The following is a 57302-nucleotide window of genomic DNA, read 5'->3' on the forward strand; positions in this document are numbered from 1 at the left end:
GGGGGGGGGGCACAGGCCCTGTCGCACCCTACGAACTACGAATCCCGCTCCACAACCTCAATCAAGGTCGCGGATGGGCGGCAGAACAGGCGCACCGGGGCGTAAGGGGAAGTGCCGAGGCCATTAGAAACGTGCAGCCACGTCTTCTCGGTCCAGCGCGACAGCCCCGAGGCCCGCGAGCGGTCGATACCGCAGTTGGTCACAATGGCCTTCCCTCCGGGCAGGCAGACCTGACCACCGTGGGTATGGCCGGAAAGCACCAGGTCGTAGCAGTCTTCCGCAAAAGCATCCAACACGTGGGGCTCCGGCGAGTGCGACAGGCCGATAGCGATGTCGGCATCCGCATTCGGGGCACCGGCAATCTGCGAATAGTCCTCCAACTCGTGATGAGGGTCATCCACACCGGACAGCGCCACCTTCACGCCACCCGCCACAAACTCCAGCCGGGCATGGGTGGCATCCTGCCAGCCGTGCTCGATAAACGCAGCGCGCATGCCGCGCCACGGCAGTTCGACGCGTGAGGGCTTGCGCTTCTTGCCTGTCAGGTACTTCAGCGGATTGACAGGCCGTGGCGCGAAGTAGTCATTCGTACCGAACACGAAGGCACCCGGACGGTTCAGTAGGGGGCCGAGCGCTGCGAGGACACTGGGGACGGCCTTGTCGCTGCCCAGGTTGTCGCCGGTATTAATCACCAGGTCAGGGTTCAGAGCATCGAGGCTGGCAACCCACTTCTGCTTCAACTTCTGGTCGGGGAGCATGTGGAAGTCGGAGACATGCAGAATCCGGAAAGGCTCACCCTCGCGCTTTCCCACCCGGGCGAGCGTGCCGGGTGCCAGCACGGGAACTTGCACACGGTGGAGTTTAAATGCACGCAATTCGATTTGGTTCGCGTAGAGGAACGTCGTCAAGCCAAGCGTGGCGAGAGCTGCGGCAGACCGCAGAATTTGGTTGGAAAAAGCGCGCGATGTCATGACAGAGACACTATCAACTACAGCGGTAATCTAGGGCGTATGAGTGAACTGAAGAACACAATTGTCTCCGATATGACCGCCGCGATGAAGGCCCGCGACAAGGAAACCGTTGCGGCGCTGCGCATGCTGAAGGCCGCCATCCAGACCGAGGAGGTTTCCGGCTCCAAGCACGAGCTCACCGATGACGAGGTGCTGCGTGTGATTGAGCGGGAGGTCAAGAAGCGTCGCGAGTCCGCTGAGATGTACGCCCAGAACGGCCGTCAGGAACTTGCCGACGCCGAACTCGCCGAAGCAGAGGTTTTCGCCCGCTACCAGCCGGAACAGCTTGACGACGACGCCGTGAAGAACCTCGTCGCGGAATCTGTGGCCGAGGTTGCTGGCGATGACGCGCCGAGCATGAAGATCATGGGCCAGGTTATGAAGGTGGCTAAGGAAAAGGCCGCTGGCCAGGTCGATGGCAAGCGGCTTTCCGAGGCCGTTAAGGCTGCCCTGCAGGGCTAGCGCGACCTTTCGCCGTTTTCCCTTTTCGGCGATAAGCGTTGGAGCTGTTTCTTTGGCGCGGGTTGGAGCTGCCTCCCAGAGCGAACTAAAGCGGACTAGAACGGCAGCAGCGGAATCAGATCCCGCAAGCTCGGCGCTGGCGGAGTGTTCGGGCGAGGGAACTGCGGTAGCGGATCCGGCCGGGACGTCGTCGAGTCCGGCCGCGGCGACGGCGCTGGTGGCGGGGTCGGACGGCGGGTGCCATCGGCCACGCGGATCGTGACGGTGCCACCCTTGAGTAGTAGCGGCGGCTGATCCAACCCGACCACGATTCCGCGCGACTCGCCGGTGAGGGAGACTGTGCGTTCCTCTACCTTGTAGCCGGCCTTCTTAAGGGTCTCCCGGGCCTCGGCCTTCTGCATGCCCACCACATTCGGCATTTGGGTGATAGAGGTACCCAGTCCGTAGTCCGAATCCAGTGGTGGGAGGTTCTTTCCGCCATAGTCCTCGATGACCGGGCCGACTGCGCCGAACCATGTCCGCGCGGGCTCGCGACCACCAAAGAGGTTGCCGTTCGGGCACTGGCGCAGCGGCGACGTGCACAGCTCCGTGACAGTCGGGGTGTCGTTGTAGGCGTACACCGATCCGGCCAGGCCGCCGGTGAAGCCCAGGAATGCCGCGGACTGGTTCGACTCGGTGGTACCGGTCTTAGCCGCGACTGGACCTTCCCAATTCAGCTCTTTCGCGGCATCCTTCGCGGTGCCATCGGTGGCGTCATTGCTGAGCGCATTAGCAATCGCGTGCGCGACACCCGGCTCCACTGCCTGTTCGCACGGTGGCACATTCAGCTTGACCGCATTGCCCTTGGAGTCCGTGATCGACTCAATTGGAGAGGGCTCGCACCAGCGGCCATTGCTGGCCAGGGTGGCAGCGACATTGGACAGCTCAAGGTTATTCACCGGCGTCGGACCCAGCACGAACGAGCCGAGCTTATGCTCCGAGACATAGTCCGCCACCGAGGACTCGCCATCAAAACTGCCCGGCTCCGTGTATGAGCGCATGCCCAGGCGTACCGCCATGTCCATCACGCCATCGACGCCGACCAGCTCCGAAATCTGAATAAAAGGAGTATTCGGCGACCGTGCGAGCGTCTCACGCAGTGACATCGACGGTGGGAAACTGCCTACGTTCTCCACGCAGTACAGGCCCGGCGGGCAGCCCTCTGCGCCACCGGTGCCCAGCCCGGAGGCCTCATAACGACGTGGCACCGGGAAGTGGGTATCAATACCAAGCCCCTTTTCCACCGCCGACGTCGCCGCGAAAATCTTAAAAATCGAGCCCGCGCCATTGCCCACCGGCGTAAATGGCTGCGGCTGCACGGTCTGCATTTGTTCCGCATCGAGGCCGTATACGCGTGACGACGCCATCGCGAGCAACTTCCTGGAGTCATCCCCGGGCTCAAGCAAACTCATAACCTCGGCTGCGCCATCCGCAGTCGGTGATGCCTGCTGACGCAGAGACTCCTGCACGCTGTCCTGCACACGCGGGTCCAGTGTGGTCTTCACATGGAAGCCACCGCGCTTGAGCTTCTCGGTCTCAATACCGTGGTTCTCCAAGTAGGAGACCACATAATCACAGAAGAAACCCCGATCGCCCGCCGCGATACAGCCCTGCGGCAGGCGCTGAGGCTCTGGGAGAATACCGAGATCAGCTGCCTTGGCGTCCTGAGCCTCCTGCGGGCCAATTGCTCCCGTGGATTCCATGGCCGCAAGCACGTCGTTACGCCGTGCATGCGCACCTTCCGGATTTGTATACGGATCGAGCCCGGAGGACTGCTGAACCATGCCCGCGAGCAGAGCGGCCTGCGGGACATTCAGATCGGACGCGGGAATGCCGAAGTATGTCTGAGCTGCAGCTTCCACGCCGAACGCGCCGTTGCCGAAGGGGACCAAGTTCAGGTACTTAGTCAGAATCTCGTCTTTCGTCAGCTCATCTTCCAGGTCCAACGCGATGCGAATCTCGCGGATCTTGCGACCATAATCCGTGGCAGTAGCAGCGCGGCGCTCCGACTCCGACTCTGCGTCCACCAGCAGCGTGTGGTTCTTAATCAACTGCTGCTCAATTGTGGAGGCGCCTTCCTGCACCGACTGGGACATGAAGTTCTTTACCGCCGCACGAGCAGTGCCCTTCCAGTCCACACCAGAGTGCTCATAAAAGCGCCTATCTTCCACGCTGACCAGCGCGTCCTTCATAGCGGGCGAGATGCGTTCCGACGGCACATTAAACCGCCGCTGATCATAGAGCCACGCAATTGGCTGATCATTCCGATCCGTAATAGTGGTGACCCCTGGTGCGTCCTTAGAAATCACCGACCGCGACGCCGACGCGAATTCATCAGCCGTGCGCGCGACGAGGTAGGCCGAGCCGCCCACAAGAGGAAAGAGGGCGCTGGCCACAATCAACGCTGCCAACACAGTGGCAACGGAGAGCTTGAACAGCGTCGAACCTTTATTCACAGCAATCACACTACAAGGTAGGGCGGATTGAGCCGAAGTGGGTTTTCGAAAATCCGCCTAGAGGCATGCCCGGGGAGTCCAGTAAAACGCCTGGCGAGCGGGGGAGGGGCGCTACGAATGCCCTTACAACACCACGCAACTCGTCGTGTAGTGGTTTCCGGAAAAAGATTTTCATAGTGACGCAAATCACCCCCGTGCTTTTGTTGGAAAAAGTTGCCCCACCTGCATTGTTGTATTTAGAGCTGCGCCACGTCCACCCTCCCAGTGTGACCCAATCGACATTATTTGGGTGGTGTGAATAGACTTACAACAAAATTTCAGCACTATTTAGTTGAAACTATTTCGAAATAACGAAAATCGCAGGCACGAGGAGGCTACAATGACCGCCACGATTCCCGATCGCAACCGCACTGCTACTACGCCAGACTACGAGCTCGGTGTAGAGAGCTTCCGCGATCGTCAGGAGTGGGTCCCGCGCGCTAAGTGCCGCGATATTGACCCGGATAAGTTGTTCGTTCGCGGCGCCGCACAGCGCGAAGCCGCAGTTATCTGCCGCCACTGCCCAGTGGTTCTGCAGTGCCGTGCCGACGCTCTGGATAACCGCGTCGAGTTCGGCGTCTGGGGTGGCCTGACCGAGCGTCAGCGCCGCGCAATGCTGCGCGAGCACCCGGAAATTACTTCGTGGGCCGACTTCTACGCTGAGCAGTACGCAGCTCAGCGCAAGGCAAAGCTGGCTAAGTAAAAACCGAACTTAGACCGAAGTAAAACTAAACCCCCAGCGCGCGAGGCTGGGGGACAGATAAAGTAGCTTCCATGACTACTAAATGGGAATACTTCACCGCACCGCTGCTCATTCACAACACCAAGGCCATCCTGGACAACTTTGGTGAGGACGGCTGGGAACTTGTCACTGTTCTCCCGGGCCCGACCGGCGAAAACCACGTCGGTTACTTCAAGCGCCCGAAGACTGACTAATTACCTCAGTGTCTAGTATTTAACTAACAACGGCGGTTGTGCTTTCGATTGGCAGCTGACTCACGGTTGGCTGCCATCTTTCTTTGGCCGGCTTTATTCGCCCGGCCCTAGCCGCCGTGGAAAGGCTTAACTTAAATGAGCAACTCTGAATCTCGCACTCCTTCCCAAGCCCTCGAGGACCTCGGGTTTACCCTGCCTGCCGTTGCCGCGCCAGTTGCGGCCTACGTACCCGCAACGCGCACGGGCAACCTTGTTTTCACTTCCGGTCAGCTCCCATTCGTAAACGGTGAGCTCACCCACGTCGGCCACGTCGGCGCGGAAGTCACTGCTGAGGAGGCCAAGGAGGCCGCCCGCACCTGCGCTCTCAACGCTTTGGCCGCAGTCGATGCCGAGGTCGGTCTCGACAATATCGTCCGCATCGTCAAGGTCGTCGGCTTCGTCAATTCCGCCGCCGGATTCACTGGTCAGCCGGGCGTTATCAATGGAGCCTCGGAACTCTTCGGCGACGTCTTCGGCGAACGCGGCCAGCACGCTCGCTCGGCAGTGGGTGTGAATCAGCTTCCGCTGGACGCACCCGTGGAAGTCGAGATCATCGTTGAAGTAGCCCAGTAGCTGCTGTATTTGGTGCCGTGACCAGTGGGGATGTTGCGTTCTCCGGGGCGTCGTAAAGCGTGCTTACACCCAAATGAGCCGAATTGGAGGACGTGGCGCGCTCCCCGGATTGCGCAACCACGTAGGATAGAGGACATGGAGCATCCTGCGTATAGCCAACTGCGTCAGATTTCTCAGTCTGTGGGCGTCGTTCTGTGCCCGAACCCCAGCTACTCTTCGCTGGAGGGTACGAACTCCTACGTTATTAAGGCTGAGGGGGATAGCCGCAGCATTGTCATCGATCCGGGTCCGGAGGACGAGGGACACCTGAACGTCCTCCAGCGCTATGCCGGCGACGTTGCGTTGATTCTGCTGACGCACCGTCATGGCGACCATGCTGATGGCGCCGCACGTTTCCGTCAGCTCACCGGCGCGCCGATTCGTGAGCTGGAGTCTCAGTACTGCGCGGGAGGTCAGGATCCGCTTGTCGACGGCGAACGTATCGTCCTCGACGGAGTGACTCCGCAGATTGAGGTCGTGGCAACCCCTGGTCACACCGCTGATTCCGTCTGCTACTTCATCCACACTGGTGATGGCGAGGATGATGTTGAAGGCATCGTTACCGGTGACACAATCGCTGGCCGCCACACCACTATGATTTCGGAGACCGACGGCGACCTGGGTAAGTACATGGAAACCCTGAAAATGCTGGATTCGCGCGGCAAGGGTGTTCGTCTGCTGCCTGGTCATGGTGCTGACCTGCCGGACATCACTGTAATGACGCAGAAGTACATTGAGCGTCGTAAGCTGCGCCTGCAGCAGGTGAAGGATGCCGTTGCCAAGCTGGGCGACGAAGCTACGGTCGACCAGATTGTGGATGAGATTTACACCGATGTCGATCCGGTGCTGCGTCATGCTGCTGAGCAGTCGACTCGTGTGACCCTGCGCTACCTGCGCGATCACGGGGAGTAGTTGCTGGGCTTTGGCTTGGGTTTTGGCTTTGGCCAGTTGCTGGGCTGGTCTGGGCTGGGCTTAATTGAGGCTTGGCTGAAGCCGAGCTTGAGTGAAGCTGAGCTTGACTCACCGCATGAAAAGAGCGTGTGACCTGCAGTTTTGCGGGTTGCGCGCTTTTTGTTTGGGGTAGTGCTGGTTGGGGTGGGCTAGTGCCGGTTGGGTGGGTTGGCCTCGTCGGGGCCAGCTCAATCACTTATCGATGAGGTATCCACTTGTCGATGAGCTATAGCGCGCGCACAAGTGAACAGCGCATCGATAAGTGATTGATGCAAGGAGAAATCGGTGAATGGTGCATCGATAGGTGCCGGGAAAGCATCGATAAGTGGCAGAAAAGCATCGATAAGTGCGCCAAACTTGGCCGGCATGCCAGGTCAGCATGGCAGGCCGGCATACCAGGTCAGCATGCCAGGCCAGCGGGGGAAGACAACAAAAATCCCGCGAGCCTCATGCGTTTCATGTGCTCCTACGGGAACCGAGGATCCAAAAGCAGAGGCTGCGGGATGTGAGTCGTTTGGGCAGCGCCACAAGCGCAACAAGCTAACGTGCGCCACAAGCTAACGTGCGCAACAAGCTAACGTGCGCGTCGAGCCAAACGCTCCGTATCGGAGATGAGCACGGACTTGCCCTCAAGGCGAATCCAGCCGCGGTGGGCGAACTCTGCCAGAGCCTTGTTCACGGTTTCCCGGGAGGCGCCGACGAGCTGTGCGATTTCCTCCTGAGTCAGGTCGTGGTTCACGCGGAGAGCAGAACCTTCCTGAACACCGAAGCGATTGGCCAGCTGAAGCAGGGACTTAGCAACGCGACCAGGGACGTCGGTGAAAATGAGGTCAGCCAGTGAATTGTTGGTGCGGCGCAGACGGCGGGCCAGCATGCGCAGCAGCTGAGCTGGAACATCAGGGTGCGAACCAACCCATTCCTGCAGCTGATCGGCACTCATGGACGCGGCGGAAACTTCGGTGACGCAGACCGCCGAAGAGGTGCGCGGGCCCGGGTCGAAGATGGAGAGCTCGCCGAACATGTCGGACGGGCCCATGATGGTCAACAGGTTTTCACGACCGTCGGCTGAGCGACGAGCCAGCTTCACCTTGCCATCAATAATGATGTAGAGCCGATCGCCCGGCTCACCCTCATTGAAGATGGTGGTTCCACGCGGGAAGCGAACCGTCTCGAGCTCGCCGAGCAAGGCCTGCACAGCCTCCTGGTCGACTCCCTGAAATACACCGGCCCGGGAGAGAATCTCCTTGACGTCATCCACGGTAAAATTCTCCTGTCTTTGGCCACTAACCACCGTAAATACAGGCCAGCAGCCGCCAAATTAGCACTCGACTACAGATTGCAGTGGCCAAACAGGAAGAGAAACTACCCCGTCCCACTAGTCCCACTACTTTCGGTCTTTCCCGGTAACGCCGCTGCCAGCTTTCAAGGCAGGTTCATCCCTGGGCGAATTTCACGACAAATCGCCTCTACAGATGCATCCCAAAACTACGCCGTCACCAAGATGTGATAAGCACCACTGTAGCAAAAGAGCCACTGCGCCTGTGGGGAATTCTGGTGAAAAGCCGCTGAACTGTGTATTTATAACTAATAATTCGCTAACGGTGTTCCAAGATGTGGTGGGGCATGACTTCTTTGGTTTTTGACCGAATATGCCCGAGCTGCTACCGGTTCCATCCGCATCCCGGACGAATCGAAGGATTCGGCCCGCGAAAGGTGCGCACGCGAATTGCAATCCGGGGTAGCCGATACACTACGACCATGGATACGACCGGCAAGGCATCGTCGATAAGCAAGCACCAGATAAGCAAGCACCAGGCGACGAGCAAACCCCAGCCCACGCACCCGCAGGGATCCCTGACGTCGAAGAAGCGTCGGGCGGTGGGGGCGCATCCGGCGGCGCGGGGGAAGGAGACGCGCCTGGGTATGGTGCGGCGCGCGCGGCGGATTAACCGCACGCTGGCGGTGGCGTACCCGAATGCGCACTGTGAACTGGACTTTCGTAATCCGTATGAGCTTGCGGTGGCGACGATTCTGTCGGCGCAGTGTACGGACGTGCGGGTGAATATGACCACGCCGGCGCTGTTCGCTAGGTACCCCAGCCCAGCCGATTTGGCGGTTGCGAACCAGGAAGAGGTCGAGGAGCTCGTTCGGCCGACGGGTTTCTACAGGAATAAGGCTGCGAACATCATCGGTTTTGCGCAGGGGGTGATGGAGCAGCACGGCGGCGAGGTGCCGGGCACGTTGGAGGAGCTTGTGAAGCTGCCGGGCGTGGGGCGAAAGACGGCAAACGTGGTGCTGGGGAATGCTTTTGGGGTGCCGGGTTTGACGGTCGATACGCATTTTGGGCGTCTGGTGCGGCGCATGGGCCTCACAGAGCAGGAAGATCCGGTGCGCGTTGAGCACGAGATGATGGACGTGCTACCGCGCGCGGAGTGGACGTGGTTTTCGCACCGGCTGATTTTCCACGGTCGCCGGGTGTGCCATTCGCGCCGGGCGGCGTGCGGGGCGTGCTTCTTGGCGGCGGATTGCCCGTCGTATGGCGTCGAGGGTCCGGCGGAGCCGGAGACTGCGGAGAAGTTGATTAAGTCAGACGACAGGGAATGGCTTCTCTACCTGGCCGGTCTTAATGACGGCTACAGTGGGGAGGAACTTTCCGCGCTTGACGACGGGGATAGCGCGCGCAACACCACAGCGACACAGGACTAGTCGAGGAGCACTTTTCGTGAATGAGCAGGGCGGTCATAGTCACAATGGTGGCCACTATGAGGATCGGCAGGTGGACGTTAACCGTTCGGCATCGCTGATTACGCTGCTCATCGCGGGAGTTAGCATTGTGGGTCTGGTGATTTTCGCGATTGTGAATACCACTGATGGCAATGACGAGGCCGACGGTGGTGGGACCGGATCTGGTGTGAGTGTCGGTGCGGATGGCGCTGGCAATGGTGATGGCGCTGGCAGTGATGGTGAAGTGGATGGTGCACCGGCAGCGCCAGCGATGTCAAAGGATGAGATCGCGGCGGTAGCGGGTAGTGGCTCACTGACCGGTGTGCGCTTGCCGCTGTTGGCGGAGTCGGGAGACTCAGCAGGCCAGGACAACGAGGCTGGGCAAGTGGAACTGGTGGACATGGGGCAGGTCGTCGCGGGCAAGCCGACGGTGCTTAATGTCTGGGCGTGGAACTGTGCGCCGTGTCGCCAAGAGCTACCGCTTATCGAGCAATGGGCCAAGGACAACCCAGATGTGCAGGTGGCGACGGTGCATGCGGCTCGCGAGGCGGGGCGTGGCCAAGCCTTCCTGCAGGAAATCGGAGTGAAGCTACCGACCTACTCGGACACGGTCGACGTGGTCGGACCAGCGTTGAATCTACCGCGAGTTGTGCCCATCACCGTGGTGTTTAAGGCAGATGGCACGGTGGCGGCCATTCATCCTGGTGAATTCACCGATGCGCAGCAGATTACTGATCTCGTGCGAGGTGCATTGAAGTGACTCAGGGACAGTCGTGGAATCGTGACGCAAGCTCGGGGCTGTATCTGCCGAAGTGGTTGACCAATAGTTTGCCGCCGCACCTGGTCAGTGCTGATCACGACGCGGCAGGTCACGCCAGCAGCGCCAGCCACGCCACAACAGGCCACTCGGAGCAGCAGGTGGCCGGTCGCTCCGCTTCGTCGTCAAGCGTGAAGCGTGCGTTTGCGAAGTTGCGGCGAGACTCCTCGACGCAGGAGAAACCGTTGCGGAATCCGGCGCGGTCGGCGGTGTTGGTGCTGATCAGCGGTGATGCGGAGGCGCACCAACGGCCGGAGGATGCCAGCGTGGTACTTACGCACAGGGCGACAACCCTGCGTAAGCATGCAGGCCAGATGGCTTTTCCGGGCGGTCGTGTCGATCCCGAGGACGTGGATGAAATCGATACCGCGCTGCGTGAAGCCGAGGAAGAAACCGGCCTGAACCGAGAGACGGTGACGCCGGTGCGGGTGCTGGACTCGATTGACATTTCGCGGACTGGCTTCGCGGTGAATCCGGTGTTGGCGTATTGGCATGCACCGCATCCGCTGCGTGTGGTCGACCCTGCAGAGACGGAATCGGTGCTCAATGTGCCAATTAGCCACCTGACGAATCCGGACAACCGCATGATGCTGGGCTATCACGGCTGGACAGGACCGGCATTTAAGGTTGGTGACTTCGTCGTTTGGGGCTTTACCGGCGGCGTGCTGTCCTACTTGCTAGACGTGGCCGGCTGGTCGGAACCGTGGGACGACACCAACGTGCAGAAACTTTTGCCGGTGCTCGCGCGTTCCGCTAATGGTGAAAAACTGTCCGTACTGAAGGGAGGCCGACGATGATGCCTGCAATCGCTGTGTTTGACGTTGCGCTGCTGGCGGTCTTCATTTTCGCGCTTATCGTCGGCTGGCAGCAGGGCGCCGTCTCGTCGATTATGGCCATTTTGGGCGTTGTCCTGGGCTTGGTCATTGGTGTGCCCTTGGCGCCGCTAGCTATGGCGCAGGTCGAGAACCAGTCGGGAAAGGTTCTTCTGGGCCTCGGCACGGTGATTCTGTTGGCGTTGATTGGTCATGCGGTGGGAACAGTGGCAGGGCAGTCGCTGCGGAATACCATTCGCTCGCCGTTGGCTGTCGGCCTGGATTCTAGCCTCGGTGCCATCGTGCAGTCCGTGACGGCGCTGGTAGTGACATGGATGATCGCCGTACCCCTGGCCACCGCCGTGCCTGGGCAGTTTGCCGACTGGGTGCGTGAGTCCAAGGGCATGAACCTCATTGACCAGGTCGCGCCCGACGAATGGAGCGACGGCTTCAGTGGCATCCTCCGTCAGCTCCGCGATGATGGAATGCCCGCCATCGCTCCGCCATTCGGCTACAAGCAGAACGTCCCCGATGAACCCGCCGACCCCAACGTGATTTCGCAGGGTGTCGTCGACAGTATTCGACCGTCCATCGTCCGCGTCTTGGGCGAGGCCCCGCAGTGCGAACGCTTGCTGCAGGGCACGGGCTTTGTCATCGCGCCGGATCTGATTCTGACCAACGCGCACGTGGTTGCCGGTGCCACCACTGTTCGACTGGAAACCGTGGTCGGCATGGCTGACGCGAACGTCGTGCACTACGATCCGCTTGACGACGTCGCCCTGCTCCGAACCACCGACCTACCCCTGGAGCCCATGCAGTGGGCAGATCAGGAAGCTCGTCCGGGCGATGACGCGGTAGTGCTGGGCTTTCCCGAGTCCGGGCCCTTTAAGGCCACACCTGCGCGCGTGACGGAGAACATCATTATTCGAGGCCCGGATATTTATTCGTCGACTCGGCACGAGCGTCAGTCCTATGTTCTGAAGGCGGATGTGCGCCACGGCAACTCGGGCGGCCCACTGATTACGCCGCAGGGCCAGATCCTGGGCTTGGTCTTCGGTGCCGGTGTGAACAATGACCAGACTGGTTACGCGCTGACGCACGCCGAGGTCCAGCCACACATCGATGAGGCGATGAATAACTACGGGGCCATCGGCACGCAGCAGTGCGTGGCGGGGTAAGCGGAAAGTTGTGTGTCTGTGGACAGGTCAGCCCCAGCCGCAACCGCAGGAGAGTTCCGGCTAGCTTCAGCCGAGCCGAAGCCTAAGACCCCTCCGGCAACCAGTCCAAGTGATCCCTGATTGCCTGCACCACAGCCTGAGGTTTCTCTGCCGGCAGGAAGTGCCCACAATCCGGCACAACGCGCACGTGACTCGAGCTGAGCTCCACTAGCGCACGTGGGGTACGAGTGTCCTGCTCGCCGACGAGCAGCACCGTGTGCTCATCGCTTTTCGACGGGCCCTCCATCGCACTCAACCACTTGCGGAAAGCGGCCGGAGCCGGCCGCGTCCACCAATTCATGTGAGCCAGTGCAGGACGGAGTGCACCACTGGCCAGGCTATCGGTCATGAGTTCCGCGGTCTGTTTCCCCGCGGGGGTCTCGGCGAACCCCTCCCCGGCGGTGGACATGGACTCGCGCACGATGCGCTCAATGAGCCGCTGCTGGCGAGCCTCAGCCGCCTGCGTGCTGAACTTATTGCGACGCAACTGCGGTACCCGTGGCCGCGAGTCCCACCACGAACGGCGCAGCAGAGGAGCCAGGCTACTGCGGAAGTCCTCCGACCACGGGCTCTTCAACTGGTTCAGCCACACTTTCGGATGTGCAGCACCACAACCAATAATTCCGGAGACAAGATTGGGCTGCCGCGAAGCCAACGTCCACGCCACCCAGGTGCCGAACCCCTGACAGACCAGCAGCGCGGTCGAATGCCCCAACGAGCGAATCGATGAGGCGATGTCCTGGGCCGCCTCAAACGGATCGTAGCCTTGCGGTGTTCGGTCGGACTGACCGTAGCCACGCATAGAAATAGCCACAGCGTGCACGGGGAGGGGATCGCCCGAGTCGTCGTTAAGCAGCGGCAAAACCTCGCGCCATTCAAACCAACCGCCAGTCGAGCCGTGAATAAACAACACGAGCGGATCGGAGGGGCGGCCGCACTCGGCGATGTGTAGGCGCTGGCCGCGGACGTGAATGAGACGATGACGCCAGGGGCCAGTGAGAGAATCGCGGAGGGAGGTCATGAGGGGAAAATACCTTATCCGAAGGGCTTAAACCGGGACTGAATAAGACAAAAGGGCGAGACCAACAAAGTCCCGCCCAATTTCTTTCAAGCCTTTAGGTGTACATACCGTTCGACTGCGAAGACTTCTTCGCCGACCCCGACGGCACGACCCCCTTCAGCTCCTGCATCGACTCGATGGTCTTCTCCGGCTTGCGGATCGACTTGACCTTCTTCAGACCCAGCAGTGCTGCAACACCGGCGATGACCAGCATCAGAACGAAAACGATGAGGAACGCAGCCCAGGTTGGCAGCCAAACATCCAGCAGCCAGCCGAGGAAGAAGAAAAAGAAGAACGAGGAGTACAGCGCGACGACGCCGGCAACCGCGAAGAAGCCACCGCCAACTGCGCCCTTCTTAGCCTCGCCAGCAATTTCGGCCTTGGCCAGCTCAATCTCAGAGCGAACCAGAGCGGAAATCTGCGAAGAAGCATTAGACACGAGCTGGCCGACGCTAGCATCACCCGATGCGTTGCTATCCACATCACTCAGCGGGATAGCGGTAACACGCGGTTCGGTGCCGTCGGTAAAGAGACCCTTCGTATCGTCGTTGCTCACGTGTACTTCCTCCTACGCAGATGGTTGGAAAAGATGGTTTGAAACTTTAAAACTGCAGTTACAAACTGCCATACTACCTCTGATTGTGGGTAGGGCGCGCCATAAGGGCGAAAAAGCCAAGAACTCGTTGAAGTTTTTCTCATCTTTGACCATTTCTATATAAGTTTGTCACTTACTTAGCGGTGAAGAATTAGGGTGTGGGATATGAACAATCAGCCTGAGAACGTGCGTGGAGCCGATGGAATTGGCGCCGGTGCTGGCAATGGTGTCGGCAATGGCGCCGGTGCCGGAAAGGGGGGCCTAGCTGGCATGAGCCTGGGTGTGTCCTCCGTGTCGGCGAAGAAGCGCGCAGAGCGTGAGGCAGCGCAGGCGAAGGCATCTGAATCGGGTGCCGGTGGCGCTGACAGTGCTCCCGCCGCTGCTATTCCGCAGCTTGACCCCAAGGACCCCCTCGCGCCCCTGTGGCAGCTCGACGGCGTTGCGCACGCGGCTGATGTCGCGGCCAAGGCTATCCAGGCCGTCCACCGACACAAGGCCAACCTGCGCAAGCACAACGTCACCGGCTCCGAGTCGGTCCTGCGTGGCGCTCGGGCATCGGCGTGGCTAGAAGGCGGCGAGCCATCGCTTCCCGACGACGGCAATATCACCGACCCCGTGCTCGCAGCAGCCCTGCGGGTTGCCGACACCATTTCCCCCGAGTCGATTGGCGAGACCACTCGCGTGTGGCAGCGCGCTCCGCAGCAGGTGCTGGCCAAGTTTGCGTTGAACGCATCGCCCGCAGGTGAAACTGAAGACGGTTCCGAGGCGCGGATGAAGGCCGGCCGTCCGGTCGGTGACGACAAGCTCTCGTCCGCGATGAAGGAGCAGCGTCTGCACGTGCTCGGTGACTTCATCACTGGCCGCAGCCAAATCCATGCTGGCGTGCTCTCGGCGATTGTGCACGGTGAGCTGCTGACTCTGCGCCCCTTCGAGTACCACAACGGCATCATCGCCCGCGCCGCCTCGCGACTGACAACTGTCGCAACCGGCCTGGATCCGCGTGGCTTGGCCGTGCCCGAGGTCTACTGGACCCGCCACCGCCAGGAGTATTTCGAGGCCGCAGAGGGGTTTGCGTCGGGAAGCGCGGATGGCCTGCGTGCGTGGATTCTCCTGCACCTGGAGGGGCTGAAGGCCGGTGCCGTGGAAGCACGCGGTATCGCCGAAGCGGTGTAGGCAGGCCGGCTGCTGGATGGTGGGTTAGTCGGCCTTTGACTCGTCGTCATTTTTGCGCAGTGCCAACAACGTCGCACCCGCGCCAAGCGCCAGTGTGACGCCGGCAAGAATTGCAGCATTGCGTTTCGACGGCGCGCGAAACAGCGGGACGGGATTCCGGAATTGGCGCACAGGCCACTCACGTTCCGTCGCAATCTTGCGCAGAGCGCGATCGGGATTGACCACAACGGGATGGCCGACTGCAGACAGCATGGGCTCATCAGTGATGGAATCCGAGTATGCGAAGCATTCGGCCAGGTCGAACTGGTGCTTTTCCGCTATCCGACGCATCTGCACAGCCTTGTTTTCGCCTCGGCAGAAGAATTCCGTTTCACCCGTGAAGAGCCCATCGCGGATCTCCAGCTCGGTGGCCACCACGTTGTAGACACCGAGTGCCTGCGCAATGGGCTCAACAATCTGCCGAGCCGATGCCGAGATAATGAACACCTGATGCCCCTGTGCGCGGTGTTCACGAATGAGCTCCAATGCCTCGGCGTAGATGTACGGCGTGATGTTCTGCTCTAGGGTTTCGATGGCGACCTGGCGCAGCTCCCTGGCGCTGTGACCAGCGATAAGGGCGGAAAACTGCTCGCGGGTGGCCTCCATTTGCGCCTCATCGTGCCCCTGCGACATGTATAGGGCATGGCTGAGCGCCATTTGCAGCATGTCTGTCGGCGAAATGATGCCGCGCTCGAGGAATTGCTTGTTGAACGCATATGCCGAGCTCTTGGCAATAATGGTTTTATCCAGGTCAAAGAACGCAGCGACGCGAGAGTCAGCGGTGGCGGAGGCACCTTCCACGATGCGTGTGTCCGTAGAAGCGCGCGGCTGCGGCGTTGTTGAAGCCTTGTTCTCGCCGGTGTTCATAGACTCCGAGCTTACCCATGGATGTCGGGCTCGGGGAGAGCATTATGAGTGTTTAACTGCTGGGTGGGGAACTGGGGCGATTGGGGCGGTGGCGGTCGTGGGGGCTTGGCGGCGATTGGGGCGCGGCATTTCCTGGGCGCGATTAATCGAGGAAACGTGACATCGAACATATTGGGCATTAAATCCTTTGTAAGGTATTTGCAGATTCCTCGGGATATGTAATACTTGGACGTGGCTGGCCCCTTCTTGTTCTTTTTAGAAACAGACTGCGAGGCCGCCCCGGCTCAATCCCCCCCCCGAGCCGGTTAAAGACGCCTCGCGCCAATCCCCCCCCCGGCGCGGGGCGTCGCCCCTTTTTGGCCCAATGTTGAGGGGTACGTAGTAAAAATTGCGGGCTGCAAATGTGAAACTGTATGAGTTTATGACACTTTCAAGTCATTTTTCGTGCCATTTTTGTCATAAACACAGTCACTAACTCGCATCGACCCAACGCCACCTGACATAAACGTAGTCACTAACTTGCATTGGTCAGGCCGCGCAGTAGCCATAAGGCAAAGGCGACATGGCGTTCTGCAGTTATCCACAGTCTGAAAATTATCCACAGACAGCGAGGTTTTGGCCCCTTGCGGGCATCATTGAATCCGCCCTGTAGTGCACGCTATGGCCATGGCAATCAAGAAACTGTCCATGGCTCAGCGAACCGAGGCTTCAGCAAATCCAGTAGTCAACGCCGTCGATGATGAGGCGCTGCGTGAAGAGGTTGCGCTCATAGTCGCTGCTACCGGTCGTGACTGTGTGCAGGAGACCGTGCCACCTGTGGCTGCAGCGTCAGTGGCCGCACAAACATTTGCTTCGCCGCCAGCATCACTATCATCATCAGCCCCAGAGCCTTCCCCATCGTCAGTATCGACAGGAGCGGGAGTTTCATCGGCCCTGTGGCGTCGGGCACCAGCGGTGTTCGTCGATGCACCGGCAGCCCGAAGATTAGCCGGACGGCCTCATAGTGAGGGAGCGATCTTTCTGGTCCGCAGTGATACTGAGGCGGAAGATGCGCAGGTAGCGGAGGTTTTAGCTCCTGTTTACAGCGCCAGTTTGCCCGCGGACAACGTCGATATTGTCGAGCTGCTCGGCCGTGGCGACGTACGCCCGGATGCTCCGAAGCCCTCCGATTGCCAAAACCGCTCGAACCACCTGAACCACCATCAGAACCCAGCGTCACCTGCCTTCGCAGACGTGATTACAGCACCGGGTACAGAACCCGTACCGAACGTGCCGGCAACTACAACCGATTCCACGGCAACGTGCCTGATGTTGGTTCCTGCGGTCGGCGGTGCCGGGGCTTCCATTGCCGCGGCGGCGAGTGCATTGGTTCTTTCCCGTGAAAGGCCCATCTGTTTGGTGGACGCGGACGTGCTCGCGGGAGGCATTGATCTGGTGCTCGGGATGGAAACGGAACCGGGATTGAGGTGGCAGGACTTCTCGGCTGCTGATGGTCGTCTCGACGGAGCGGCACTCTACGAAGCACTGCCATCCTGCCCGCGATCACCCGCTCTGAAAGTGTTGACGTGGACTCGCAGTCGCACGCCCGAGACGACTTACAACCACGCCTCGGCGAACAACAAATTCGACAGCGCCGACAGAACCGACAGGCCCGACGATGTCCGGCACATTGCCAGCACCATTAGTTGCCTTATTCATGCCGGAATTACGGTCATCGTGGACTGCCCGAAGCAGGTGGAGTACGTCACCACTCTCGGCGCACTTGCCGATGACACCGTCATAGTCCTGCCCACCTCCGTTCGAGCCATCGCAGCCGCTGGGCACTTGGCGAGCATCTGTGCACAGGCGGGGTTCACCCCAAATCTTGCAGTGAGGTACCAGCAGCACCGCGATATCAGTGTCGAAGAGGTGGAATACGCTCTCGACCTGCCTATTGTTGGTGAGATTGAGTACTGCAAGAAGGTAGCTCACGAGATAGATGTGGGCGGGCTCGCTGGAACCGTCGGCAAGCTGACGCGGGGATTGGAAGCGATGTTTGCCCTTGTCGGCGGTGGTGGCGATGGATGACGTCAGGCTGTTGGCGGCGGTGCGGACGGCGCTTGCGGAGCGGCCTGGGGTGGCATCGCATAGCGAGGTCGCCGACATCATTCGCGCAGAGACCTCGGGGGTTGTCTCCGATGTGAAGGTGCTGGAGATTCTACGCACGATTCGCGAGGAAACAGTGGGCGCGGGTGTGTTGGATGCGCTGTTGCGACGCCCGGGTGTCAGCGATGTGCTGGTCACCGCGCCGGGCGAGGTCTGGGTCGACGCCGGCAACGGACTGGAGCGCGCCGAGATTTCCTTCGCGGACGAGGGCGAGGTGCGCGCGTATGCGGTGCGGCTCGCGTCGCGGTGTGGACGAAGGCTTGACGACGCGCAACCCTGGGCAGACGGCCATATTCCTGGTGGTGTCGGCGGCTGTGGTGTGCGAGTTCATGCGGTGCTTTCCCCACCGTCGGCGACCGGCACTCAGATTAGCCTGCGGGTGCTGCGTCCGGCTCGTCGCGGACTTGCGGAGCTATGCGATGTCGGGCTATTTCCACCGAAAATTCTGCCGGTGTTGCGGGGAATCGTGGCGAGACAGCTGTCGTTTATTGTCGCCGGTGGCACGGGTGCGGGAAAGACCACGCTATTGGCGGCGATGCTCTCAGAAGTTAATCCTGACCAGCGCATTGTGTGTATCGAGGACACTCCGGAGCTGCAGCCTCAGCATCCGCATGTGGTGAAGCTGGTGACCAGGGCCGCCAACCTGGAGGGCGCCGGTGCGATTGGGCAGCAGGAGTTGCTGAAGCAGGCGTTGCGCATGCGTCCCGACCGCATTGTCGTCGGGGAGATTCGAGGCGCCGAAGTGGTGGATCTGCTGGCAGCGTTGAATACGGGGCATCGCGGTGGGGCGGGGACAATTCACGCCAACCGCATTGGGGATGTCGTGGCGCGCTTTGAGACCTTGGGGCTGATCGGTGGCCTTGGTCGCGCCGGGCTGCATGCGCAGTTGGTCTCGGCGGTGCAGGTGGTGTTGGTGGTCGAACGCGCTGATGTTCGCAGGCTGGCACAGATCGGGCTGCTACGCGGTAACCCACCGGAGGTGGTGGAGGTCTGGACTGCTCGGGATGGGCCTGGGCCGGGTTGGGAAGCGTTGCAGAAGTTGCTGGTCGGCGGGGAATAACCGGTGGAATACCCGATGGAATGACTAGAGGAAAAGTCAGGGGATTAGACGGGGAGATTAACAGCTATGGGGGAAGGGTTTAGCGTGGCGATGCTCATTGGGGGAGCGGCTGCGGCGGTCGCTATCTGGCCGGACAGCTCGGCGGCGGTGCGCTCGCGAGCACTGGCAGGCCGTGGCCGCGAGGTGTCCGGCGGGCTGAAGTGGTTGCAGCGCATGGTTGGACTTGGTGCTGGTTCCACGGGGTCGAGTGCAGTAAGCACTGGCAGTGCGAATCGAACTGCAGGACTATCAATCCTCATCGTTGCAGGCCCAGCACTCGTGTTGCTGTGGCTCGCCGGGATTCCAGGTGTCATAGCCGGGCTGTTGCTGGGTCGCACCGCAGGGGCAGTAGTGCGCGCTGTGGGGGAGAGGCGCTGTGAACGTCGGGAAGCGGACAGCGCTGCGGTAGCGCTGGAAACTTTGACCGCGCGGCTGCGCGCAGGAGCGGCGGCTTCACGAGCGCTCAACGCGGCAGCAGCGGAATTGCGCAGGTCAGGGGATGAGACTGTGTTGGCTGATCATCTCGCGCACGCGGCGCATCGCGCGAACTTCGCCGACCCGTGGGAGGGCGAAGAATCTTCGGAGCAACTGCGCCGGATTGGGCGTATGTGGACGGTGGCGCAGCAACACGGTCTGAGTTTGGCTGGGTTGCTGGACTGCGCGCGGGGTGATCTGCAGGCTCGTCAGGCGCATCGCTCACAGACGTCTGCCGCGCTGGCGGGACCGCGCATGACGATCGCCATCTTGGCATCGCTGCCGGTGTTCGGTTTGGTCATGGGGCAAGCTTTCGGAGCGTCCCCATTCGAGTTCCTCAGTCGCGGTATCGGAGGAATTGTGCTGGTCATCGGTGTCGGGCTGGTGTGCGCGGGCATCGAATGGGCGGTCGCCATCATCGATCGTGCGGAGGCCGGACAATGATTGCCGCCGCACTTCTCATCGCCGTCTACCTCTGCTTGCCGACGTTCAATCCCGTCCGCAGCCGACTGCCCGAATTGGTAGCCGAGTCGGATGCTCGTGTGCGAGGAGGCCTACGTCGACAGGTGACCAATCGGGTGTCGCAGATTGCCGCACAGGTGCGGGAACGTGTGCGAACTCTCATTGGAGGTGAGCGCATCAGCTCGGCTGTGCTGCTCGATGCCGCAGCGGCCCTCGACATCATTGGCGCTTGTTTGAGCTCCGGTATGCCGTTGTCACAGGCCATGGCAGCAGCTGCCGATGGTGCAAACCCTGAGCTGGCCGAGCCACTTCGACAGTGTTCCGCCAGGTTGTCCGTGGGCGCGCACTCCACTTGGGAAAGCCTTGCTGCCACACCCGCGCTCGTGCCCCTGGCGACAGCTGGGCGCCGAGCAAGCGAATCCGGCACCGTTCTGGCGCAGGCCTTGGAGGACACCGCTGCCATGTACCGCAGTCAAGCGCACGATGCGGCGCAAGCCGTCGCCGAAAAGGCTGGTGTCCTCATTGCCGGGCCGCTGGCGTTGTGCTTTCTACCCGCGTTTGTGGTGCTGGGTTTGGTGCCCACCATCGCTGGGCTTGCCGACGAAATGTTTGCAGGACTGATGCCGTCATGAAGCGTGGACACTTCTGCGCCAAGCCCCGCGCGCTGGCACGCGCCGGATGCAGTGCTGGTTGCGCTCTCAGCTGTGACTTCGGTTGTGCGCGTGGTCCGCCTGCCGCGCCGCATTCCAACACGCATCAACCCGCATCAACGCGCGTCAATGCACATCACACCTCACAACTGACCTGTCACTCGACATCCACACAGGGGGAAACACTCATGACCACTCAAAACTCCAACCATCCGACCAACCTTCCAACCAACTCTTCAACCAATCCGCTGACCGCTGCGCAGTCCCAGCTGCGCTCGTATTTGCACAAGCGTCTGCACGCTCTGGCAACTGAGGAAAACGGCATGTCAACCGTGGAATATGCTCTCGGAACTATTGCGGCCGCAGCTTTCGGAGCCCTGCTCTACACCGTCGTGACCGGCGGCGATATCACCCAGGCGCTCACCGATATCATCGAAAGGGCGCTCAACACCGATGTCTAGCCGCATCCGCTCTACGCTTCATCGCCTGTGCGTCGGCGACGAAGGCCAAACCACGGTAGAAACCGCTTTCGGTCTCGCGGCACTGGTCACGGTCATGGCCACGGCTCTGTCCGGGCTGGTCACCATCGCAATGTACCTAGGGCTTACCGACGCAGCCGGAGCCATCGCACGGGCTGAGGCACGGGGCGATGCGGAGACAGTAGCCGAGCTCCGCGCCGACGCAGATGGGCAGGTCGCGATATCGGAAACCTCCGGTACCGTGCGCGTGACCATTCGGCGCTCAGCGGGGCCATTTTCGCTGGAAGCACGCGCGGTTGCACTGCGGGAGAGAGCGGCATCGTCATGAGAAACGTGACAGCCCGCCTTCTCCGCGAAGAAGAAGGTTCCACCACAGTCGCAGCCGCACTGTTCATCGCCGCTTTCGTCGTTCTGACTTTGGTCGGAGTTACGGCCGGGGTGAGGGTGGTGCAGGCGCGGCAGGCAGCGGTAGCAGCGGATCTGGCCGCGGTGGCCGGCGCCGTGGCTGCGCAAGAGAGCGACGACGCCTGCAAAGCTGCGGGGTCAATCGCAAAAGCTAATCATGCACGCATTGTGGCCTGCGAGATTGATGGGGAGGACGTGCAGGTCAGCGTCCAACGAAAGGAGAGAAAAGCCACGTCCAGGGCAGGGCCGGTAGCGGTGGAGGATGCTGCTACTGGCCGTCGTTAAGCGCGCGCGACACCCCACTGAGCACCTTGATTGCGCCGGCCTTGTCCAGCGGATCGTTGCCATTGCCGCACTTGGGCGACTGGATGCACGATGGGCAGCCGGATTCGCACTCGCAGGCGGCGACGGCATCGCGGGTTGCGCGAATCCACTGAGCGAAGGCCTCGTAGCCACGGTCGGCAAACCCCGCACCACCAGGGTGCCCGTCGTACACAAAAACGGTGGGCTGCTGGGTATCGGCGTGCATGACCGTGGAAACACCGCCGATGTCCCAGCGGTCGCAGGTGGCAATCAGTGGCAGCATGCCGATAGCCGCGTGCTCGGCTGCGTGAAGAGCCCCCGGCGCGATGTCGGAGCCCACGCCCCAGGAGCGCAGGGTGGACTCGGGCATTGTGTAGGCCACGGCGCGCGTGACCAAACGCTGCGGAGGGTAGTCAAGTTCAACACTGTCGAGAATCTCGCCGGTATCCAGGCGACGAAGATAGGAGGTGACCTGGTGAAAGACCTCGACCTGGCAGGAAGCGACCTGTAGGCCCTGGTAGTGGCGCATATCGTCAACATCGAGGATGCGGATGGTGGTGTCCATGCGTGAGCTGGTGGAATAGCGCGGCTGCTCGGGGTGGACCAGGGCGACGAGGCTGTCGAAGTCCAGCTGGTCGACAAGGTAGGACTCGCCGCGGTGCAAGTAGACGGCACCGTCGTGAACCTGCTGCATCGCACGGCCAAGATCGATGGTGCCAAGCAGTCGGCCATCGGTCTGGTCGACGATAGCCACTTCCTGACCATCGCCGCCACGGACGTTCACGGCATCGTGAGCAGTGGCGATACGCGGCCCTTCATCGCGGTCGGTTGGGTAGTAGACGGGCTCTTGTCCTTCCCAGGTGCGCTTGCGCAACCATCCCGCGGCCACCATGTCTTCGGCTACGGGCATGGTTCCCCACGCTTGAAGCTGACTGGTGGTTACGGGTTTCTCCACAGCCGCGCAGTAGAGATGTGACCACACCACATGCGGGTTGCGGGGATCGAAGACGGTCTTTTCCACCGGCCTGCCCAGCAGTGCGGACGGGTTGTGGACCAAGTACGTGTCCATGGGGTCATCGCGAGCCACCAACACCACCAGTGCGCCCTGACCACGACGACCCGCGCGGCCGGCCTGCTGCCAGAATGAAGCGACCGTGCCCGGGAAACCGGCCTGTACCACCGCGTCGAGGCCGCCGACGTCAATGCCCAGTTCCAGTGCATTGGTGGTGGCCACACCTAGCAGGGTGCCGTCATCGAGCATGCGCTCGATGTCGCGGCGCTCTTCGGCCAGGTAGCCGGCGCGGTAAGACTCGATGCGCTCGGCGATATCGCTGCGGTGGCGCTTCTCCAGGCGCTCGCGCACGCCGAGCGCTACCTTCTCAGCACTGCTTCGCGAACGGGTGAAGGTCAGGGTGCGGGCGCCCTCGACAAGCAGGTCGGCCATGATATCCGCGGCCTCGGTCGGGGCGGGGCGGCGCACGGGTGCGCCGTTCTCGCCTTGGAGGTCGGGGAGCAGGCCGGGTTCCCACAGGGCGATAGTTCGCTCGCCGACCGGGGCGCCGTCTTCGGTGATGGCCTCGACAGGCTCGCCGATGAGGCGACGAGCCTGGTCAGCGGGGTCGTTGGTCGTCGCAGAGGCAAAAATCACGGTCGGCGAGGCGCCGTACTCGCGGGATAGCCGCAGGAGGCGACGCAGAATTTGGGAGACGTTGGCGCCGAACACGCCTCGATAGGCATGGCATTCGTCGACGACGATATAGCGCAGGTTGCGCAGCATCCGCGTCCATCGAACATGGTTGCCGAGCACCGAAACATGCAGCATATCGGGGTTGGTAAACACCCAACGGGCGTGGTCGCGGATGGCGCGCCGGGCGTCTTGTGGGGTGTCGCCGTCGTAAAGCGAAATCAGCGAACTCAGTGACGCCGGTGCCATCGCGCGTGCAGTGTCCAGCTGATCGGCGCCCAGCGCCTTGGTCGGGGAGAGGTACAGCGCGGTGGCCGCGGGGGTGGCGGACAGTTCTGTGAGCACGGGCAGCAGGTAGCCGAGCGATTTACCCGACGCCGTGCCCGTCGCGACGACGCAGTGCACGCCCTCGCGGGCGAGGTTCGCGGTTGTCGCCTGATGAGTCCACAGGTTCTCAATTCCGCGATCTACCAGCACTTCTCTCAGCCAACTTAGCACCCACTCAGGCCAAGGCGCAGTCACGCCAGCGCGTGCAGGAAGATCCGCAATGTGCGTCACCGTCGCCCGCGGATGCGCACGAATAACCGGCCCCAGCAGCTCCCGCCCAAACGACTCCACCGACACCACCCTTTCCTGTAAACGCGCACTTCATATGCTTGACGACGCTTCCTATCAGCCACATTCTCGCTATTCGACACCCCAGTTTCTCCGGACTCCGAACACGGGTTTACGGGGGTGGCAAGAAGCTGTTCCTAATCGGCGCTCGCGCCCCAAACGTGGCAGACTTTTTGAGTGTATCGCCCGCCAACGGGCACCCAGCAAAAACTCGCACGAGGCGAAAGGGTGCTTTGGCCGTGTTTACCCCATCGTGTGTGGCCGGATGTGCGTGGCGAATACTTGTTTTATCGAATCCTGAAGTTGGGAAGTTTTGTAATGGCACAGGGTACTGTGAAGTGGTTCAACTCGGAGAAGGGCTTCGGGTTTATCGCCCCAGCTGACGGTGGCAACGACGTGTTCGTTCACTACTCCGAGATCCAGGGCACTGGTTTCAAGACGCTGGAAGAGAACCAGGCAGTCGAGTTCGAGATTGGTGAGGGCCAGAAGGGTCCGCAGGCTCTGGACGTGAAGCCTCTGTAAGTCAACCGTTTCCGGGTTGAACTGGGCTTTTGCCTAGTCTGTCGCGCGGAGTTTTTGGCTTTTCAAGGCCCATGTTGTGTTCATGGGGTAAGCCTTGATTCTCCCACGCGGAAAGTAATTTCTGCGTGGGATTTTTGCATTTCTGGGGGCAGTGGGTCAATCCGAGTTACTGACTACGTTTATGACAAAAATGGCCCGAAAAATGGCTTGAAAGTGTCATAAACTCATACAGTTTCACATTTGCAGCCCGTGATCACGCGGCCGCTGCGGCGGCTGCGCCCGCTGCGGCCTGTTGTGACCAGCCACTGACAGCCACGGGGATGATCATGGCCAGCCGCACAGCAGTCGTCGGGTCGGCAACTGCCGGCCACCGGGGATCCCCCACAGCAGCCCCTTCAGTCACACCCAAAATCCGCCCGATACTTGAGGAATCCACGCGACAAACTAGATTGTGTGTACGGTATTCCTTATATTCTTCATATTCTTTCCAGATAATCTTCCGGGGAGAACGCGGCCGGGAACTGATTTGCACTGATCGGAACCGGTTGGAACCGATTGCGGGCCTCTCACAGCTGAAGCCCAGCCAGAGTCCGGCCAAGAACCCCAAGATTTAAACGAAAACAAGAATCTAAACAGTCAAAAACATTCAACGTTGCAGGATAGAAAAACTTCTATGGCGAATTCAGACGGCCTCAAGCGCCTTGTAATTGTCGAGTCGGCGACGAAAGCTCGCAAGATTCAGCCGTATCTCGGCGATGATTACATCGTGGAGGCGTCGGTGGGCCACATTCGCGACTTGCCCCGTGGCGCAGCCGACGTTCCGGCTCGTTACAAGAAGGAGCCCTGGGCTCGTCTGGGTGTGAATGTCGACAACGGATTCGCTCCGTTGTATGTCGTCAGCGCTGATAAGAAGAAGAAAGTCGCTGACCTGAAGGCCAAGCTCAAGGAAGTCGACGAACTCTATCTCGCAACTGACCCCGACCGTGAGGGCGAGGCTATTGCCTGGCACTTGCTGGAGGTTCTGAAACCCAAGGTGCCGGTGCGTCGCATGGTGTTCCATGAGATCACCAAGCAGGCCATCCTGGAAGCCGCCGCCAACACCCGTGAGCTGGACCAGAACTTGGTTGACGCCCAGGAGGGTCGCCGTATCCTCGACCGTCTCTACGGCTACGAGGTCTCCCCGGTGCTGTGGAAGAAGGTCATGCCGCGCCTGTCGGCAGGCCGTGTGCAGTCGGTGGCAACGCGCGTCATCGTCGAGCGTGAGCGCGAACGCATGGCGTTTATCTCCGCCGAGTACTGGGATGTCGCCGCAACTTTGGACACCGGCTCGGCTTCTGCTGACGCCAACCAGCCGAAGGAATTCGTCGCAACCCTGACCAGCGTTGATGGTCAGCGCGTAGCGCAGGGCCGAGACTTCGATGACCGTGGCCAGCTGAAGAAGTCCGATGGCATCCGGGTCGTCGATAAGCAGCTCGCCGAAACCCTGGCGGCGGACCTCGTGGGCTCTGAGCTCAAGGTCGCGTCGGTGGAGGAGAAGCCGTACACGCGCCGCCCGTACCCGCCATTTATGACCTCCACGCTGCAGCAGGAGGCGGGTCGAAAGCTGCATTACACCTCTGAGCGCACGATGCGTGTGGCGCAGCGTTTGTACGAAAACGGTCACATTACCTACATGCGTACCGACTCCACGACGCTGTCCAAGGCCGGTATCGATGCCGCGCGTAAGCAAGCGCTGGAGCTCTACGGCTCGGAGTATGTCGCCGATGCGCCGCGCCAGTACTCGCGCAAGGTGAAGAACTCGCAGGAAGCGCACGAGGCAATTCGTCCGGCGGGAGAGACGTTCGCAACGCCGGGGCAGCTGGCGGGATCGCTGGATGCCGAGGAGTTCAAGCTCTACGAACTGATCTGGCAGCGCACGGTCGCCTCGCAGATGGCCGACGCACGCGGCACGTCCATGAAGGTCACCATCGCTGGCGCCACCGACACGCACGCCGTCGAGTTCGCCTCCACTGGACGCACGATTCGCTTCCCGGGCTTCCTCAAGGCATACGTTGAGGTCTCCGCGCTTTCCGACGGCCGCAAGGTCGCCGACAACGCTGAGAAGCGTCTGCCACAGTTGACTGAAGGCCAGGGCCTGACGGCCACGGACTTCAGTGCCGACAGCCACTCCACCAACCCGCCTGCGCGCTTCACCGAGGCCAGCTTGGTGAAGAAGATGGAGGACTTGGGAATTGGGCGTCCGTCGACCTACGCGTCGATTATCAAGACCATTCAGGATCGAGGCTACGTCTACCCTCGCGGCAACGCTCTGGTGCCCTCGTGGGTGGCCTTTGCCGTGGTGGGGCTGATGGAGGAAGCGTTCTCCGATCTGGTCAACTACGACTTCACCTCCGAGCTGGAGGATGAGCTCGACGGCATTGCTGCGGGCAATAAGGATCGCACGACCTGGCTGACCGGTTTCTACTTCGGCGATGACAAGGATCACCGCCACAAGGGAGCCGACGCTATTGCGACCCACGGTGGTCTGAAGAGCATCATCGATGTGAACTTGGAATCGATTGATGCTCGGAAGGTCAATTCGCTCCACCTTTTCGACGATGCCGAGGGCAACCCGATCATCGTTCGCGTTGGCCGCTATGGGCCGTACCTGGAGCGTACGCGCCCGGGGGCCGGTGAAAACGGTGCCGACGAGGTGCAGCGCGCCAACATCCCGGAGGCCATGACTCCGGACGAGCTGGATCTGGCCGCTGCCGAGAAGCTGCTGGCGATGCCGCAGGGCGGACGTGAGCTGGGCATTAACCCGGCCAATGGTCGCATGATTGTTGCTCGTGATGGCCGCTACGGCCCCTACGTCACCGAGCTGGTTACCGATGAAGAGCGCGAAGGTGTCGTAGCCAAGGCTGAGGAGATCATCGCAGCTGAGCGCGCCGAAGAGGACGCTCAGCGCGCTGCCGAGGGCAAGCGAAAGAAGAACTGGGAAACCAAGACCGCTGCCAAGCAGAAGGAAAAGCGCACCGCGGAAATCATCGAGGAAACTCTGAAGCCGAAGACGGCCTCGCTGTTTTCCTCCATGGAGCCGTCGACTGTCACGCTGGAAGAGGCTCTGAAGCTGATGAGCCTGCCGCGCGAGGTCGGTGTCGACCCGGTCGATAACGAGGTTATTACTGCTCAGAATGGCCGTTACGGTCCGTACCTGAAGAAGGGCACGGACTCGCGTTCACTGGCTAACGAAGAGCAGATTTTCACCGTGACATTGGACGAGGCGCGTCGTATCTACGCTGAGCCGAAGCGCCGCGGTCGCGCTGCTGCGAAGCCGCCGCTGAAGCAGCTGGGCGACAACGATGTCTCCGGTCGCCCGATGTCGGTGAAGGATGGCCGATTCGGTCCGTACGTCACCGATGGTGTCACCAATGCTTCGCTGCGCAAGGGGGATACGCCTGAGACTCTGACCGATGCCCGCGCCTGCGAGCTGCTGTCTGAGCGCCGCGCGAAGGAAGCCGCCGATGGTGGCACTAAGAAGGCTGCGAAGAAGTCGACTCGCAAGACCACGAAGAAGGCTGCGAAGAAGACCACCAGGAAGGCAGTCAAGCGCACCACCAAGCGAGTGGTGAAGGCAACGCGTAAGGGCAAGTAGCGCATTGACCGTTAGCCGCGGCAGGGGCGAAATGGGTGCAGAGCACTTAAGCGCCCGGCGCCCCCTGCGGAGCTGGTGCGCCCGGCGCCTCCTGCGGAGTTGGCTTGGGGCCACCGACCCCGGCCAACTCCGCCCGCATCGTCGGCCCGTACGACAGCCGGCGATGCACCTTCTCAAACGGACCCTGCATGCCGCGACGCTCCATCGCCCACGCGGCGAACAATGTCACCAACCAGACGCCCACAGCAATGAGAGTTTGCACGAACGCGCCCATGTCGCGCGGGATGTCCAGCATAAATGGGTACACCAGCACAAAGAAGATGACCGACTGCATCAGGTAGCCTGTCATCGAACGCTTGCCGAGCGCCACAATCGGCACCAGCCAACCAGGTACAGCGGCGCCCTCGTTCAGGCGTCGTTGGAGCGGCTGCAGTGCTAACGCCAGCCCGGCCAGAATTCCCGGGCCGGTGAAGACTCCAGCAAAGCTGTTAATTACCACGAAGGCCATGTGCTGTCCGGCTGGAAGAACACCAATCGCTGCCAACCCCATAGGGATGCCGATACCGAAAGCCACGACCACAGCCACCACGAGCCACCGAATAAGCAGGGGGCGGTGCGCGTCAACGTCGTCAAGCACGCCCTTGCGAGCCCACACGAAGCCAATCATCATCACCGGCAGGTAGAGGAACAGCTGCAGCGGCAGAGTAGTGATGCTCATTGTCAGGGCCTCGAGATTCGCGGCGAGCATATCCAGGTAACTTGTTTCAATCGCACCGCCGTTGACGAGCTCGGTCATGTCGGAACCGTCCAACCCGACGTCGGGCATCGCAATTGTGAAAACCAAAAACAGCAGGCTCAATACCGCATTAACTGTCAGCGCAATCCATGCGAGGATAGTCAGCACTTTGTTGCTAAGCCCCATAAGCAGCCCCAGGATGATGCCGCAGATGCCGTAGAGAAACATGATGTCGCCAAAGAACAGAAACAGCATGTGCGCGATGCCGAACAGCCCCAGGAACGCATAACGCTTTACGACGACCACTCGCGCCCGCGACCGTGGAAAGTTCCTCCTGGCCAAACTGCGGACAATGAGTCCGACACCGAAACCGAGCAGCGTTGCGAACATCGGCAGCCCGCGATTGTGTGCGGTCACAGCGGTAAAAAGCACGGTGGCCTTGTCGGCGATGCTGTCGTTTATGACGCCGCCGAAGAATGCTCCGGGCAGCTCGGGGCTTGCAACCAGCCAGGCAGTGGCAATGTTTGCGATAGCGATGCCGAGAAGAGCGAATCCGCGCGCAGCGTCGGGGACGAGCATGCGAGGTCTGGGGTTGGTGCTAGAGCTGGAGCGGCTGTCAGTCATTCCTCCAACGTAAAGGATTTGCGGGAGGGTACGCAGGTTGGCGGCGGACGGCGATTGTTGCAGGAGCCTTGCGACATATCGAAAAGCGATATAGTATCGAAAATCGATACATCGAATAACGATGTGTTGGGGTTTGGCTGCAGCTCCAAGCGCCCCGCAGAATAATCTCACTAACCGCGCCAATTACGGTGCAGTAAGGAAGTTAGCTATGGTATCTCCACAGACCAAGAAGCCAAATGACCCGTATGTCAATCAAACTAAGGAGCGCCGGGATGTAATCGTGAGCCTTTTTGCCGGAGTGTTTGCACTGGTTTACATTTTGCTCCAGCTCCGCCATCCGGTTCTTCATCAGCAGTTCCCCAGTGATCTGACCCTGCTTTTGCCCGAAGTGCTGGGAAGTGGCAAAGGGGTTCCTATCGAGGTTATGAGTGGTGGAGTCCTCTCCTTGTTTATTGCTGCGACTGTTGTTCGATGCGCTATCGTCGCCGCGATTGCCGTGCTCTGCGTGTTGTTCTCACTCTCGTACCTGAAGGGCGAGTTTTTTACAGTTAAGACTGCGCGACGAGTTATGGCTATCTCCTGGCTGGTAGCGATGTATCCGGCAAGTAGTTTCCTACAGCATATGGGTGAAAACTGGGTCGCAAGTGGCCTGAATCTGAGCGCGTGGTACCAGCGTGATCATGCCGATTTCAATGAGCACCTGGGAATATGGTTTGTGCTTATGATAGTCATCTCCACTCTCGGAGTTATGTTGTTCCGAGCTGCGCGAATGCAGGAAGATCAGGAAGGACTCATTTAAATGGCGAAGGTTGTGTGCCACTTAGATGAGCTGCTTGAAAGCCGCGGAATGACGTTGGCAGCCCTTTCCGAACAGGTCGGGGTCACTCCGGTCAACCTCTCAGTGCTGAAAAACAACAGGGCGAAGGCCGTGCGATTCACGACGCTCACTATGTTGTGCGAAGCTTTGGACTGCCAGCCAGGAGATTTATTCTCGGTGGAGTAAGTGTGTTCGCCGTCTGAGAAGTCTAGGGGTACTGGGCGCCCAACGAGCCCTAAGCTTCGTCGGCAAGCGTCGGGCGCACCGGGCGCGCAAGCTGCGTCATGTGCGTACGGCCGCGCAGCTCCACGGACTTCAGGGTGGTCCAGCGAGCCTGCTCGTCCTCGTTGGCCAGGCGAATGGTGGAAGCTGTGGCGAGCACGCGGCCCGGGGTGTCCTTGGCCAGCTCGGTCAGACGGGCAGCCTGGTTAACCGCGTCACCAATAACCGTGTATTCAAAACGGTCGCGGGCACCGATGTGGCCGGCAACGACGTGCCCGGCGGAGACGCCGATACCCGCGGTGAGCTGGAGGTCGAGCAGTTCCTCGCGCAGTTCACGGGCGGCTGTGAGGGCGTGCCCAGCAGTGTCATCGAGGGGCAGGGGAGCGCCGAAGACAGCCAGAGCCGCGTCACCCTGGAACTTGTTGATAATGCCCTTATTGCGGTGCACACAGTCAACAACGTGGTCGAAGAAGGCATTGAGCTCACGGACAACGACTTCTGGCGAGTTCTTCTCCGCGAAGTTGGTCGAACCAATCACGTCCACAAACAGCACCGCGACGAGGCGATTCTCGCCGCCCAAAGTCGGCTTTTCTTCCAGAGCCTTACGGGCGACCTCAGACCCGACATAGCGGCCGAAGAGGTCACGGACCCGCTGACGCTCCTGCAGGCCACGCATCATTTCATTGAAACCCGCCTGGAGAACGCCCATCTCGGAGCCGTCGTAAATAGGCACGCGCGTATCCACCTGGCCCTGGCGGACCTTGTTAATCGCACCCGTGAGATCACGAATCGGGTCGACGATGGACATAGTGGCCAACATCGTGCCGAAATAGCCGGTAATCAGAGCCAGAATTGCCAGCGCGGTGATGGTGGGCAGCAAATCTGCCGCGTCATCTGTGAATAGACCACGGCGCTGACCTATCAGCACAAGCAGGATTGCTACCACTGGAACACCGCTGGTCAACACCCACGTCTGGCGCAGGCGGTGGCCAATCGGTGGCTCCAGCGAAGAATCCGGGGCCCTACGCGCCAGCGCCTCCACAGCAACCGGACGCACCATGCGCTCCGCAATTAGATAGGTCAACAGTGCCACCATGGCGCCACCGAGCACCGAGGTGAGCAGCACCATCAGGCCAATCTTGCTGTCATAGGCGAACGCGACTCCACTGAAGACAATCACGCCCAGAGACCAGATGACGGTACCCAAGAGTGCCTGATAGACAGGCACGCGCATGACCAGATAGCGCACCCGCCGCGGATCGTGCAGCTCTGGATGACGCTGCCATTTCAACAGCGGCTTGAACAGGATCCAAGTAGTGCCGATTCCCGCAATAATTGCCAGAACCAGGTAACCAGCCAGGGCATAGATGACCCCATTAGCCAACCGCGGCAGGTGAGTTTCTTGGTTCAGTGGCAACAGCATGCCGAGGAACAAGCCGACAATCATGGCTCCGACAAGGTTGCAGACGAAGATAAATGAGGCATAAGCAGGCCACATTGTCCCGCTTAGCCATTTCAGATTTCGCCAGAGCCGTTGCATGATTACTACCTTAGTGGCAACCCCGGATTGCAGGGAGTAGTTACCTCACAAGAGTCTCGTGGGGCGCGCTAGAGTTGTGGCCATGACAGAGCCGATGACAGAGCGCAGCGTGTTTTCTCGTATGCCCGAAACCGGTGGGGTTCGCCAGCGGCTGCAGGCTGCTGTGCGCGCTGCGCATTATCGCTTTGCCAACGGTCAACCGCTGGCAGGCGATGGGGTGGAGGTTTCGCCGGAAGGTGGGGACGCGGGGTCGTCGTTAAGCGATGTGCCACGCGACTCGGACATGACGCACGCCTGGCTGTTCACGGGACCTGCGGGGTCGGGGCGGTCGGTGACGGCGACGGCGTTTGCGGCGGCGCTGCTGTGCACGCGGCATGACAACCCCGGATGCGGCGAGTGCGAGGGCTGCCGGACGGCGCTGGCGGGAACACATGGCGATATCAAGATTGTGCGCCCGGAGGGCACCATCATTTCCGTGGCGACGGTGAGGGACGAGCTGCGGCCCTGGGCCTACAAGATGCCCACAACGGCGGATTGTCGCGTGCTAATCATCGAAGACGCCGACCGCCTCAACGAATCCGCCTCAAATGCGCTGCTCAAGGTGGTGGAAGAACCGCCGCTGCGCACCGTCATCATCATGTGCGCACCAACGACGAACGCGGAGGATTTCTCCGTTACGCTCCGTTCGCGCTGCCGCCACGTCTATGTGCCGACGCCGCATATCGACGACGTCACAAACCTCCTGCGCGCCGAGCGGCCAGAGCTTACCGACGAGCAAGCGGTCTGGGCCGCGACGGTGTCCAACGGTCACATTGGGCGTGCGCGTGGCTTTGTCTCCGATGAGGGCTCGCGTGCCTGGCGGGGCAAGGCCCTGGATTTCGTAGAGGCCGTGTTCGACCCGGCGAAGTCGTATTTGGCGGCGCGAGAGTTAGCCAACGAAGTGGCTGGCGAGGTGAAGCGGCGGATGGAGCCACTAGAGGCTGAGGAGCTGGAGAACCTCGAGCGCTCACTGGGCGTAGGTGCGTCCGGCAAGGGTGCGCAGGCGGCACTGCGCGGCTCTAAGGGGGTTATCAAGGAGCTGGAGGAAAATCAGAAGCGGCGGCGCAGGCGCGCGGAGTCAGATCTGATCGACCTGTCGTTGACCGACATTATGGGGCTTTACCGTGACGCCCTGGTGCTGGCGTTTGGGGCGGAACGTGGTGGTGAGACTGCTTCGGGGGATTCGGGCTTTGGTGCTGGTTCTGAGTTTGGCGATGGCGCGGTCTACCTCATAAATCCAGACCGTCGTCGGACAGCCACGGAGCTAGCCCGACGCCTTCCGCCGGAGGCGATATTGGCCTCCATCGATGCTGTCACCGAGGTGCGCGGCATGCTCGTGACTGCAGTGAAGTTGACGGTCTTGATGGATGAATTGATGGCTAAATTGCAGATCGCGGGGCAGGTTGGTCGTAGGTAAGCCGGTAGCCGCGCCTAATGCAGCGGACTGCAGGCCCCATTTTGGTAGCGATGGGGGCAGTACAGTAGTATTACCGCTTGTACATTTTGTGCAGGGTTATTTCTGCTTGCTTGAAAGCTCGGCGCAATGTGCGTGCCGCCTTAGCTCAGTCGGTAGAGCGTCTCACTCGTAATGAGAAGGTCGCGAGTTCGATTCTCGCAGGCGGCTCGGTTTGAAACGGGATCCTTTAAAAAGGGTCCCGTTTTTTATTTTTTGGATCGGTCAAACATGAGGAGAGCGAATCCAGCGGCAACCCAGACGATGAGAACCCACCACGCTGCCCCAGCACCGTTGCCATCGAAAAATGACAGTGACCTGACTAGGTAGCCAGTCGCCCCAATGGGCATCCACTGGCCAAGGGTGGACCAACCGGCCGGAAGCAGCCAGGGGCCGGTGGACAGTCCAGAGAGCGGGTTCGCCAAGAAAATCGTCAAAATGGCGCCGATGCCCACACCGGGAGTGCCAATAATGGCCGCAAGCCCGGCGGTAAGCATTGAGGTAGCCAGGATTCCCAGAGAAATAGCCAGCCATTCCATGCCGAAGCTGCCCGAAAGCGTGCCGTAGACAGAGTGGAGCATCCACGTTGCCACGAGGGCTCCGAAGACTGCGATGCCAGCGAGGACACCCAATTTCGTCCACTTCTTACCTCGGAAGAGGAAGGTGGCTATAACTGCCGAGATGATACCGCCGAAAGCCAGCGGCAAGCCGAGGAGCGCGACACCGGAAGCTTGTGGGTCATCCTGTGTGGTTGGAGCCAAATCCTCCCGCTCTACAGGGATGTTTTGAGACTCGAGGGTCGTCGCAATGCCGTCGATAAGCTGCGAGTAAGGTGCGCCGTTGCCTGAAGCGGTGTAGGCGGTAGCGCCCGTCGGGGAGATGACGATGCCGCCAACAGTTTCGCGATTGAGGATTGACTCGCGTACGGCGTCAGGGGTGTCCATCACCTGGATATCAGGAGCATCGTCGCCAGCTTTGTGTTCGATGGCTTGGGTGATTTGTTCGGATATTGGGGCGGGGGCAGTCAGCGCAATGGGGACATCGTTCGGGCCGGAGGCAAATGTCGGTGCCAGGAACGCGAAGAGCATGAGCCCGATGACGAGCGGAATACCGAAGATCACGGCTACTGCTTTGGGGGCGGGTGAGGCTTTTTTCGTCTCAGTCGTAGCTGTTGACATGGCCTATCTCCTAACTGGAGCAGAGTGTTTCACTTACAAAGTGGAGCATAGTGTTCCGTTTGTTAGGATGCGAGTGTGAGACAAGATGCAGTGATGAACAGTGATGCCATCGTGGAAGCAGCGCGAAAACTCTTGATAGAGCAAGGAGCCGGTGTATCCATGCGTGCGATTGCCAGGGAGGCCGGTGTCGGTTTAGCTACGGCAAGCAGGCACTTTCCCAGCAGGATTGAGCTTCTCGGCGCAGTCAGTGCTCGTGTTGCAGCTGATATCGACAGGGTTACTGAGGCAGCCGTAGCTCAGTTTGACGACGATCCGGACGGCGCTTGGCACGAAGCAGTCCACGCGATCGCGAAATTAAGTGTTGCGGCACTTGCCCAGGCATTATTCAGCGATCTCAATACCAGTTTGGGGAGCGAGGCGAAAAAGATTGATGGCATTATCGAAAAGCGAATGACGGAGTTGCGTCAGAGCTATACGCGACTGCTGGATAAGGCAAAAGCAGCTGGGCTATGCCCGGAGGACGTTGCACCGCTTGATTTCCACCTTGGGCTCGCTGTGGTGTCGCGTCCCCTTCCTAACTCTGCAGCGGTCGAGCAGTACTTTCCCGGTGTGCAAGAAAAGCTTGTGGACTTAATGCTTACGGGTTTGGCAGCACAGGCGAAGGGGAATCACTAAACCCCTCGGTGATAAGTCCTGAAAAATCCTGCACACGTCCCGACGTGCGGTGATTCCCCGAAACGAAGGGGGAGGAAATCTCGGAGCCGGCGACTCTCAATCGAGTGTTTGCTACTGTTACTCAGCACATAGCAGGTACGCGGAAACTAGGAGAACGCACTATGCGGCAGCCCGGACACCAGGGACTAGCAGTGCAGCGATCAGCAAGACGACTAGCTGTGGCTTTGGTGGCTGCGGCAATTTTGCCAGCCGGTCTTGTAGCTTGCACCATCGACACGGAGGCTTCCAAAGCAGGAAGCGCTCAGCAAGCTGCGTCGACAGAAACGCAAACGTCGTTGGCAGCTGAAGAAGAGGCTATGCAGATGCCGAACCCCACTCCGCCGAATGAGGAGTCTGCAATGTCTGATTCTGCTAACCCCGACGCAGTCGCTTCTGGCGATGCACAACAACAGCAAGCTAATCGCGCTACTTCGCGTGCCGACGGCTCCAGCGCTGTAGCCGGCAAGGTCATCTACCTCGACCCGGGACACGCCGGCACCCCACCACCAGCGGACATGATGGTCACTGACGGCCGCGGTGGCCAGAAGCCATGTAATACCTCCGGTACCGCTTCCAATGACGGCTTCCCGGAGCATGAGTTCAATTGGCTGATGGCGCAGGAAATTAAGCAGCTGCTCGAACAGCGCGGTGCTCAGGTGCTGCTCAGCCGCGTCGATGACACCGGTCGTGCAGATTGCATCGATGCCCGTGCAGAGAAGGAAAATGCCTCCAACGCCGATGCCGTGGTGAGCCTTCACGCAGATGGTGCTGGAGAGGGCAACCGCGGATTCCATGTGTCTGCGATTTCGCAGCCGCTCGCCAATAATGACGAGCAGGGATCTACCGCGCTGGCAACCGCGCTGCGCGATGCTTTTGTCGCAGCCGGTTTTGCTCCATCCAACTACCTCGGTAGCCAGGGGCTGAATCCGCGCGCTGACCTCACCGGACTCAACCTATCGACGAAACCAAAGGCACTGGTCGAATACGGCAACATGCGTGATAGCAGCGACATTGCCCTCTTGACCTCCAACGAAGGCCGTCAGCGCTTGGCAGAGGCCACTGTGGCTGGGTTGGAAGGTTTCTTGGCGCAGTAGCCAACCTGCGCATCCAGGCCGTAGCTACCTCACACCAGTCACCGCCACAGCAGCCAACCGGCCAACACGCTAACTAGCCGGGTTTGCCTTAGCTTTCGGTGTCATCGCGTCGTAAGGCTCCATCATGGGGATATCCAGCATGGTGCTGGGGACACCGAAGGCGTCGACAAGCACCTCAGACCAGGGGCCAAGGGAATCAACAAGATCGGCCAAGCCCGCCCGCGCGCCCTTGGTGCGAGTACCGGTGAGCAGTGACTGCTCCAAGAACCAGCCGGCGTTATCGCAGACCACCGACAGGAAGAACACATCGCGAACCTGCTCGAGCACCTCTTGAGAGCGCTCATCTGTGAGTGTGGATTCAGCTTCAAAGAACGCTTCCAAAATCATGCGATCGATATGCGCCCACGCGCAGGAAATCATGTGGTCCTGGACCTTGTCCACCAGCTTCGCGGCCTTTTCCACAGGCAGTTTCCGCGCCGGGCGCAGCCTGCGAGCAAGGGACTTGAGAAGTCGATTCTCGCGCTCGATGAGCAATTGCATCTGGCTGGCGGGGTCAAAGAGCGAGGACTCATCAGCGTCAGTCAGCGCATCCAAGAGGTTCTGAACGACGGCGTCCGCACCGGTGCGACGGCGCAAAATGCCACTGAAATTGTCGAGGCCGAAGCGCACCATTTCCAGGTTGGAAAAACTCTGTACCTCCCGGGCAAAACCACCCAAAAGTTCCTTGGTGACCAGCTGCAACATCACCACGTTGTCGCCCTCAAAGGTAGTGAATACGTCAGAGTCCTCTTTGAGAATGGTCAACAGGTTCTCCGCCATGTAGCCAGCTCCACCGGTGGCCTCACGCATCTCCTGGATGGCATCGGTGGCATGCGCGGTGTTGGCGACCTTCAATGCGGCGGCATGTGCCTCCGCTTCACGTAGATCGCGAGCCTGCTCCGGGGTTAGATTCGCACGGTCCAGCCCTTCCGCTTCGAGGTCGTGAATCCGCTTGATCAGCAGGTTGGTGGCAAATTGCAGACCGTACGAACGCGCAATGCGGGGGAGTAGTCGGATTCGGTGCTGGCGGTGCTCAATGAGTTTCTTTTCCGGCAGCGAATCGTCGGGAGCAAATTGGCGCCGCAAGTGTGCGTACTTGGTGCCGATGGTCAGTGCGGTGCGGGTTGCCGCACCAGCGGCCGCACCGACTGTCACGCGGCCGCGCACGAGGGCACCGAGCATCGTGAAAAACCGTGCATTGGGGCTGCCAATATCGCTGCTGTACTCGCCAGCGGCCGAGACATCTGCGAAACGGTTAAGCAGGTTCTCCCGCGGCACGCGGTAATGGTCGAACATGAGAGTGCCGTTGTCCACGCCCAAGAGGCCACCTTTGGTGCCGTGGTCGCCAATCGCAACCCCGTCGACAGGCGAACCGTCATCATTGCGGATCCGGGCAACAATGCAGTGCACACCATGGGATTCTTCTTGTCCTGGTGTGTAGAGCTGGCAAAAAACCGCAGCCCAGCGCCCATCGCGCGCGGCGTTGCCCAAAAACCATTTCTCAGAGGAAGCTGTCGGCGAATTGAGGATGAATTCTTCCGTCTCGGGGTCGTAATGTGCCGTGGTTTCGAGTGATTGCACGTCCGAGCCGTGGCCGCGTTCGGTCATCGCAAAGCAGCCGAGAGCCCGCAGCTCAATGAGGTCACGCACCAACTCGCTGTGACGCTCAGTCCCCAGATTGCTGACAGCGCCGCCGAAAAGGCCCCACTGCACTCCGGACTTCACCATCAACGACAAGTCGGTGTGGCCGAGCATTTCAATCCCGGAGAGTGTCCCGCCGGTATCTCCTGTGCCTCCCTGGTCAGTGCGGAAAGCACCATAGGGCATGCCGGTCTTAAGCACCTTGGACAACGCCTCGGTGGTGTGCTGCCTGGCCTCCTCCACGGTCAGCCCAGAGGTGGGCCGCAGGGTGGGGTCTTCTAAAAGGGCGCGGACATCAGCGCGCGCCTCGGGGAAATAGCCGTCCAGGACCTTTTGCAGTGCGCGTGCCACTTCCGGTTCCGGACGGGAGGGGAGTGTCTTCGGAGCGTCGGTCGAGCGCCGGCGGGGGATTCGCGTGGAGCTGGAAGAATTCTGTGCCATAACCCAACGTTAATGGGATATCTGGGGCTTGTCAGTCGCTTTCGACTGAGAAACTCATGAGGAAATCGGGACCGAGGAAAGAGAAAGCGGGTTATCGGGAGAAAAAGAAGGTGGAAACGCAAAAGCCGTCGTCAAGCAAATGCTGCGTTGTGCAATGCTTGACGACGGCTTGCGTAATCAGACCCTCGGTGGGGCAGATCCCTTAGCTGTGGGAACTAGACGCGCGACTTAACTTCGTCGAGGTTAGTTTCCGGGTGCTCGATCAGGTCTCGGTCTTCGAGACCCTTCGGCAGCAGGAACAGGGCAATCAGTGCCGGGATAGCCATGGCCATCAGGTAGACGGAGATGTAGAACGGGTTGCCGGTGGCGTCCATGATCATCTGGGCAATCATCGGAGCGAATGCGCCACCGAGGACGGCGCCGATGGCGTAAGCGATGGAAGCGCCCGAGTAGCGGACCTCAGCCGGGAACATCTCGGAGTACATGGCTGGCTGCGGGCCGAAGGTCAGGGCCAGTGGCAGGGTGAGAACTGCGACGGTCATGATGTACAGGAACGGACCCTGGTCCAGGATGCTCCACATGACGGCCTCCCAAATCATAATCACGACGTAGCCGATGATGAAGGTCTTAGCGCGGCCGATGCGGTCGGACCAAGCACCGGCGATGAACATGAAGATGGTCCAGCAAATACCAGCGACGAGAGTACCGGTCCATGCGACGGTTGCGGGGTAGCCCAGTGTCTTCTGTGCGTAAGCGCCGAAGAATGCGATCACGAGGTAACCGGTAGCCTGCTGAGCAGCGAAGATCAGAGCACCCTGGATGACCTTGCCCCAGTGGTTGCGGAAGAGCTCCGGCAGCGGAGCGGAACGCTCGGCAGACTCAGTCTGCATAGCCTGGAAGACCGGGGACTCGTCAACGGAACGGCGAATCATGTAACCGATCAGAACCAAGATGAAGGACAGCAGGAACGGCACACGCCAGCCCCAGTCCATGTAGGCTTCCTCGCCGACGATTGCCATAACAATCAGCATGGTGCCGGTCGCGAGGGTCAGACCCAGCGGAACACCGGCCTGCGGGAATGCGCCGTAGAGACCGCGCTTTTCCTTCGGTGCGTACTCCACGGACATCAGGGCTGCACCGCCCCATTCACCGCCAGCGGAAATACCCTGGAAAACACGGAGGAGAACCAGCAGGATAGGTGCGGCGATGCCGATTGATTCATAGGTCGGTAGCAGGCCGATGCAGAAAGTAGCCGCACCCATGCCGATGAGGGTGAAGACCAGAATCATCTTGCGGCCGTAACGGTCACCGATATGGCCAGCGACGATCGCGCCAAGCGGGCGGAAGAGGAAGGAAATACCCAGGGTTGCCCAAGCGAGGACCTGGGCCACCTGTGGATTCGACTGTGCAGCAGGCTCGATGAAGTGCGGAGCAAGCACGATAGCTGCGGCCTGAGCGTAAATCAGGAAGTCATAAAACTCGATGGTCGTACCCACGAGAGTTCCCGTGAGCACCTGACGGCGCTGCTTGGGATCATTCGCGATGATCGAAGTAGTCATAAAAAAACAAGACTTTCTTTACATACCCGTCCGCACGGCCATCGAGGACCTTGGTGATCTCAGCGGTCGCGCAGAAATCGCCCCAGGTTTTTCTCAGCCAGCGTTTGGGGAATGGACAGATTGTTTGACGGTGTCGAATTCTTACACAGCCAGACCGGTAGCGACCAGCGTTTGAACTTCAGCGAGCGGTGACAAAAAGTGAACAACGGGGGTAATGGGGGTCGGTGAATGGCGGTAGATTTCCTTTGTTTGTGACCGATTTATTTATACGCATGCCTGAAAAAGGCGGATTCGGGGGTGTGCAAAGGGGGTGGGTTGGGCACTACTTAACGACGGGTTGTTTCTGGATCGATTTGCGCGACCTGGCGGCCGTCTATGTGCGAGATTGTCTTAAATAGGGGAAATCTGCGTTTTATGGCTGTTCGACTACCCCCACATTGAACTAATTTGTAATTATATATTCAGAAGTTGTGTGAATGGTGTGGCAAAAGTGGCTCAAGATACAGAAGAAGTAACGGAACAATAACGATGTAGTGTCGAAAAGGGCACTGCCCCCGGATGGGGCAGGGAAACAAGGTTGGCAACAAGTCACCCCGAGACGGGGGTGTGGGCCCCAGGTTTCAGGGGCATTTTGGGGCGGTGGTAGCGCCAAGCGCCGAAACCACCCCGACACACCTCTTGTGGTTAGCTCCGGTGGCTTAAAATCTGCACCATTGTGCGTAAGGCGCTGGGGACCGTCGTAAAGTAAACGACATGTCTTCTCACGCAGGAACTAACGGCAATGAAAATGAGGTACCTCACGGCAGGGCCAAATCCAATAAAGGTACGCCGTTGTGGCTGCTCGCCGCAATTGCAGTTTTCGCCGTCGCGTGGGGTGGCAATGAATTCACACCGCTGATGGTGATGTACCGCGAAAACGCTGACCTGGCGCCGGTGTTCATTGACCTTCTATTGCTGGTCTACGCTCTCGGCATCGCGCCGGCACTGCTGATTTCTGGCCCAATCTCGGACCGTATCGGCCGTAAGCCGGTGATGCTCGCCGCGCCGGTGCTCTCGATTCTGGGCTCGACTCTCATCGCGCTGGGCGAGACCATCGCTCCGCTCATTCTCACCGGTCGCTTTATCTCGGGCCTGGCAGTCGGCATTGTCATGGCCGTGGGCGGCTCGTGGGTAAAGGAGCTTTCCGATCCACGCTTTGACCCCAAGGCCACTTCCACCTCGGGCGCGAAGCGTCAGTCCATGGCGTTGACCTTGGGCTTTGGCCTGGGTGCGGGTATTGCCGGCACGTTGGCGCAGTTCGCACCGCTGCCGGGGCAGTTGGCTTATATCATCCACATCCTGATTTCCATCCCAACGATCTTCGGTCTTGTGGCTGTGCCGGAGACCCGCCAGTCGCCGCACCTGGGCGGCAGCAATGCTCCGCACGAAAGCGTCTGGGAATCTCTACACACCCCTTCGGTAACTAACCGTCGCTTCCTGCTCGTCGCCGCGATGGGAGCGCCGTGGGTCTTCGGTGCAGCCGGTGTTGCCTATGCAATCATTCCTTCTCTGCTTCAGGACCACGTCTCCCAGCCAGTGTTCTACTCCGCGATGGTCACACTGTTTGCGCTGCTCTGTGGTTTTGGCATTCAGCAGATTGGTCCACGCTTTGTAACCGAGCACAACGCCCGCGGCTCGCTGATCGCAATGGGCATTGTGGTTATCGGCATGGGAATGGCCGCATGGATGTCCACCAACCCCACCGCAGTGACGGCGTTCATTGCAGCGCTGGTGCTGGGCACCGGCTACGGCCTGGCCATGTTTACCGGCCTCAACGAAGTACAGCGCATCGCCGGCCCGCGCGACATGGCCGGGCTGACCGGTATCTTCTACTGCCTGACTTACATCGGCTTCGCATTCCCAGCAATTCTGACCAAGCTCTCCGAGTCCATCTCCTGGATGACCTACCCGGTCATGCTCGGTGGCGGTATGGTCATCGCCATCCTGATGGGCTTGGTTATTTTCTTCAATTCCACCGTCAACCTGCCACAGCGCGCTGAGTAATCTCGCATTCCTCGGAAGACTAATCAACCCCGTCAATGTGAGGTTGGCACACGTATAAGCGGCTTTCCTTACTAAGCGCCTATAGTTCTTCCTATGGAGAAGCACAAGAACGAATCACCGGCCACCGCGATGACAGAATCGTCGGCAAGCGCGAAACCGCGTGCGCTGGTGACGGGTGGTGCGGGATTTATCGGTTCGACGCTGGTTGACCGGCTGCTGGCTGAAGGGTACGCAGTCACGGCGCTGGACGATCTCTCCCACGGAAAGCTGGAAAACCTCCAGCAGGCATCGCTTAACGACGACTTTGAGTTCATAACCGCCGATGTGCTGGAGGTGGACTGGGACGAGCTGCTCGAGCAAAGCGGCCCGGAGGTTATTTTCCACCTCGCAGCGCAGATTGATGTTCGGATTTCCGTGGCCGACCCGGTGCGAGATGCGACGCTGAACATCATTGGCACAATCAAACTTGCCGATGCGGCCCGAAAGCACGGTGTCCGCAAGGTTGTGTTTACATCTTCGGGCGGTTCCATCTACGGCACGCCGGAGGAGCTTCCGGTGACGGAAAACGTGCCGGTCAATCCGATGAGCCCCTATGCCGCCTCAAAGGCAACGGGCGAACTGTACTTGAATATGTTCCGCAATCTTTACGGGCTCGAATGCTCGCACATCGCGCCGGCGAATGTGTACGGCCCGCGGCAGGATCCGCACGGCGAGGCCGGTGTGGTTGCTATTTTCGCCCAGCGACTGCTGGCGGGAGAGCCAACCAAGGTATTCGGTGACGGAGGAAATACCCGCGACTATGTCTATGTCGACGATGTGGTGGATGCTTTCTACCGCGCATCCGGCGAGGTCGGTGGTGGAATGCGCTTTAATATTGGCACCGGCGTAGAAACCTCGGATCGGCAGCTGCACTCGTTGGTGGCGCAGGCTGCGGATGCCGAGGATAATCCAGAGTTTGCACCGCCGCGCACTGGTGATGTGGCGCGGTCGGCGTTGGATCCCACGCGGGCGCGTGAGGTACTCGGCTGGGAGCCAGCTATGAGTATTCAGGAAGGTGTTGCTCGTACTGTGGAGTACTTCCGGAATCAGGGCTAGCGCAGCTTACGCGGGCGGCTTCGCGCAGTCGTCCGCGTAGGTTAGCCGTGAGTCAGCCAGGTTACTTGCCAGCTTCCTCCGCGCGCTTGGCGTGGATGAGAGCCAGCTCGATATTGTCCTCGAACACGTCGAGAGGCTGTGCGCCCGAGACGAACTGAGTACCAACGAGGAAGCCCGGAGTACCGGAAATGCCCAGCATGGAACCGAACTGGGTGGCATTCTCGACCGCCTCGGTCCACTTGCCGTCCTTAAGCTCCTTTTCAAAGCGCTTCATGTCCGGCACACCGGCCTCACGAGCGACGGCAATCAGTTCCTTTTCAGTGAACTCCGGGTGGCCCTGGCCCTTTTCGCCGGCCTTCTTAAACAGCGCACGGGAGAACTCCCAGAACTTGCCCTGAGCTGCCGCGGCACGGCCGGCCTCAGCGTCCTTGATGGCCTTCTCACCATTGATGGCCATATCGTTCCACTCCAGGCGGACCAGTCCCTCATTGACGTACTTTTCCACGAGGGCAGACTCGGTTTCGTTTGCGAACTTCGCGCAGAACGGGCATTCGAAGTCCGAGTAGATTGAGATTACGACCGGCGCATCCACTGCACCGAGAGCAAAAGGATCATTTTCATTGCGGCGGTGGACATTGTCCATATCCTCCGGGGACTTCAGCTGCGCTCCCGCCTTTGGGCCGTAGATGCTGGCGTCGAAAGAGCCATTCGGGCCAGGTACAGGCGCAATTTCCCCCTTGCCTGGTGCAACGCCCGCCATGTTGACGGTGCTCACGCCGTTGAAGCTAGCCGAACGCGAGCCAGCGAAGAAGCCCGCTGCGCCGACAACGATCAATGCGACGACAGCTAGCGCCCATGCGGCGTTCGGAATCGAGTACCACGACTTGGTTTTTCCATCACTGTCGGCAGACCAGGACTCCAAGTCCTGTTCAGTGGGTACCGGCTGAGAAGCCTGCTGGGGTTCCTGCTGTGTCCCCTGCGGCGCTGCGTCTGCCGAGGGCTGCTGCGAATCGCTGCTGTTGTCAGCGGCGATGTTGTCCTTATTTTCTTCGCTCATGGCTTCTATGGAACCACAGCCTCAGATTCACATGCGCTTAGCGTGCCGATTAGTCGGACGGAGCGTTGTTCTCGGCGTTCGTCGCGCTGTCTTTTTGGCTGCTGTTCTGGCTGCCCGAAATCACAATTTCTTCTTCCGGACGCACAGCGGTCTTCAAGGCCACTGCACGAGCCAGTCGTGCGTAGCGCAGCTCCTGTTCGCGGAAGCGGATGTAGGACGACACCGTGGTAAACACGAACGCCAACACCAGTACGTAGAGCAGCAAATCGGTGCCCCGGGTCACACCAATCCAGTTGGCCACCACGGTCAGATCGTCGGGACGCACGATTGCCCACAGACACGCGATGACGAAAACGACGAATCCCAGTTTCACGCCCGCCTTGGCGCGCGCTTTACGACGGTTAGCGACGAAGTAAGCGACCAGGCCCACCATCGCCAGCAGCAAAATAATTTGAACGATGGATGCGGTCATGGCAGCCTCTTCGAAATCAGGGAGTCGGCAAGGATATTGACACCGTTGAACAAGGATTGCCCTTTGGACATGGAGTATTCCGTGTAGAGGATATCCACCGGCTGCTCAGCGGTACGCCAGCCTCTGTTGTCCATGACCTCGACAAATTCGGAGGCATGGCTCATGCCGTTCATGCGCAGGTTCAGTTGCTCTGCCACCGTGCGGTTGAAGGCGCGTAGGCCGTTGTGGGCGTCGGTAAGCCCGAGCCGGCGCGTGCGTGGTGACAACATGACCACCGTCTTGAGGACAATTCGCTTAATCAGCGGCACCTGGTCATCCTCGGCGCGAGGGCGGCCGAAACGGGTTCCCACAATGATGTCGATTGGTTCGGTGCGCAGTCGCTGCACCATAGCGACGACGTCCTTGACCTGGTGCTGGCCATCGGCGTCGAAGGTGACAAAGTACTTCGATCCAGCCTGCGCGCGAGCGTATTCCACGCCGGTCTGGATAGCGGCACCTTGACCCAAATTGACAGGGTGGTTGACCAGGTGAGCGCCGGCCCTGTGGATCTCCAGGCTGGAGTTATCCGAAGAGCCGTCGTTGACCGCGACAATGTTGGGGAAGGTCTCGCGAGCGTGCTCGAGAACCTCACGAATAACCTGGCCCTCGTTGTAGCACGGCACAATCAGCCAGGTGTCCGAGAAATCCATGTTGTCAGTCATCGCTCCGAAGCCTACCGCACAAACAATCGTCGATATGCGCGTGACATGAGCTGAGTTGGCAAAAGTCGGAAAAGTGTCCGCACCGCCAAGTTAAACACCGCCCGTGGCCGGGAAATCAGTCCCTCAGCTACCAGCGTGCGCTGGAGCTGGCGTTCACCGCGGATGATGCCGCGCGAGGTTCGTCGCTCGAACATGCCGTCGGCGCGGAAGTACACCAGCGGCTCGGGCAGATTCTTAAACTTCGCGCCAGCGGCCATGAGACGCACCCAGAGGTCATAGTCCTCCATCAGACGGATGTCGCGATACCCGCCGACCTCACGCACCTTCGCCGTGCGCAGCATCGAGGAGGGGTTATTTACAGGCGAATTGATCTTGATATAACGCGCAATCTCGGCGTGCGTCTGCGGCAGGGTCCGCACACGCACCACATTGTCCGGCGTGCCCTCGAACTCCGCCATTGCACTGCCCAGCACATCCAACTCCGGATTAGCGGTCAGCACGTCCCACTGCTTTTCAAAGCGGTCCGCACGCGCAATATCGTCCGCATCCAGCCGCGCCACCCATGGCGTTTCCACCAACTGAAGACCCGCCTGCGAAGCCACTCCCGAGCCGCCATTTTCCGCACACCGCAGCACGGTCATCTCCGAATGCGCCTGCTCATGCTTGACGACGACCCGGTCGAGTTCCTGCTCGATCGGGCCATCGATGACCACAATGACGTGCGCGGCCGGACGCGTCTGGTTCCACAGCGACTGCAGCGCAGCATCGAGCTGGTCGGGGACGACGCGGTGGTAGACGGTCATGAGAACCGTGAGGTTAGTGATGGTGGACATGTGAGTCTCGAACCTTGGGAGTTGCAGGGGGATGTGGACGGTTTTTTTGGGGGGGGGGGACGGCATTGGATGTGGGGGGTGTTATTCCACCGCAAAAGCCTCCGATACGGCTGACCTGGCAGCACGTGGGGAAAGTTTGCGCAGCGCAAGCAGGTGAATGACAACACCTACTGCAGAGCCTACGGCGATAGCCGCGACCGTGCGTACCGACAGGTGCCCAGGGAGGAAAAGAATGGCAACGGCGATCGTGGTCGCAGCCAACCAACCGATCAGATACATGTGGTGCTTTTCCACTGCCAAGGTGACCGAGCCGGTAATCATCAACATGGCGGTCAACGTCGCACCGAGCGTCAGCGCTGCGAGCACCGGCCCGGACACGTGATAGCTATCGTCCAGGATGAGAGTCATAATCCACGGGCCGATGAGCCATGCCAGGCCCGCCCCGAAGGTGCCGAAAGCAGCCAGCGCCCCCAACGGCTTGGCCAGCGCTGCCAGCACGCCTTCGGAGCGATGCCGGACAAAGCTCACAATGATGGCGTTTTGGAACTTCTCTAAGGGCATGAGCAGTGGAGCGCGGGTCAGCGTTACGGCGTAGGCGATACCCGCAATGGTCACCGCTGCGGTGAAGTTGTTGGCATGCGGCGGGGTAAGCGACTCGGCTATCCCTGCGCCAGTGGTGACCGCTTCGCCGGCAATCTTGACGATTGTCGGAAAACCTGTGACCAGCACAGCAGATGCGCCGGATGCGCCCATGGCCGTGACCATGAGAGTGATGAAGCGGCGCACCGGGACGTCGGCACGCGCGAACATGACCGAGCGGGTTGCCGGGGAAAACAGCGCGAGAATAAGCCAACTGACAGTGCCGAACACCGTGATAATCAGCCAGGCCAGCAGGCCCCAGCCGAAGTACCAGGCGATGAGTGCCAGAGCCACGCGCACGAGAATGTCAATCATGATTAGCGCGGCGTAGGGGCCCCACAGTTGGCGGCCGCTGAGCAGACCCGAGGTGGTTGCCTGCATAGAGTACAGCGCCAGACCAAAAGCCATGAGCAGAATTGCAGTGCCGGCGCCATCCTGCACGACCAGTGGGGCCCACAGCGGACCCGTCACTGCCATGGTGACGAAAGTAACTGCGGCGACGCCCAGGGACACTGTGATGGGACGAGCACCGAGAGTTTGACCCGCTTCCGAGGCTTCCTGCTCCTGGCTCTGCCCCTGCTCTCGATCCCGCTCCCGCGATTCCGCAGCACCGATTGCGCGCGTGGTCTCCTGCATCAGCCCGCCGAGAACACCCGTGAGCGCGAAGAAAAGCCCCCAGAACGCCACGAACTGCAGGTTTACCGCATTGGGAAGTGCGCGGGCCGAGATAATCAGCACCGCGAAGCTGCCTATCGCCGCGACAATCGTGGCCAGCGACAACCATTTGAAACCGGACATTGACGTGCCTCTAGCTCTCTAGTCCTTGGCCTTCGAGTAGCCGAGCTTTTCAAACTGAGCGGCCAGTTCCTCATCCACGATTGGAGCACCATTATCGTCGATGCCCTGGTCAGCAGGGGAGCGCGTCGGATCAGTGGGGAAGTCCGGCAAGGAGCTGCGTGACAGCCAGGAGTCAAAGATGACATCCAGGTGCGAGGTGGTGATGCCACGCTCGCGGCATACACGGTTGGCCAGTGCGCGGAAGTCCACTGCATCGACCACACTGTGGCGGTTGGTGGTGGTCCACTTGTGCACCAGGTCGAAGAACACCTCGTCGCCCAGCAGCAGACGCAGAGCGTGCACAGTCAGCGCGCCGCGCTTGTACAGACGGTCGTCGAACATCAGCTTGGGCCCTGGGTTGGCGATGACGATGTCCTGATCATCTTCAAGCAGGTCCAGGTAGTGCTTGCGGGCGTGCACATCCGCGCTGGCACCGCCGCTGACCTCGGACCACACCCACTCGGAATAGCAGGCAAAACCCTCGTTGAGCCAGATATCGCGCCACTGCGAAATGCCGACACTGTTGCCGAACCACTGGTGCGACAACTCGTGGGCAATCAGTCGATTCCACGTGTCCTTGCCGTCGGCGTGGTTGGCTCCGAAGATGGACAGACCCTGTGCCTCGATGGGGATCTCCAGGTCGTCTTCACAAATGACCACCTGGTAGGCACGGAAGGGGTAAGGGCCAAAGAGCTTGGCGAATTCATCGAGCATGCGTCCCTGGTCGCGGAAGTCGTGGCGGGCATTTGCCACCAACTCAGAGGGCACCCAGGCCACTACGGTCGAGGTCTGGCACGGCAGCTCGACCTTCTTAAACTGGCCGACATTGATGGTGGCCAAGTAGGAGGCCATGGGCTCCTCGGTGACAAACCGCCAGCGGCGGCGCGATCCGCCCACGTTCACCGGAGCGTCGGCAAGCCCTGGTGCGACGACCTCGTAGGGAGCGTCGGTGACCATCGTGAACTCGTAAAATGCCTTGACCTCGGGATCGTCATCGCAGGGGTACCACGACGCCGCGCCCACCGGCTGCGATGCCACGAGTGCACCGTTTTCGAGTTCCTCCCAGCCAATTTCGCCCCACTTCGAGCGCACCGGACGTGGCGTGCCCGAGTAAGTCACAATCAGCCGCAGCGTCTCGTCGGGAGCCAACTCGCGGTCAAAGGTGACGCGCAGCTTGCGTCCCGAATGGCGCCAGCGCTTTACATCGATTGAGTGTGCCTGCGAATCGGAAATCGCATCCACCGAATCGACCCCCAGCGCATCCGCAAAGTCGAGCGTGATGTGTGAGGTCCAAGCATTGATTTCGATATGCAGAGTCGCCGTCGCCTTCAGACGATTCGGCCCGACCCGATAATCGAGGTCCAGCTCGTATTTGTTCACCCGGAAACCCAGGTTGAACGCAATACCGGTATAAGGATTAGTGAAATCAGCGCTACTCACGGCTGTTACCTTACTTGAGCTTGTTCCACAGCCACGTAGATATGAGTGCCTCGACGAACGCGACCTGCGAATTATCCGCCGCACCGGCGTGGCCTCCTTCGGTATTTTCGTGATAATCCACCGGCTGTCCCGCTTCCTCCAGCAGCCACGCCAGGCTCCTCGCATGTGCCGGGTGGACACGGTCATCCCTGGTAGACGTCGTAATCAACGCTGGTGGGTAGGCGCGCTGCTCTCGCTTGACGACGCGCTGGACCGGCGAATACTGCGCAATCGCAGCCCGCTCGGTGGGGTCGTCCGGGTTTCCATATTCGGCCATCCAGGAGGCTCCTGCGGACAGCTTGTGGTAGCGCATCATGTCCGCCAGTGGCACCTGGGACACCACCGCTCCCACTAACTCCGGGTAGGAGGTGAGGCAGACTGCGGTCAGCAGCCCGCCGTTGGAACCACCGCGCACGCCCAGCTGTTCGCGCGTGCAGTAGCCACGTGCAACCAAATCGCGCAGTACGGCCTGATGATCCTCATAGACCCTCATCCGCTCAGTCTTGACCACCGAGGAGTGCCAGGTCGGGCCAAATTCGCCACCGCCACGCAGGTTGGCCTCCACGAAGTAGCCGCCCCGATCGAGCCAGGTCAGTCCACGAATCGCCGAGTACTGTGGGACCAGCGAGACCTCGAAACCGCCGTAGGCGTGCACGAGGGTAGGGGCTGGGTTCGGAGTGGGTGTGGCTGTGGTTGTCTCTGCACTAGCGCCTGCGTCGAAGCGGCCGGTGATGCGATACGGAATCCGCGTGCCATCGGCCGAGGTCGCCCAGTGCTGCCGCGTCTCCATCACCTCACTGTCGAAGAGCGCCGGAGCACGCCGCACTTCCGTGAGCGGGTTGCCGACTTGCCCGTACCAGAGAGTTGCCGGCTGCGTTGCCGAGGTCGACACCAACCAGATTTCATCGTCGCGTTCAGAGGCCGTATCAATCACGCTCACAGTGGCCTGTGCCGGTAACTCGCCGAAAGCCTCCACCGGCTCCCACGAGCCCTCCCGCAACACGACCAACTTCGTCGCCACATCCTCCAACAGCGTCAACACCAGGAAGTTCTTCGTCCACGCCAGCTGCTGGAACGAGGTGTGCGCATCAGGGGTGAAAATCACCTCCACCTCACGCGAGCCCGCCAGCCACTTATCGAGCTCCACAACGGCCACGCCACCAGCCGGAATGCCATTGAACTCCGTGCGGGGCATCAACACCAACCACTGCCGATGGACACTCGTGCGACAGTCCTGCGGCACCTCCAGGATCTGCAGGGAAAAGTCCCCATTCTGCTGCGCCGCCAACTTGCCCGGACGCTCCGCTGCCACGAACCGCTGCGAATTATAAAAATCATGCGCACGCTCGACAAACAGCCGCTCGAAACCCTCCGTCGCGTCGAACCAGCCGCCCACGGCCACATCATCACTGTGGCCTGAGAAAATCACATCCGCGCTTGACGACGGCATGCCGCGCCGCCACCTCCGCACCTGCCGCGGGTAGCCCGAATCCGTCAGTGACCCCGGACCAAAGTCACTGCCAACGAGAATCTCGTCACGGCCCAACCAACAGACATCGGACTTCGCCTCCGTGAGGTAGAACGGCTCATCCTCCACAAAAGTGCAGTTGACGAGGTCAAACTCCCGCACCACAGTGGCATCGGCGCCGCCGCGAGAGAGCAGAATCAACGCGCGGTCATACTCCGGATAACGGCACACCGTGCCCTTCCAGACCCAGTTTTCTCCCTCGGCTTTCGCCAGCGCATCGAGGTCGATGAGAGTTTCCCACTCGGTCGCCTGCGGATCGTCCTGGCCAGCCAGATAGCTCTGCAACGAGGTGCGCCGCCACAGGCCCCGCGGATGCTCGGCATCCCGCCAGAAGTTATAGAGGTACTCGCCGCGCCGCACCGGGTATGCGATCCGGGCATCGGTGTTGAGCGCAGCCAGGATGCGTTGTTCCAGGTTGGTGCGGTCGCTGGTGTCGTCGGCAAGCGAATCGACACCTGCGACGGTGGCCTCCGACTGCGCGCGGGCCCACGCCAGCGCCTGGGAGCCGTCGATATCGTCCAGCCAATCGGGGACAAGATCAGTGGAGAGGAAGGAGAGATTGTTGCCCAAGTCGGTGTCCGTGTCGGTGCCCATGCCCACCACCGTAGCCGACCGCAGTAGGTAAAACCGGGACTCGCGCGTGAAGTAAAGACAAGTCGTGCGTAGACTTGTGCACGTGGCTGAACATTTTGATCTTGTAGTACTCGGCGGCGGTCCTGGCGGATACGTCGCAGCAATCCGTGCATCCCAGCTGGGCCTGAAGACTGCCGTGGTGGAGAAGCAATACTGGGGCGGTGTCTGCCTCAACGTTGGCTGTATTCCATCCAAGTCTCTGTTGAAGAACGCCGAGGTGGCGCACATTTTCAACCATGAGGCTAAGACCTTCGGTATCTCCGGCGATGTCTCCTTTGACTTCGGTGCCGCACACGCGCGTTCGCGCAAGGTGTCCGCGGGCATCGTCAAGGGTGTTCATTTCCTGATGAAGAAGAACAAGATCACCGAAATCAACGGTTTCGGTGAATTCACTGGCCCGACCTCCATGGCCATCACTGATGGCGATGACAAGGGCAAGGAAATTACCTTCGACAAGGCGATTATTGCGACCGGTTCTGTCGTCCGTTCCCTGCCGGGCGTTGAGGTCGGCGGCAACATCGTTTCCTACGAAGAGCAGATTCTCTCCGACGAGCTGCCGGACTCCATGGTTATTGTCGGCGCTGGCGCCATCGGTATGGAGTTCGCATACGTCTTGGCTAACTACGGCGTGGATGTCACCATCGTCGAGTTCATGGACAACGTTCTACCGAACGAGGACGCAGACGTCTCCAAGGTTATTGCCAAGGAATACAAGAAGCTGGGCGTCAAGCTCATGACCGGACACAAGACCACCTCCATCGTGGACAATGGTGACTCGGTTGAGGTCAAGGTCGAGGCCAAGGATGGCGGCGACGAGCAGACTCTGACCGTCGACCGCGTTATGGTCTCCATCGGCTTCGCACCGCGCACCGAGGGCATCGGCCTGGACAAGGCTGGTGTTGAGTTGGGCGAGCGCGGCGAGATTGTCATCGACGAGTACATGCGCACCAACGTCGACAACATCTACGCCATCGGTGACGTCACCATGAAGCTGCAGCTGGCACATGTCGCTGAGGCACAGGGCGTTATTGCAGCCGAGCACATGGCGGGTCACGAGACCGAGACTATCCCGGACTACAACATGATGCCGCGCGCAACCTTCTGTAACCCACAGGTTGGTTCCTTCGGTAAGACCGAGGCACAGGCCAAGAAGTGGGCAGAGGAGAACGGTCGCGAGATTAAGGTCTCCACCTTCCCGTTCTCTGCAAACGGTAAGGCCCAGGGGCTGGCGGAGCCGGCTGGTTTCGTGAAGCTCATTGCAGATGCCGAATACGGCGAGCTGCTGGGTGGCCATATGGTGGGTGCCAACGTTTCCGAGCTCATGCCGCAGCTGGTTCTGGCTGAGAAGTACGAGCTGACCACTGAGGAAATCGGCCGCGCCGTCCACATTCACCCGACCATGTCCGAGGCTATGAAGGAAGCAGCTGAGGGCGTTATGGGCAAGATGATCAACCTGTAAGAGGTTGTGGCTCTGCCCTGGGGCCAGTTTTCGCTGGTCCTGGCTCTCACTGGGCTGGTCCCGGTTCAGGCAAATACGAGTTAGTGCTTAAGTTTATGACAGTTTGACCGTGAAAATCGGTGCGAAAGTGTCATAAACTTAAGCACTTTCTTTTTGGGTCTTCCTTTTTTTTGGGGGGGGGAGCATCCTGCGCGAACCAAGCCCCCGCAAACAGGCCGGCTCCGCGCCCGTCGTAAAGCGAACTAGTACGGCGAGACGGTGGAGCGGTGCATGTTGATGTCGATATCGCGATGGATCGGCGGGAACGCGCGCTGCGGACATGCCTCGCGGGAGCAGACCCTGCAGCCGGCACCGATTGGAGTGGCGGCGTCGAGGTCCGCGAGATCGAGACCATCGGCGTACACGGTGCGCTCAGCGTGACGGGCCTCGCAGCCCAAACCGATGGCAAAAACCTTACCTGGCTTACCGAAACGTGCCGCGTGATGCTCCACGGTCCGCGAGATCCACATGTACGGCCGACCATCCGGCATGAGCGCGACCTGCCGCATGACTTTGCCGGGGTAGGAGAAAGTCTCGTAGACGTTCCACAGCGGGCAGGTACCGCCCGAATGCGTGAAGTGGAAGCCCGTGGCGGATTGACGTTTGGACATGTTGCCCGCGCGGTCGACGCGCACGAATGTCCACGGGATGCCGCGCAAGCTGGGGCGTTGCATCGTGGACAATCGGTGGCAGATGGTCTCGTAGCCGACACCGTAAGTGCGCGACAACAGCTCGATGTCGTAGCGCTTCGACTCAGCCATCGCATGGAACGACTCATACGGCAGAATCAGCGCCGCCGCGTAATACGTCGCGACTCCGCGCTGCGCCAGCTTCCGCGACTCCTCCGACATGAAATGCCCGGACGCGACGGCCTCGGAAATGGTCTCGCCCTGCTCCAAAAACCCCAGCTCCGTGGCCATGCGGAAGGCCCGCTGTCCCGGCGAGAGGTGCCGCGCGAGGTAGAGCGTCTTCGTCCGCCGATCAAGGCTGTGCTGCACATCGCCTAACGACGATTCCAGCGCAATCCGAATCCCATGGTCGTTGGACAGCCTGTCGGCCAGCACAGAGACCACATCGGTGGTCTCGTCGGTGATGCGCAGCTCGCGGGCCAGCTCCTCAGCGGCGGTGTCGACCGAAGCGATGTAGTTCTGGCGGGCGTAGAAGTAGTCGCGGACCTCCTCATGAGGCATGGTCAGCGCCTGTGAACCGGAGGCGGTGTCGGTGCTGTTGCCGAAGTTGCGCTCCTCGGTGGCCAGAGAGAGTTTGTCCGTGACGTTGCGGTAGCGGCGGTGAATGTCCACCATGATGCGGGCGATATCAGGGTGGTCGCGAACCATTTCCGAGATCTCCTGCAGATCCATGGGAGACTTAGCGATCTCCTTGTCCATTACCACGTCCTGGACCTCAGCGAGGAGGCGGGAGTCGTCATCTCGGGAGAAGAAAGTCGCGTCAACGCCGAATGTGTCCGTGATGCGGAGCAGCACGGGCACAGTCAGCGGGCGGACGTCGTGCTCAATCTGGTTGACGTAACTAGCCGAGAGGCCCAACGCCTGTGCGAGCGCAGCCTGGCTGAGGTCGCGCTCGCGGCGTAGCTGGCGGAGGCGGGATCCGACATAGGTTTTCGACATACTGCCCAGCATATCGCGGGCTTTGCTGAACTTGTGTAGAAAACCGTTGCAACCTTTGCTTACGTGTGTAGGTGCTGAGGTTCTCAGGCACGCTTCACGACGGCCCGGAGTCGACACGTCGATGAACACACAAAAACACCCAGCGGTGGCTGCAGGTGCAGCCCTCGCTGGGTGTTGAAGCTAGGTCTTAGACCTAAGCCCTAAGCCGAGTGACTTAGAACTGACCCTCCTCGGTGGAGCCCTTCAGGGCGGTGGTGGAGGAGTTCGGGTCGACGGTGGTGGCGATGCGGTCGAAGTAACCAGCGCCAACCTCGCGCTGGTGCTTGACAGCGGTGAAGCCGCGCTTCTCGGCAGCCTCGAACTCGCGGTTCTGCAGGTCGACGAATGCGGACATCTGCTCGCGAGCGTAGCCGTAAGCCAGGTCGAACATGCCGTAGTTCAGGGCGTGGAAGCCAGCCAGGGTGATGAACTGGAACTTGAAGCCCATCTTGCCCAGCTCGTTCTGGAACTTGGCGATCTCGTCCTTCTCGAGGTGAGCGGACCAGTTGAAGGACGGGGAGCAGTTGTAAGCCAGGAGCTGGTCCGGGTACTCAGACTTGACGCCCTCAGCGAACTTCTTAGCCAGCTCGAGGTCCGGAGTACCGGTTTCCATCCAGATCATGTCAGCGTACGGAGCGTAGGACTTTGCGCGCGCGATGCACGGCTCCAGGCCGTTCTGGACGTGGTAGAAGCCCTCGGAGGTGCGGTCACCGGTGATGAACTTCTGGTCGCGCTCATCAACGTCGGAGGTGATGAGGGTAGCGGCCTCAGCGTCGGTGCGGGCGATGATGACGGTCGGGGTGTTGGAGACGTCAGCAGCCAGGCGAGCAGAGGTCAGGGTACGGATGTGCTGCTGGGTCGGAATCAGGACCTTGCCGCCCAGGTGGCCACACTTCTTCTCAGAAGCAAGCTGGTCCTCCCAGTGGGTACCAGCGGCACCAGCGTTGATCATGGCCTTCTGCAGCTCGTAGACGTTCAGAGCGCCACCGAAGCCAGCCTCACCGTCAGCGACGATCGGCAGCAGCCAGTTGTCGACGGAGTCGTCGCCCTCGATGCGAGCGATCTCGTCTGCGCGGAGCAGAGCGTTGTTGATGCGGCGAACGACGTTCGGCACGGAGTTAGCCGGGTACAGGGACTGGTCCGGGTAGGTGTGGCCGGAGAGGTTAGCGTCACCAGCAACCTGCCAACCGGAGAGGTAGACAGCCTTCAGGCCAGCGCGAGCCTGCTGAACGGCCATGTTACCGGTCAGTGCACCCAGAGCGTTGATGTAGGAGTCGTCCTTAACGTTGACGCCTTCCCACAGGATCTCAGCGCCACGGCGAGCGAGGGTGTTCTCCTCGACGACGGTGCCCTGGAGCTCAGCGACCTGCTCAGCGGTGTAGTCGCGGGTGATACCTTCCCAGCGCGGGTTCTCGTCCCAATCCTTCTGGATTTCGGCGGCGGTACGTGCCTTACCAACGTTAGACATAAACGGAGTCACTTCCTTTTGCTTGCTTTTTGAACTCCGGGTGCTGACTTAAGAACAATTCCGACAGAACCGATCTACAGGCTGACCCGATAGTGACCGCGGTGTCACGTGAATGCAGGGGGCGCTAGCAAAGTGCTGTACCCCTGCACACAAACACGCGAACAAAAACAATGTCCGCTTCCGCGTGCCATGTCTCACATTTTGGGGCATAGCGCTACGTTCGTCAAGCAGCTTCCGATGTGAATTCAAGTATGTAATACGGATAACACTTGTGAAGATTGCAAACATTGTGATGTGTAGCTTGGCTTTAACAATTTTCGCCTGTGACCGGCCGGTACATTTGTACTGTTATTTCCCTATGGCGGACTCGCGAATAATGTTCCCCCCGCTTTGGGGTGATTTATATTTTGGTATTTATCAAAGCTGGCCGTTAACAGTGTTTGGGGTTTAGGGGGTGTTTCGCTACCCCCGAAATTACGGCCGTAAAGGTGGAAACGGGCTTCTAAATACACTGCCGTTACACCGTCAGTACCCCGCCGGAGCATCCCTGGGTAGTGGCCAGGGTCTCGGTTGTCATCTCGCTTTTATGGTCTGGTTTGAAGGCGGAGGCTGTAGCGACGTGATTGGTCGCTGGCCGTTGATATGCAGGTCGCAATAGTAAATGTCTGTGAGGCGCGACACTTTCCCATTGTGTGTGGTGTTCTGTGGCTGGAGGAAAGAGTGCCGGGGATGCTGTAGTCAATGCGGGTGGGGGAGGGCTGGTTGTGGCGTCAGGACTGAATGCCCGAATGGTCATTGGGGAGGGGTGGGGTCTGTTCGCAGGGTGCTCGTCGTAAAGCGAATGAAATGGCAAATGTGAGCGGCGCTATACCGGGCTGGCGGTTGGCGGTTATGGAAAAAGACGGTTCATAAGTGCGCCGAATCACATACAGTAG

Annotated in this window: 49 protein-coding genes and 1 tRNA gene; 28 read left to right on the forward strand and 22 right to left on the reverse strand. The window is 60.2% G+C overall.

Annotation, left to right across the window (positions count from 1 at the left end):
- Nucleotides 1-35 precede the first annotated feature (35 nt).
- Nucleotides 36-971 (reverse strand): metallophosphoesterase, encoded by a 936-nt coding sequence (locus HMPREF2562_RS06220; protein ID WP_070546333.1) that lies wholly within the window; start codon nucleotides 969-971, stop codon nucleotides 36-38.
- A gap of 39 nt (nucleotides 972-1010) precedes the next feature.
- Between HMPREF2562_RS06220 and HMPREF2562_RS06225 the strand changes: the two genes are divergently transcribed.
- Complete coding sequence (locus HMPREF2562_RS06225; protein WP_016421920.1) at nucleotides 1011-1472, forward strand: GatB/YqeY domain-containing protein; 462 nt, start codon at nucleotides 1011-1013, stop codon at nucleotides 1470-1472.
- Nucleotides 1473-1567: 95 nt separating this feature from the next.
- Here HMPREF2562_RS06225 and HMPREF2562_RS06230 read toward each other — a convergent pair whose 3' ends face one another.
- Entirely contained in the window at nucleotides 1568-3976 is a 2409-nt protein-coding gene (locus HMPREF2562_RS06230; protein ID WP_070549771.1) for a transglycosylase domain-containing protein, read from the reverse strand.
- A gap of 370 nt (nucleotides 3977-4346) precedes the next feature.
- On the opposite strand from HMPREF2562_RS06230, the gene HMPREF2562_RS06235 reads away from it, so the two are divergent.
- The 4 genes from HMPREF2562_RS06235 to HMPREF2562_RS06245 all read left to right on the forward strand — a co-directional run bounded on the left by HMPREF2562_RS06235 (nucleotide 4347) and on the right by HMPREF2562_RS06245 (nucleotide 6505).
- A complete protein-coding gene (locus HMPREF2562_RS06235; RefSeq protein WP_005511664.1) occupies nucleotides 4347-4709 on the forward strand; it encodes a WhiB family transcriptional regulator in 363 nt (120 codons plus the stop codon).
- A 71-nt stretch (nucleotides 4710-4780) separates the two neighbouring features.
- Nucleotides 4781-4942, forward strand: a complete 162-nt coding sequence (locus tag HMPREF2562_RS10895) for a Sp36 family protein (RefSeq protein WP_141744780.1) — start codon at nucleotides 4781-4783, stop codon at nucleotides 4940-4942.
- 135 nt (nucleotides 4943-5077) lie between these two features.
- Nucleotides 5078-5554 (forward strand): RidA family protein, encoded by a 477-nt coding sequence (locus tag HMPREF2562_RS06240; RefSeq protein ID WP_070549772.1) that lies wholly within the window; start codon nucleotides 5078-5080, stop codon nucleotides 5552-5554.
- Between the two features lie 135 nt (nucleotides 5555-5689).
- Nucleotides 5690-6505 (forward strand): MBL fold metallo-hydrolase, encoded by an 816-nt coding sequence (locus HMPREF2562_RS06245; RefSeq protein ID WP_070432015.1) that lies wholly within the window; start codon nucleotides 5690-5692, stop codon nucleotides 6503-6505.
- 613 nt (nucleotides 6506-7118) lie between these two features.
- Here the strand turns inward: HMPREF2562_RS06245 and glxR are convergent.
- Complete coding sequence (glxR, locus tag HMPREF2562_RS06250; protein WP_005511668.1) at nucleotides 7119-7802, reverse strand: CRP-like cAMP-activated global transcriptional regulator GlxR; 684 nt, start codon at nucleotides 7800-7802, stop codon at nucleotides 7119-7121.
- A 620-nt stretch (nucleotides 7803-8422) separates the two neighbouring features.
- Here glxR and nth point away from each other — a divergent pair.
- The 4 genes from nth to HMPREF2562_RS06270 are packed head-to-tail and all read left to right on the forward strand — an operon-like array spanning nucleotide 8423 to nucleotide 12075.
- A complete protein-coding gene (nth, locus tag HMPREF2562_RS06255) occupies nucleotides 8423-9250 on the forward strand; it encodes an endonuclease III (RefSeq protein WP_370550197.1) in 828 nt (275 codons plus the stop codon).
- A gap of 16 nt (nucleotides 9251-9266) precedes the next feature.
- Nucleotides 9267-10028: a TlpA family protein disulfide reductase gene (locus HMPREF2562_RS06260; RefSeq protein WP_070546337.1), complete on the forward strand. Its 762-nt coding sequence runs from the start codon at nucleotides 9267-9269 to the stop codon at nucleotides 10026-10028.
- Entirely contained in the window at nucleotides 10025-10882 is an 858-nt protein-coding gene (locus HMPREF2562_RS06265) for an NUDIX hydrolase (protein ID WP_016421925.1), read from the forward strand. Before HMPREF2562_RS06260 ends, HMPREF2562_RS06265 begins: the two co-directional genes overlap by 4 nt.
- Nucleotides 10879-12075 carry a MarP family serine protease gene (locus HMPREF2562_RS06270; protein ID WP_049189453.1) on the forward strand — a complete coding sequence of 399 codons (1197 nt, stop codon included), beginning with the start codon at nucleotides 10879-10881 and terminating at the stop codon, nucleotides 12073-12075. The genes HMPREF2562_RS06265 and HMPREF2562_RS06270 overlap by 4 nt, the downstream gene beginning before the upstream one ends.
- An 82-nt stretch (nucleotides 12076-12157) precedes the next feature.
- Here the strand turns inward: HMPREF2562_RS06270 and HMPREF2562_RS06275 are convergent, their stop codons facing one another.
- Both HMPREF2562_RS06275 and HMPREF2562_RS06280 read right to left on the reverse strand, forming a co-directional pair.
- Nucleotides 12158-13135: an alpha/beta fold hydrolase gene (locus HMPREF2562_RS06275; protein ID WP_070549773.1), complete on the reverse strand. Its 978-nt coding sequence runs from the start codon at nucleotides 13133-13135 to the stop codon at nucleotides 12158-12160.
- Between the two features lie 94 nt (nucleotides 13136-13229).
- The gene (locus HMPREF2562_RS06280; RefSeq protein WP_016421928.1) at nucleotides 13230-13730 is read right to left on the reverse strand and encodes a phage holin family protein; all 501 of its coding nucleotides are present in this window, start codon (nucleotides 13728-13730) and stop codon (nucleotides 13230-13232) included.
- A 204-nt stretch (nucleotides 13731-13934) separates the two neighbouring features.
- On the opposite strand from HMPREF2562_RS06280, the gene HMPREF2562_RS06285 reads away from it, so the two are divergent.
- Complete coding sequence (locus HMPREF2562_RS06285; protein ID WP_083295710.1) at nucleotides 13935-14942, forward strand: Fic family protein; 1008 nt, start codon at nucleotides 13935-13937, stop codon at nucleotides 14940-14942.
- Between the two features lie 24 nt (nucleotides 14943-14966).
- Here the strand turns inward: HMPREF2562_RS06285 and HMPREF2562_RS06290 are convergent, their stop codons facing one another.
- A complete protein-coding gene (locus HMPREF2562_RS06290; protein WP_070546340.1) occupies nucleotides 14967-15848 on the reverse strand; it encodes an HAD family hydrolase in 882 nt (293 codons plus the stop codon).
- A gap of 666 nt (nucleotides 15849-16514) precedes the next feature.
- Between HMPREF2562_RS06290 and HMPREF2562_RS06295 the strand changes: the two genes are divergently transcribed.
- The 7 genes from HMPREF2562_RS06295 (at nucleotide 16515) to HMPREF2562_RS06325 (ending at nucleotide 21847) form a co-directional block, all read left to right on the forward strand.
- Nucleotides 16515-17915: a CpaE-like family protein gene (locus HMPREF2562_RS06295; protein WP_246815966.1), complete on the forward strand. Its 1401-nt coding sequence runs from the start codon at nucleotides 16515-16517 to the stop codon at nucleotides 17913-17915.
- Nucleotides 17908-19053 (forward strand): TadA family conjugal transfer-associated ATPase, encoded by a 1146-nt coding sequence (locus tag HMPREF2562_RS06300; RefSeq protein ID WP_016421932.1) that lies wholly within the window; start codon nucleotides 17908-17910, stop codon nucleotides 19051-19053. The genes HMPREF2562_RS06295 and HMPREF2562_RS06300 overlap by 8 nt, the downstream gene beginning before the upstream one ends.
- A gap of 66 nt (nucleotides 19054-19119) precedes the next feature.
- Complete coding sequence (locus HMPREF2562_RS06305) at nucleotides 19120-20010, forward strand: type II secretion system F family protein (protein WP_070429254.1); 891 nt, start codon at nucleotides 19120-19122, stop codon at nucleotides 20008-20010.
- On the forward strand, nucleotides 20007-20660 hold the full coding sequence (locus HMPREF2562_RS06310) for a type II secretion system F family protein (protein ID WP_016421934.1): 654 nt from the start codon (nucleotides 20007-20009) through the stop codon (nucleotides 20658-20660). Before HMPREF2562_RS06305 ends, HMPREF2562_RS06310 begins: the two co-directional genes overlap by 4 nt.
- Nucleotides 20661-20866: 206 nt before the next feature.
- Entirely contained in the window at nucleotides 20867-21139 is a 273-nt protein-coding gene (locus HMPREF2562_RS06315; protein ID WP_016421935.1) for a DUF4244 domain-containing protein, read from the forward strand.
- Complete coding sequence (locus tag HMPREF2562_RS06320) at nucleotides 21132-21485, forward strand: TadE family type IV pilus minor pilin (protein WP_016421936.1); 354 nt, start codon at nucleotides 21132-21134, stop codon at nucleotides 21483-21485. The genes HMPREF2562_RS06315 and HMPREF2562_RS06320 overlap by 8 nt, the downstream gene beginning before the upstream one ends.
- Entirely contained in the window at nucleotides 21482-21847 is a 366-nt protein-coding gene (locus HMPREF2562_RS06325) for an Rv3654c family TadE-like protein (protein WP_016421937.1), read from the forward strand. Before HMPREF2562_RS06320 ends, HMPREF2562_RS06325 begins: the two co-directional genes overlap by 4 nt.
- Here the strand turns inward: HMPREF2562_RS06325 and HMPREF2562_RS06330 are convergent.
- A complete protein-coding gene (locus tag HMPREF2562_RS06330) occupies nucleotides 21831-24167 on the reverse strand; it encodes a DEAD/DEAH box helicase (protein ID WP_070549775.1) in 2337 nt (778 codons plus the stop codon). The genes HMPREF2562_RS06325 and HMPREF2562_RS06330 overlap by 17 nt on opposite strands.
- A 315-nt stretch (nucleotides 24168-24482) precedes the next feature.
- On the opposite strand from HMPREF2562_RS06330, the gene HMPREF2562_RS06335 reads away from it, so the two are divergent.
- Nucleotides 24483-24686 carry a cold-shock protein gene (locus HMPREF2562_RS06335; RefSeq protein WP_005511370.1) on the forward strand — a complete coding sequence of 68 codons (204 nt, stop codon included), beginning with the start codon at nucleotides 24483-24485 and terminating at the stop codon, nucleotides 24684-24686.
- A gap of 253 nt (nucleotides 24687-24939) precedes the next feature.
- Here HMPREF2562_RS06335 and HMPREF2562_RS10955 read toward each other — a convergent pair whose 3' ends face one another.
- Nucleotides 24940-25089: a hypothetical protein gene (locus HMPREF2562_RS10955; RefSeq protein WP_168162081.1), complete on the reverse strand. Its 150-nt coding sequence runs from the start codon at nucleotides 25087-25089 to the stop codon at nucleotides 24940-24942.
- 270 nt (nucleotides 25090-25359) lie between these two features.
- Here HMPREF2562_RS10955 and topA point away from each other — a divergent pair, with 270 nt between their 5' ends.
- Nucleotides 25360-28320, forward strand: a complete 2961-nt coding sequence (gene topA, locus HMPREF2562_RS06340; protein ID WP_070546343.1) for a type I DNA topoisomerase — start codon at nucleotides 25360-25362, stop codon at nucleotides 28318-28320.
- A 46-nt stretch (nucleotides 28321-28366) separates the two neighbouring features.
- On the opposite strand, the gene HMPREF2562_RS06345 is transcribed toward topA, so the two are convergent.
- Nucleotides 28367-29680, reverse strand: coding sequence for a DUF418 domain-containing protein (locus HMPREF2562_RS06345; RefSeq protein WP_371259422.1), 1314 nt, complete (start codon nucleotides 29678-29680; stop codon nucleotides 28367-28369).
- Between the two features lie 208 nt (nucleotides 29681-29888).
- Here HMPREF2562_RS06345 and HMPREF2562_RS06350 point away from each other — a divergent pair, with 208 nt between their 5' ends.
- Nucleotides 29889-30479 carry a hypothetical protein gene (locus HMPREF2562_RS06350; protein ID WP_016421941.1) on the forward strand — a complete coding sequence of 197 codons (591 nt, stop codon included), beginning with the start codon at nucleotides 29889-29891 and terminating at the stop codon, nucleotides 30477-30479.
- Complete coding sequence (locus HMPREF2562_RS06355; protein WP_005511351.1) at nucleotides 30480-30683, forward strand: helix-turn-helix domain-containing protein; 204 nt, start codon at nucleotides 30480-30482, stop codon at nucleotides 30681-30683.
- Nucleotides 30684-30732: 49 nt separating this feature from the next.
- Here HMPREF2562_RS06355 and HMPREF2562_RS06360 read toward each other — a convergent pair whose 3' ends face one another.
- A complete protein-coding gene (locus HMPREF2562_RS06360; protein ID WP_070549776.1) occupies nucleotides 30733-32259 on the reverse strand; it encodes an adenylate/guanylate cyclase domain-containing protein in 1527 nt (508 codons plus the stop codon).
- A gap of 82 nt (nucleotides 32260-32341) precedes the next feature.
- On the opposite strand from HMPREF2562_RS06360, the gene HMPREF2562_RS06365 reads away from it, so the two are divergent.
- Both HMPREF2562_RS06365 and HMPREF2562_RS06370 read left to right on the forward strand, forming a co-directional pair.
- Nucleotides 32342-33715 carry a DNA polymerase III subunit delta' gene (locus HMPREF2562_RS06365; protein ID WP_070546349.1) on the forward strand — a complete coding sequence of 458 codons (1374 nt, stop codon included), beginning with the start codon at nucleotides 32342-32344 and terminating at the stop codon, nucleotides 33713-33715.
- A 134-nt stretch (nucleotides 33716-33849) separates the two neighbouring features.
- Nucleotides 33850-33922 (forward strand) — tRNA-Thr (locus HMPREF2562_RS06370).
- 38 nt (nucleotides 33923-33960) lie between these two features.
- Here the strand turns inward: HMPREF2562_RS06370 and HMPREF2562_RS06375 are convergent.
- Nucleotides 33961-34929: an ABC transporter permease gene (locus HMPREF2562_RS06375; RefSeq protein WP_016421944.1), complete on the reverse strand. Its 969-nt coding sequence runs from the start codon at nucleotides 34927-34929 to the stop codon at nucleotides 33961-33963.
- 93 nt (nucleotides 34930-35022) lie between these two features.
- On the opposite strand from HMPREF2562_RS06375, the gene HMPREF2562_RS06380 reads away from it, so the two are divergent.
- Both HMPREF2562_RS06380 and HMPREF2562_RS06385 read left to right on the forward strand, forming a co-directional pair.
- Entirely contained in the window at nucleotides 35023-35604 is a 582-nt protein-coding gene (locus tag HMPREF2562_RS06380) for a TetR/AcrR family transcriptional regulator (protein ID WP_042388357.1), read from the forward strand.
- 161 nt (nucleotides 35605-35765) lie between these two features.
- Nucleotides 35766-36737 carry an N-acetylmuramoyl-L-alanine amidase gene (locus HMPREF2562_RS06385; protein WP_016421946.1) on the forward strand — a complete coding sequence of 324 codons (972 nt, stop codon included), beginning with the start codon at nucleotides 35766-35768 and terminating at the stop codon, nucleotides 36735-36737.
- Nucleotides 36738-36806: 69 nt separating this feature from the next.
- On the opposite strand, the gene HMPREF2562_RS06390 is transcribed toward HMPREF2562_RS06385, so the two are convergent.
- Nucleotides 36807-38858, reverse strand: coding sequence for an acyl-CoA dehydrogenase family protein (locus HMPREF2562_RS06390; protein WP_016421947.1), 2052 nt, complete (start codon nucleotides 38856-38858; stop codon nucleotides 36807-36809).
- A gap of 215 nt (nucleotides 38859-39073) precedes the next feature.
- Nucleotides 39074-40417 (reverse strand): MFS transporter, encoded by a 1344-nt coding sequence (locus HMPREF2562_RS06395; RefSeq protein ID WP_016421948.1) that lies wholly within the window; start codon nucleotides 40415-40417, stop codon nucleotides 39074-39076.
- A 753-nt stretch (nucleotides 40418-41170) separates the two neighbouring features.
- Between HMPREF2562_RS06395 and HMPREF2562_RS06400 the strand changes: the two genes are divergently transcribed.
- Both HMPREF2562_RS06400 and HMPREF2562_RS06405 read left to right on the forward strand, forming a co-directional pair.
- Nucleotides 41171-42460, forward strand: coding sequence for an MFS transporter (locus HMPREF2562_RS06400; protein WP_048732299.1), 1290 nt, complete (start codon nucleotides 41171-41173; stop codon nucleotides 42458-42460).
- A gap of 129 nt (nucleotides 42461-42589) precedes the next feature.
- Entirely contained in the window at nucleotides 42590-43555 is a 966-nt protein-coding gene (locus tag HMPREF2562_RS06405) for a GDP-mannose 4,6-dehydratase (RefSeq protein ID WP_038629306.1), read from the forward strand.
- Between the two features lie 61 nt (nucleotides 43556-43616).
- On the opposite strand, the gene HMPREF2562_RS06410 is transcribed toward HMPREF2562_RS06405, so the two are convergent.
- From HMPREF2562_RS06410 to HMPREF2562_RS06440, 7 genes are all read right to left on the reverse strand, one after another.
- Nucleotides 43617-44612, reverse strand: a complete 996-nt coding sequence (locus HMPREF2562_RS06410; RefSeq protein WP_049172390.1) for a DsbA family protein — start codon at nucleotides 44610-44612, stop codon at nucleotides 43617-43619.
- A 49-nt stretch (nucleotides 44613-44661) separates the two neighbouring features.
- Entirely contained in the window at nucleotides 44662-45084 is a 423-nt protein-coding gene (locus HMPREF2562_RS06415; RefSeq protein ID WP_049172389.1) for a DUF2304 domain-containing protein, read from the reverse strand.
- Nucleotides 45081-45773 carry a glycosyltransferase family 2 protein gene (locus HMPREF2562_RS06420; RefSeq protein ID WP_048732520.1) on the reverse strand — a complete coding sequence of 231 codons (693 nt, stop codon included), beginning with the start codon at nucleotides 45771-45773 and terminating at the stop codon, nucleotides 45081-45083. Before HMPREF2562_RS06420 ends, HMPREF2562_RS06415 begins: the two co-directional genes overlap by 4 nt.
- A 23-nt stretch (nucleotides 45774-45796) precedes the next feature.
- The gene (locus tag HMPREF2562_RS06425; protein WP_070549777.1) at nucleotides 45797-46618 is read right to left on the reverse strand and encodes a glycosyltransferase; all 822 of its coding nucleotides are present in this window, start codon (nucleotides 46616-46618) and stop codon (nucleotides 45797-45799) included.
- Nucleotides 46619-46699: 81 nt separating this feature from the next.
- Nucleotides 46700-48055 carry a lipopolysaccharide biosynthesis protein gene (locus HMPREF2562_RS06430; RefSeq protein WP_070549778.1) on the reverse strand — a complete coding sequence of 452 codons (1356 nt, stop codon included), beginning with the start codon at nucleotides 48053-48055 and terminating at the stop codon, nucleotides 46700-46702.
- An 18-nt stretch (nucleotides 48056-48073) separates the two neighbouring features.
- Nucleotides 48074-49534, reverse strand: a complete 1461-nt coding sequence (locus tag HMPREF2562_RS06435) for a M1 family metallopeptidase (protein ID WP_016421956.1) — start codon at nucleotides 49532-49534, stop codon at nucleotides 48074-48076.
- Nucleotides 49535-49544: 10 nt separating this feature from the next.
- Nucleotides 49545-51695: a prolyl oligopeptidase family serine peptidase gene (locus HMPREF2562_RS06440; protein ID WP_083295714.1), complete on the reverse strand. Its 2151-nt coding sequence runs from the start codon at nucleotides 51693-51695 to the stop codon at nucleotides 49545-49547.
- A gap of 82 nt (nucleotides 51696-51777) precedes the next feature.
- Here HMPREF2562_RS06440 and lpdA point away from each other — a divergent pair, with 82 nt between their 5' ends.
- Entirely contained in the window at nucleotides 51778-53193 is a 1416-nt protein-coding gene (gene lpdA, locus HMPREF2562_RS06445) for a dihydrolipoyl dehydrogenase (RefSeq protein ID WP_049189521.1), read from the forward strand.
- A gap of 242 nt (nucleotides 53194-53435) precedes the next feature.
- Here the strand turns inward: lpdA and ramB are convergent, their stop codons facing one another.
- Together ramB and aceA are read right to left on the reverse strand one after the other, a co-directional pair.
- On the reverse strand, nucleotides 53436-54860 hold the full coding sequence (gene ramB, locus HMPREF2562_RS06450) for an acetate metabolism transcriptional regulator RamB (RefSeq protein ID WP_038629316.1): 1425 nt from the start codon (nucleotides 54858-54860) through the stop codon (nucleotides 53436-53438).
- A gap of 214 nt (nucleotides 54861-55074) precedes the next feature.
- The gene (gene aceA, locus HMPREF2562_RS06455) at nucleotides 55075-56367 is read right to left on the reverse strand and encodes an isocitrate lyase (protein ID WP_070549779.1); all 1293 of its coding nucleotides are present in this window, start codon (nucleotides 56365-56367) and stop codon (nucleotides 55075-55077) included.
- Between the last annotated feature and the right edge of the window lie 935 nt (nucleotides 56368-57302).

It is taken from the genome of Corynebacterium sp. HMSC077G07 (genome assembly GCF_001809225.1).
In the GTDB taxonomy this organism is placed as follows: domain Bacteria; phylum Actinomycetota; class Actinomycetes; order Mycobacteriales; family Mycobacteriaceae; genus Corynebacterium; species Corynebacterium jeikeium_D.

Bases quoted from the DNA above. Each gene is read 5' to 3' on its own strand.
- HMPREF2562_RS06430 (WP_070549778.1), bottom strand. From the start codon at position 48,055: ATGTCCGGTTTCAAATGGTTGTCGCTGGCCACGATTGTCGCGGCGATA.
- HMPREF2562_RS06290 (WP_070546340.1), bottom strand. From the start codon at position 15,848: ATGAACACCGGCGAGAACAAGGCTTCAACAACGCCGCAGCCGCGCGCT.
- HMPREF2562_RS06325 (WP_016421937.1), top strand. From the start codon at position 21,482: ATGAGAAACGTGACAGCCCGCCTTCTCCGCGAAGAAGAAGGTTCCACC.
- HMPREF2562_RS06365 (WP_070546349.1), top strand. From the start codon at position 32,342: ATGACAGAGCCGATGACAGAGCGCAGCGTGTTTTCTCGTATGCCCGAA.
- HMPREF2562_RS06425 (WP_070549777.1), bottom strand. From the start codon at position 46,618: ATGTCCACCATCACTAACCTCACGGTTCTCATGACCGTCTACCACCGC.
- HMPREF2562_RS06385 (WP_016421946.1), top strand. From the start codon at position 35,766: ATGCGGCAGCCCGGACACCAGGGACTAGCAGTGCAGCGATCAGCAAGA.
- HMPREF2562_RS06225 (WP_016421920.1), top strand. From the start codon at position 1,011: ATGAGTGAACTGAAGAACACAATTGTCTCCGATATGACCGCCGCGATG.
- HMPREF2562_RS06235 (WP_005511664.1), top strand. From the start codon at position 4,347: ATGACCGCCACGATTCCCGATCGCAACCGCACTGCTACTACGCCAGAC.
- HMPREF2562_RS06285 (WP_083295710.1), top strand. From the start codon at position 13,935: ATGAACAATCAGCCTGAGAACGTGCGTGGAGCCGATGGAATTGGCGCC.
- HMPREF2562_RS06295 (WP_246815966.1), top strand. From the start codon at position 16,515: ATGGCAATCAAGAAACTGTCCATGGCTCAGCGAACCGAGGCTTCAGCA.
- HMPREF2562_RS10895 (WP_141744780.1), top strand. From the start codon at position 4,781: ATGACTACTAAATGGGAATACTTCACCGCACCGCTGCTCATTCACAAC.
- HMPREF2562_RS06310 (WP_016421934.1), top strand. From the start codon at position 20,007: ATGATTGCCGCCGCACTTCTCATCGCCGTCTACCTCTGCTTGCCGACG.
- HMPREF2562_RS06360 (WP_070549776.1), bottom strand. From the start codon at position 32,259: ATGCAACGGCTCTGGCGAAATCTGAAATGGCTAAGCGGGACAATGTGG.
- HMPREF2562_RS06335 (WP_005511370.1), top strand. From the start codon at position 24,483: ATGGCACAGGGTACTGTGAAGTGGTTCAACTCGGAGAAGGGCTTCGGG.
- HMPREF2562_RS06315 (WP_016421935.1), top strand. From the start codon at position 20,867: ATGACCACTCAAAACTCCAACCATCCGACCAACCTTCCAACCAACTCT.
- HMPREF2562_RS06300 (WP_016421932.1), top strand. From the start codon at position 17,908: ATGGATGACGTCAGGCTGTTGGCGGCGGTGCGGACGGCGCTTGCGGAG.
- HMPREF2562_RS06220 (WP_070546333.1), bottom strand. From the start codon at position 971: ATGACATCGCGCGCTTTTTCCAACCAAATTCTGCGGTCTGCCGCAGCT.
- HMPREF2562_RS06405 (WP_038629306.1), top strand. From the start codon at position 42,590: ATGACAGAATCGTCGGCAAGCGCGAAACCGCGTGCGCTGGTGACGGGT.
- topA (WP_070546343.1), top strand. From the start codon at position 25,360: ATGGCGAATTCAGACGGCCTCAAGCGCCTTGTAATTGTCGAGTCGGCG.
- HMPREF2562_RS06375 (WP_016421944.1), bottom strand. From the start codon at position 34,929: ATGTCAACAGCTACGACTGAGACGAAAAAAGCCTCACCCGCCCCCAAA.
- HMPREF2562_RS06345 (WP_371259422.1), bottom strand. From the start codon at position 29,680: ATGACTGACAGCCGCTCCAGCTCTAGCACCAACCCCAGACCTCGCATG.
- HMPREF2562_RS06380 (WP_042388357.1), top strand. From the start codon at position 35,023: ATGAACAGTGATGCCATCGTGGAAGCAGCGCGAAAACTCTTGATAGAG.
- HMPREF2562_RS06440 (WP_083295714.1), bottom strand. From the start codon at position 51,695: ATGGGCACCGACACGGACACCGACTTGGGCAACAATCTCTCCTTCCTC.
- HMPREF2562_RS06240 (WP_070549772.1), top strand. From the start codon at position 5,078: ATGAGCAACTCTGAATCTCGCACTCCTTCCCAAGCCCTCGAGGACCTC.
- HMPREF2562_RS06305 (WP_070429254.1), top strand. From the start codon at position 19,120: ATGGGGGAAGGGTTTAGCGTGGCGATGCTCATTGGGGGAGCGGCTGCG.
- HMPREF2562_RS06355 (WP_005511351.1), top strand. From the start codon at position 30,480: ATGGCGAAGGTTGTGTGCCACTTAGATGAGCTGCTTGAAAGCCGCGGA.
- HMPREF2562_RS06410 (WP_049172390.1), bottom strand. From the start codon at position 44,612: ATGAGCGAAGAAAATAAGGACAACATCGCCGCTGACAACAGCAGCGAT.
- HMPREF2562_RS06420 (WP_048732520.1), bottom strand. From the start codon at position 45,773: ATGGATTTCTCGGACACCTGGCTGATTGTGCCGTGCTACAACGAGGGC.
- HMPREF2562_RS06245 (WP_070432015.1), top strand. From the start codon at position 5,690: ATGGAGCATCCTGCGTATAGCCAACTGCGTCAGATTTCTCAGTCTGTG.
- HMPREF2562_RS06395 (WP_016421948.1), bottom strand. From the start codon at position 40,417: ATGACTACTTCGATCATCGCGAATGATCCCAAGCAGCGCCGTCAGGTG.
- HMPREF2562_RS06270 (WP_049189453.1), top strand. From the start codon at position 10,879: ATGATGCCTGCAATCGCTGTGTTTGACGTTGCGCTGCTGGCGGTCTTC.
- ramB (WP_038629316.1), bottom strand. From the start codon at position 54,860: ATGTCGAAAACCTATGTCGGATCCCGCCTCCGCCAGCTACGCCGCGAG.
- HMPREF2562_RS06320 (WP_016421936.1), top strand. From the start codon at position 21,132: ATGTCTAGCCGCATCCGCTCTACGCTTCATCGCCTGTGCGTCGGCGAC.
- HMPREF2562_RS06275 (WP_070549773.1), bottom strand. From the start codon at position 13,135: ATGACCTCCCTCCGCGATTCTCTCACTGGCCCCTGGCGTCATCGTCTC.
- HMPREF2562_RS06350 (WP_016421941.1), top strand. From the start codon at position 29,889: ATGGTATCTCCACAGACCAAGAAGCCAAATGACCCGTATGTCAATCAA.
- aceA (WP_070549779.1), bottom strand. From the start codon at position 56,367: ATGTCTAACGTTGGTAAGGCACGTACCGCCGCCGAAATCCAGAAGGAT.
- HMPREF2562_RS06400 (WP_048732299.1), top strand. From the start codon at position 41,171: ATGTCTTCTCACGCAGGAACTAACGGCAATGAAAATGAGGTACCTCAC.
- HMPREF2562_RS06390 (WP_016421947.1), bottom strand. From the start codon at position 38,858: ATGGCACAGAATTCTTCCAGCTCCACGCGAATCCCCCGCCGGCGCTCG.
- HMPREF2562_RS06415 (WP_049172389.1), bottom strand. From the start codon at position 45,084: ATGACCGCATCCATCGTTCAAATTATTTTGCTGCTGGCGATGGTGGGC.